This window comes from Methanobrevibacter cuticularis (assembly GCF_001639285.1).
Classification (GTDB): domain Archaea; phylum Methanobacteriota; class Methanobacteria; order Methanobacteriales; family Methanobacteriaceae; genus Methanobaculum; species Methanobaculum cuticulare.
Map to the genome: position 1 here is coordinate 1 of NZ_LWMW01000022.1, position 57,671 is coordinate 57,671.

48 protein-coding genes and 1 pseudogene (1 of these 49 running past the window's edge) are annotated in these 57,671 nt (G+C 26.6%); 26 read left to right on the forward strand and 23 right to left on the reverse strand.

All coding sequences use genetic code 11. The annotated features are described in order from the left end of the window. The first annotated feature begins 206 nt into the window (after window positions 1-206). On the forward strand, window positions 207-3,797 hold the full coding sequence (locus MBCUT_RS00565) for a beta strand repeat-containing protein (protein WP_157082411.1): 3,591 nt from the start codon (window positions 207-209) through the stop codon (window positions 3,795-3,797). Window positions 3,798-4,181: 384 nt separating this feature from the next. On the opposite strand, the gene cas4 is transcribed toward MBCUT_RS00565, so the two are convergent. Continuing rightward, window positions 4,182-5,183: a CRISPR-associated protein Cas4 gene (cas4, locus tag MBCUT_RS00570; RefSeq protein ID WP_157082412.1), complete on the reverse strand. Its 1,002-nt coding sequence runs from the start codon at window positions 5,181-5,183 to the stop codon at window positions 4,182-4,184. Between the two features lie 809 nt (window positions 5,184-5,992). Between cas4 and MBCUT_RS00575 the strand changes: the two genes are divergently transcribed. The 9 genes from MBCUT_RS00575 (at window position 5,993) to coaBC (ending at window position 14,468) form a co-directional block, all read left to right on the forward strand. Beyond that, the gene (locus tag MBCUT_RS00575) at window positions 5,993-6,598 is read left to right on the forward strand and encodes a DUF366 family protein (protein ID WP_067257408.1); all 606 of its coding nucleotides are present in this window, start codon (window positions 5,993-5,995) and stop codon (window positions 6,596-6,598) included. Between the two features lie 270 nt (window positions 6,599-6,868). Next, on the forward strand, window positions 6,869-7,387 hold the full coding sequence (locus MBCUT_RS00580) for a 6-carboxytetrahydropterin synthase (protein ID WP_067257411.1): 519 nt from the start codon (window positions 6,869-6,871) through the stop codon (window positions 7,385-7,387). A 120-nt stretch (window positions 7,388-7,507) separates the two neighbouring features. Then, window positions 7,508-8,206, forward strand: coding sequence for a 7-carboxy-7-deazaguanine synthase QueE (locus MBCUT_RS00585; RefSeq protein WP_067257414.1), 699 nt, complete (start codon window positions 7,508-7,510; stop codon window positions 8,204-8,206). Window positions 8,207-8,659: 453 nt separating this feature from the next. Continuing rightward, window positions 8,660-9,601 (forward strand): CBS domain-containing protein, encoded by a 942-nt coding sequence (locus MBCUT_RS00590; RefSeq protein ID WP_067257417.1) that lies wholly within the window; start codon window positions 8,660-8,662, stop codon window positions 9,599-9,601. Window positions 9,602-9,623: 22 nt separating this feature from the next. Next, window positions 9,624-10,448, forward strand: a complete 825-nt coding sequence (locus tag MBCUT_RS00595; RefSeq protein ID WP_067257420.1) for a CBS domain-containing protein — start codon at window positions 9,624-9,626, stop codon at window positions 10,446-10,448. Between the two features lie 284 nt (window positions 10,449-10,732). Beyond that, window positions 10,733-11,545 carry a prephenate dehydratase gene (pheA, locus tag MBCUT_RS00600; protein ID WP_067257424.1) on the forward strand — a complete coding sequence of 271 codons (813 nt, stop codon included), beginning with the start codon at window positions 10,733-10,735 and terminating at the stop codon, window positions 11,543-11,545. Between the two features lie 320 nt (window positions 11,546-11,865). Beyond that, the gene (locus tag MBCUT_RS00605) at window positions 11,866-12,456 is read left to right on the forward strand and encodes a hypothetical protein (protein ID WP_157082413.1); all 591 of its coding nucleotides are present in this window, start codon (window positions 11,866-11,868) and stop codon (window positions 12,454-12,456) included. A gap of 15 nt (window positions 12,457-12,471) precedes the next feature. Continuing rightward, complete coding sequence (locus tag MBCUT_RS00610; RefSeq protein WP_067257430.1) at window positions 12,472-13,002, forward strand: PsbP-related protein; 531 nt, start codon at window positions 12,472-12,474, stop codon at window positions 13,000-13,002. Between the two features lie 284 nt (window positions 13,003-13,286). Further along, window positions 13,287-14,468 carry a bifunctional phosphopantothenoylcysteine decarboxylase/phosphopantothenate--cysteine ligase CoaBC gene (gene coaBC, locus MBCUT_RS00615; RefSeq protein WP_067257433.1) on the forward strand — a complete coding sequence of 394 codons (1,182 nt, stop codon included), beginning with the start codon at window positions 13,287-13,289 and terminating at the stop codon, window positions 14,466-14,468. A 789-nt stretch (window positions 14,469-15,257) separates the two neighbouring features. Here the strand turns inward: coaBC and MBCUT_RS00620 are convergent. The 7 genes from MBCUT_RS00620 to MBCUT_RS00650 all read right to left on the reverse strand — a co-directional run bounded on the left by MBCUT_RS00620 (window position 15,258) and on the right by MBCUT_RS00650 (window position 19,661). Next, window positions 15,258-15,932 (reverse strand): fibrillarin-like rRNA/tRNA 2'-O-methyltransferase, encoded by a 675-nt coding sequence (locus tag MBCUT_RS00620; RefSeq protein ID WP_067257437.1) that lies wholly within the window; start codon window positions 15,930-15,932, stop codon window positions 15,258-15,260. 235 nt (window positions 15,933-16,167) lie between these two features. Continuing rightward, window positions 16,168-17,430, reverse strand: coding sequence for an NOP5/NOP56 family protein (locus tag MBCUT_RS00625; RefSeq protein ID WP_067257441.1), 1,263 nt, complete (start codon window positions 17,428-17,430; stop codon window positions 16,168-16,170). A 397-nt stretch (window positions 17,431-17,827) separates the two neighbouring features. Next, window positions 17,828-18,049 carry a PRC-barrel domain-containing protein gene (locus MBCUT_RS00630; RefSeq protein ID WP_067257443.1) on the reverse strand — a complete coding sequence of 74 codons (222 nt, stop codon included), beginning with the start codon at window positions 18,047-18,049 and terminating at the stop codon, window positions 17,828-17,830. A gap of 61 nt (window positions 18,050-18,110) precedes the next feature. Continuing rightward, complete coding sequence (locus MBCUT_RS00635; RefSeq protein ID WP_067257447.1) at window positions 18,111-18,332, reverse strand: PRC-barrel domain-containing protein; 222 nt, start codon at window positions 18,330-18,332, stop codon at window positions 18,111-18,113. A gap of 282 nt (window positions 18,333-18,614) precedes the next feature. Beyond that, window positions 18,615-18,839, reverse strand: coding sequence for a PRC-barrel domain-containing protein (locus MBCUT_RS00640; protein WP_067257450.1), 225 nt, complete (start codon window positions 18,837-18,839; stop codon window positions 18,615-18,617). 306 nt (window positions 18,840-19,145) lie between these two features. After that, entirely contained in the window at window positions 19,146-19,370 is a 225-nt protein-coding gene (locus tag MBCUT_RS00645; protein ID WP_067257453.1) for a PRC-barrel domain-containing protein, read from the reverse strand. A gap of 51 nt (window positions 19,371-19,421) precedes the next feature. Next, window positions 19,422-19,661 carry a PRC-barrel domain-containing protein gene (locus MBCUT_RS00650; RefSeq protein WP_067257456.1) on the reverse strand — a complete coding sequence of 80 codons (240 nt, stop codon included), beginning with the start codon at window positions 19,659-19,661 and terminating at the stop codon, window positions 19,422-19,424. 744 nt (window positions 19,662-20,405) lie between these two features. Between MBCUT_RS00650 and MBCUT_RS00655 the strand changes: the two genes are divergently transcribed. The 13 genes from MBCUT_RS00655 (at window position 20,406) to MBCUT_RS00705 (ending at window position 36,344) form a co-directional block, all read left to right on the forward strand. After that, window positions 20,406-20,771, forward strand: a complete 366-nt coding sequence (locus MBCUT_RS00655) for a hypothetical protein (protein ID WP_067257460.1) — start codon at window positions 20,406-20,408, stop codon at window positions 20,769-20,771. Between the two features lie 591 nt (window positions 20,772-21,362). Then, window positions 21,363-21,542: a hypothetical protein gene (locus tag MBCUT_RS10670; protein WP_157082414.1), complete on the forward strand. Its 180-nt coding sequence runs from the start codon at window positions 21,363-21,365 to the stop codon at window positions 21,540-21,542. Between the two features lie 205 nt (window positions 21,543-21,747). After that, window positions 21,748-24,354, forward strand: a complete 2,607-nt coding sequence (locus MBCUT_RS00660) for a beta strand repeat-containing protein (RefSeq protein ID WP_067257463.1) — start codon at window positions 21,748-21,750, stop codon at window positions 24,352-24,354. A 780-nt stretch (window positions 24,355-25,134) separates the two neighbouring features. Further along, a complete protein-coding gene (locus tag MBCUT_RS00665; protein ID WP_067257467.1) occupies window positions 25,135-26,115 on the forward strand; it encodes a dihydroorotate dehydrogenase in 981 nt (326 codons plus the stop codon). Window positions 26,116-26,351: 236 nt separating this feature from the next. After that, window positions 26,352-27,164: a dihydroorotate dehydrogenase electron transfer subunit gene (locus tag MBCUT_RS00670; RefSeq protein WP_067257559.1), complete on the forward strand. Its 813-nt coding sequence runs from the start codon at window positions 26,352-26,354 to the stop codon at window positions 27,162-27,164. A gap of 400 nt (window positions 27,165-27,564) precedes the next feature. After that, complete coding sequence (locus MBCUT_RS00675; RefSeq protein ID WP_067257469.1) at window positions 27,565-28,599, forward strand: AI-2E family transporter; 1,035 nt, start codon at window positions 27,565-27,567, stop codon at window positions 28,597-28,599. A gap of 221 nt (window positions 28,600-28,820) precedes the next feature. Beyond that, window positions 28,821-30,890, forward strand: coding sequence for a DNA-directed DNA polymerase (locus MBCUT_RS00680; RefSeq protein WP_084270658.1), 2,070 nt, complete (start codon window positions 28,821-28,823; stop codon window positions 30,888-30,890). A gap of 575 nt (window positions 30,891-31,465) precedes the next feature. Further along, on the forward strand, window positions 31,466-31,654 hold the full coding sequence (locus tag MBCUT_RS10675; protein WP_157082415.1) for a hypothetical protein: 189 nt from the start codon (window positions 31,466-31,468) through the stop codon (window positions 31,652-31,654). A 20-nt stretch (window positions 31,655-31,674) separates the two neighbouring features. Next, window positions 31,675-31,896, forward strand: coding sequence for a hypothetical protein (locus MBCUT_RS00685; RefSeq protein WP_067257472.1), 222 nt, complete (start codon window positions 31,675-31,677; stop codon window positions 31,894-31,896). A gap of 414 nt (window positions 31,897-32,310) precedes the next feature. Beyond that, the gene (locus tag MBCUT_RS11440; RefSeq protein ID WP_067257476.1) at window positions 32,311-33,624 is read left to right on the forward strand and encodes a DUF6398 domain-containing protein; all 1,314 of its coding nucleotides are present in this window, start codon (window positions 32,311-32,313) and stop codon (window positions 33,622-33,624) included. A gap of 798 nt (window positions 33,625-34,422) precedes the next feature. Beyond that, window positions 34,423-34,878 carry a MarR family winged helix-turn-helix transcriptional regulator gene (locus MBCUT_RS00695; protein WP_067257480.1) on the forward strand — a complete coding sequence of 152 codons (456 nt, stop codon included), beginning with the start codon at window positions 34,423-34,425 and terminating at the stop codon, window positions 34,876-34,878. A 9-nt stretch (window positions 34,879-34,887) separates the two neighbouring features. Continuing rightward, complete coding sequence (locus tag MBCUT_RS00700) at window positions 34,888-35,772, forward strand: DUF2156 domain-containing protein (protein ID WP_067257483.1); 885 nt, start codon at window positions 34,888-34,890, stop codon at window positions 35,770-35,772. Window positions 35,773-35,774: 2 nt separating this feature from the next. Continuing rightward, window positions 35,775-36,344 carry a GNAT family N-acetyltransferase gene (locus MBCUT_RS00705; RefSeq protein ID WP_067257486.1) on the forward strand — a complete coding sequence of 190 codons (570 nt, stop codon included), beginning with the start codon at window positions 35,775-35,777 and terminating at the stop codon, window positions 36,342-36,344. A 326-nt stretch (window positions 36,345-36,670) separates the two neighbouring features. On the opposite strand, the gene MBCUT_RS00710 is transcribed toward MBCUT_RS00705, so the two are convergent. Both MBCUT_RS00710 and MBCUT_RS00715 read right to left on the reverse strand, forming a co-directional pair. After that, window positions 36,671-37,120, reverse strand: coding sequence for a MarR family winged helix-turn-helix transcriptional regulator (locus MBCUT_RS00710; protein ID WP_084270659.1), 450 nt, complete (start codon window positions 37,118-37,120; stop codon window positions 36,671-36,673). After that, window positions 37,107-38,531, reverse strand: coding sequence for an MATE family efflux transporter (locus MBCUT_RS00715; RefSeq protein ID WP_067257489.1), 1,425 nt, complete (start codon window positions 38,529-38,531; stop codon window positions 37,107-37,109). Before MBCUT_RS00715 ends, MBCUT_RS00710 begins: the two co-directional genes overlap by 14 nt. A gap of 228 nt (window positions 38,532-38,759) precedes the next feature. Between MBCUT_RS00715 and MBCUT_RS00720 the strand changes: the two are divergent. Then, a pseudogene (locus MBCUT_RS00720) lies at window positions 38,760-38,936 on the forward strand (nicotianamine synthase family protein); the annotation flags it as partial. Window positions 38,937-39,035: 99 nt separating this feature from the next. Here MBCUT_RS00720 and MBCUT_RS00725 read toward each other — a convergent pair. The 7 genes from MBCUT_RS00725 to psmB form a co-directional block, all read right to left on the reverse strand. Further along, window positions 39,036-39,650, reverse strand: coding sequence for a TMEM175 family protein (locus tag MBCUT_RS00725; RefSeq protein WP_067257495.1), 615 nt, complete (start codon window positions 39,648-39,650; stop codon window positions 39,036-39,038). 130 nt (window positions 39,651-39,780) lie between these two features. Next, on the reverse strand, window positions 39,781-40,323 hold the full coding sequence (gene comE / locus MBCUT_RS00730; protein WP_067257497.1) for a sulfopyruvate decarboxylase subunit beta: 543 nt from the start codon (window positions 40,321-40,323) through the stop codon (window positions 39,781-39,783). Window positions 40,324-40,694: 371 nt separating this feature from the next. Beyond that, the gene (gene comD, locus MBCUT_RS00740; protein ID WP_245634919.1) at window positions 40,695-41,192 is read right to left on the reverse strand and encodes a sulfopyruvate decarboxylase subunit alpha; all 498 of its coding nucleotides are present in this window, start codon (window positions 41,190-41,192) and stop codon (window positions 40,695-40,697) included. Window positions 41,193-41,271: 79 nt separating this feature from the next. Further along, window positions 41,272-42,303: an L-sulfolactate dehydrogenase gene (gene comC / locus MBCUT_RS00745; RefSeq protein WP_067257506.1), complete on the reverse strand. Its 1,032-nt coding sequence runs from the start codon at window positions 42,301-42,303 to the stop codon at window positions 41,272-41,274. A 373-nt stretch (window positions 42,304-42,676) separates the two neighbouring features. Further along, window positions 42,677-43,699, reverse strand: coding sequence for a phosphoribosylformylglycinamidine cyclo-ligase (gene purM / locus MBCUT_RS00750; protein WP_067257508.1), 1,023 nt, complete (start codon window positions 43,697-43,699; stop codon window positions 42,677-42,679). 335 nt (window positions 43,700-44,034) lie between these two features. Continuing rightward, window positions 44,035-45,939, reverse strand: a complete 1,905-nt coding sequence (locus MBCUT_RS00755) for a beta-CASP ribonuclease aCPSF1 (protein WP_067257511.1) — start codon at window positions 45,937-45,939, stop codon at window positions 44,035-44,037. Between the two features lie 466 nt (window positions 45,940-46,405). Next, window positions 46,406-47,029, reverse strand: coding sequence for an archaeal proteasome endopeptidase complex subunit beta (psmB, locus tag MBCUT_RS00760; protein WP_067257513.1), 624 nt, complete (start codon window positions 47,027-47,029; stop codon window positions 46,406-46,408). A gap of 874 nt (window positions 47,030-47,903) precedes the next feature. On the opposite strand from psmB, the gene MBCUT_RS00765 reads away from it, so the two are divergent. Together MBCUT_RS00765 and MBCUT_RS00770 are read left to right on the forward strand one after the other, a co-directional pair. Next, entirely contained in the window at window positions 47,904-48,674 is a 771-nt protein-coding gene (locus MBCUT_RS00765; protein ID WP_067257515.1) for a class I SAM-dependent methyltransferase, read from the forward strand. A gap of 650 nt (window positions 48,675-49,324) precedes the next feature. Further along, window positions 49,325-52,270 carry a beta strand repeat-containing protein gene (locus MBCUT_RS00770; protein ID WP_169805336.1) on the forward strand — a complete coding sequence of 982 codons (2,946 nt, stop codon included), beginning with the start codon at window positions 49,325-49,327 and terminating at the stop codon, window positions 52,268-52,270. A gap of 377 nt (window positions 52,271-52,647) precedes the next feature. Here MBCUT_RS00770 and MBCUT_RS00775 read toward each other — a convergent pair whose 3' ends face one another. The 6 genes from MBCUT_RS00775 to MBCUT_RS00800 all read right to left on the reverse strand — a co-directional run. Beyond that, a complete protein-coding gene (locus tag MBCUT_RS00775) occupies window positions 52,648-52,905 on the reverse strand; it encodes a hypothetical protein (RefSeq protein ID WP_067257520.1) in 258 nt (85 codons plus the stop codon). A 73-nt stretch (window positions 52,906-52,978) separates the two neighbouring features. Continuing rightward, window positions 52,979-54,109: a 7,8-didemethyl-8-hydroxy-5-deazariboflavin synthase subunit CofG gene (gene cofG, locus MBCUT_RS00780; protein WP_067257525.1), complete on the reverse strand. Its 1,131-nt coding sequence runs from the start codon at window positions 54,107-54,109 to the stop codon at window positions 52,979-52,981. Window positions 54,110-54,251: 142 nt separating this feature from the next. Beyond that, window positions 54,252-54,695, reverse strand: a complete 444-nt coding sequence (locus MBCUT_RS00785; RefSeq protein ID WP_067257529.1) for a DUF2120 family protein — start codon at window positions 54,693-54,695, stop codon at window positions 54,252-54,254. A gap of 188 nt (window positions 54,696-54,883) precedes the next feature. Continuing rightward, window positions 54,884-55,825 (reverse strand): GTP cyclohydrolase MptA, encoded by a 942-nt coding sequence (gene mptA / locus MBCUT_RS00790; RefSeq protein WP_067257531.1) that lies wholly within the window; start codon window positions 55,823-55,825, stop codon window positions 54,884-54,886. Window positions 55,826-56,685: 860 nt separating this feature from the next. After that, window positions 56,686-57,165, reverse strand: coding sequence for an Lrp/AsnC family transcriptional regulator (locus MBCUT_RS00795; protein ID WP_067257534.1), 480 nt, complete (start codon window positions 57,163-57,165; stop codon window positions 56,686-56,688). 333 nt (window positions 57,166-57,498) lie between these two features. Next, window positions 57,499-57,671 carry the 3' portion of a methanogenesis marker 7 protein gene (locus tag MBCUT_RS00800; RefSeq protein WP_067257537.1) on the reverse strand. It continues 739 nt past the right edge of the window, so the window shows 173 of its 912 coding nt (coding positions 740-912); its start codon lies beyond the right edge, outside the window — the gene reads right to left on this strand; the stop codon is at window positions 57,499-57,501.

Here is a 57,671-nt window from a genome sequence, read left to right on the forward strand (position 1 = left end):
TTTTGGATTTTTTTCAGGTTTTACTAATTTTAAGTTCTTTTTATTGTTTTTTATTTATTTGTTTATGATATATATATATATATATATATATATTATTTTTCAATAAAGTTTATATATGGCATAGAATATAATTATTATCGGTTAATAGGTAGTGATTATTCTCTATTTATTTAACTGATTTTTATCAATAATTGAATGAAATGGAGGTGAAAAAAATAAAAAACTATAAAAAAACAATACTGAAAACGAGTATACTAATAGCTACTATTTTATTATTAGCTATCAGCTTAAACTCCAGTTTTGCAGCTACTGTACCTATTAATAATACAACACCTGGTGGTATAAATGGAACAATAACATCAGGAACTACTAATCCTGGAGATACTATTTTGCTTGCTCCAGGAAACTACACAGGAACTACCAATACAGGAATAACTATCAACAAAAATGTGACAATACAAGGAAACGGACCTGCTGCTAATGTAATAATTGACGCACAAGGATCAAGACGAATATTCACTATAGGCAATAACTTGAATGTGACTTTTATAAACATAACATTCACCAATGGAAGATCTAGTACTACTTATACAGTTCTTGGTGGAGCAATATATAATCAATACACTACAACAACGATGACTTTCATCAACTGTACATTCACTAGCAACACTGCAACTACTAATTATGGTGGTGGTGCTATCACCAATTTTGGTGTTATGAGCGTTAGTGGTTCTACTTTCACCAATAACTATGCAAGTTTTGGTGGTGGTGCTATCTCCAATATTGGTGTTATGAGTGTTAATGATTCTACTTTCATTAGCAACAGTGCAGGTAACATGGGTGGTGCTGTTATTTATAATCATGGTGTTAATTCGAAAATTAGTAGTTCTACTTTCATTAACAACACTGCAACTTCCAATGGTGGTGGTGTTATCTACAATCATGCTGATGGTGCTAATTTCAGTATTAGTGATTCTACTTTCATTAACAACACTGCAATTGGTGTTGGTGGTGTTATTTGCAATTCTGGTGGTGTTAATTTTAGTGTTAGTGGTTCTACTTTCATTAATAACACTGCTGGTGGTGGTGTTGGTAGTGGTGGTGCTATCTATAATAATGATAATGGTGTTAATTTTAGTGTTAGTGGTTCTACTTTCATTAATAGCTCTGGAACTACTGGTGGTGCTATCTACAGTTCTGGTGCTAATGGGAGTTTTAGTGGTTCTAGTTTCATTAATAATTCTGTAACTGGTAATGGTGGTGCTATTTTTAATAGTGGTGCTAATGGACGTGTTGATGATTCTAATTTCACTAACAACACTGCAAATAGTATTGGTGGTGGTGCTATCTACAATAATGTTAATGGTGTTAATTTAAGTGTTAGTGGTTCTATTTTTACTAATAACTCTGCAGCTGCAACTGCTGGTAGTGGTGGTGCTATATTCAATAATGCTAATAATTTAGGAGTTAATGGTTCTAATTTCATTAACAATACTGCTGGTAGTGTTGGTGGTGGTGCTATCGCCAATAATGGTAATAATTCAATTGTTAATTATAATCGTATATTTAATAATACTGATACCAATGGTTTTGATATGGTAAACACTGGAAATAATGTTAATGCGAACCTTAATTGGTGGGGAATTAACAATATAACTGATAAAATTATGGGTATTAATACCAGTAACCATTATATTTTGAATATTACTAACTCTAGTAGTTTGGATAATCTTAATATTGGTGACAAAGTTAATTTTTCTCTGTTAGTATTGAATACTACTTTGACTAATGATGGTGTTGGAAATTTGCCTGATTTTGTTATTAATGGTACTTTTGATGGTGTAGCTTATAATTCTAGTCGTGCTGATAATTTTACTTATATCTTCCCTATTTCATCTGGAGGAAATCAGACTGTACATGCTTCTTTAGACGATCAATATGTGAATAGAACTTTTACTGTAATTGCTGCAATAAAAAATTCTACGAATTCAACTATTGTTGTTAATCCTAATCCTGCTCAAATTGGCGAAAATATCACTGTTAGTGGTCAGTTAGCTAATTATACAGGTATTGGTTTTGTTAATGTTACTGTTGATGGTAAACTCTTTACTAATGTAACTGTTGATGTTTCTGGTTATTGGGAGTTAAATTATACTACTAATCGTACTGGTACTTTCGATATTGATGTTAGTTTTGCTGGTGATGGTAATTATGATGCTTTTAGTAATTCTACTACTTTCACAGTAAATAAGAATAGTACTAATTCAACTATCATTGTTAATCCTAATCCTGCTCAAATTGGTGAAAATATCACTGTCAGTGGTCAGTTAGCTAATTTTACAGGTATTGGGTTTGTTAATGTTACTGTTGATGGTAATCTCTTTACTAATGTAACTGTTGATGTTTCTGGTTATTGGGAGTTAAATTATACTACTAATCGTACTGGAATTTTCGATATTGATGTTAGTTTTGCTGGTGATAGTAATTACGATGCTTTTAGTAATTCTACTACTTTCACAGTAAATAAGAATAGTACTAATTCAACTATTGTTGTTAGTCCTAATCCTTCTCAAATTGGTGAGAATGTTACTGTTAGTGGTCAGTTAGCTAATTTTACAGGTATTGGGTTTGTTAATGTTACTGTTGATGGTAATCTCTTTACTGATGTAATTGTTGATGTTTATGGTTATTGGGAGTTAAATTATACTGCTAATCGTACTGGAACTGATTTAGAGATTGTTGTTAGTTTTGCTGGTGATAGTAATTACGATGCTTTTAGTAATTCTACTACTTTCACAGTAGCTAAGAATAGTACTAATTCTACTATTGTTGTTAGTCCTAATCCTGCTCAAATTGGTGAGAATGTTACTGTTAGTGGTCAGTTAGCTAATTTTACAGGTATTGGTTTTGTTAATGTTACTGTTGATGGTAATCTCTTTACTGATGTAATTGTTGATGTTTCTGGTTATTGGGAGTTAAATTACACTAGTAATCGTACTGGAACTGATTTAGAGATTGTTGTCAGCTTTGCTGGTAACGAAAATTACACAAGCTTTACTAATACTACTAGCTTTAATGTTACTAAATTAGCTGTTAATTCAACTATAAATATTCCAAAGGATGTTAAGGTTGGTAAAATCATAACAATTGATGGTGTGCTTGTTGATGAGAATGGTAATCCATTAGCTAATGCTCCAATTGCTGTTACTGTTGGTGGTAAGGTTTATTCTTTGATTACTGATTCTAATGGTCGATGGAGTCTTACTTATAAACCAACACACACAGGAAACGTTAATGTTGTAGTGGATTATACAGGAAACGATGAATACTTTAGCTATACCAATACTACAACTTTTAATGTTGTAAAAGGTCAAGTTATTGTTGATATTGATGTAGTTAAAAATTCTGATGGATCTGTTGATGTAATTGTCACAGTGTCTGATGAATACGGTGATCCAATACCAGACTACAAAGTTAATATTGGTTTGGATGGTAAAAACATTGGAAATATCGTTACTAATGTTCTTGGTATTGGAAGAATCCATATACCAACTAATAAACTTAGTGTCGGTCATCATGTGATTACAGCTACATCTGATAATGCAAACTACTATATTAATCCAGTTTCAGCTGAATTTGAAATACAAAACAACAAAAATGATACTAATAATACTAATAAAACAAGTGATAATCCAGTAGCTATAGCTACTATGAAAAATACAGGAATACCGATAATAGCTATCATATTAGTATTGATAAGTGTGTTTGGAATAAGTATTAGAAGAAAACAAAATTAAACATTTTTTAGGAGGACTTATTTATTTTCTCCTATATTTATTTATTTTTTTTTTTTTTATTCATATTTGTAATTTATTAACTAATTGAAGTTTTTTTCATTGTTTATCGATTAATTAAAGTTTTTTTTATTGTTCATCGATTAATTAAAGTTTTTTTTATTGCTTATCGATTAATTATAATATTATAATAATTATGAGAGTGTCTCATAATTACTTTTTCACTAAACAAATCTACAAGATTTGAATAAATTATTCAGATAAATTAAACAAAACAAAGAAAATCTCGGTGATTTTTACAAATTTGTTCATACAAAACTTAATTATGAGACACTCCATATTGTAATTATTTGAACTCAATATTCATAATGCTGTAATTAATATTGCTTAATTTAAATCGTCATCTTGGTGGCAGATTTCGTTATATTCACAATTAAGACATTTTTGTTTATTAATAATAATATCTGGAACTATTTCTTCATTTATAATATCCTTTATTTCATTAATAGTTTTAAACAGTCCTTTTCTTAAATTTGAATCCATGACAACCGGTCGTCTTTCTCCAATTTTTAAATAATCTATAAATCCTACAAATACTTCAGTATTAAATTCTTCTTCTATCAAAAGAGCACTAGCTACTAATTCAATGGAATCTCCATCCCAAACTCCTCTCATTGGAGGATTTGATGGCCTTATATTTATTGGGTAATATTTTCCATCTATTATCTCAATTTTATCGCAGCTTCCCATAATCTCTAATTGAGGGTCTCTCATTAAATAGCTATACATTGATGTTGGGAAAAATAGCTCGGCTATTTGAGTTCCATCCTTATCATTTGCTATCATAGCTTTTTGAGCTTTTAAAGCTAATATTTTCATGTTGAAGTAAATTTCATCTTGTATCTCATTTTTCAATTTTTCTACTTCATCTACAACTTCTATTTCATTTAACTTTTCTACTTCATCTACAACTTCTATTTCATTTAAATTTTCTACTTCATCTACAACTTCTATTTCACTTAACTTTTCTGTTTTATTTAATTCTATTACTTTTTCAAACTTTTTTTCATATTTAATATCATTATTTGAAATACTATTTGATTTTGAAATATTTTTTTCATAAATAAAATCGCTATTTTCTAAAACAGCTATTGAATTTTCTATATACTCTTCTATGTTCTTGTTTAAGTTCGCTTCTATTTCGGTCAATGTCATGTCCTTTCTTAGTCTTCTTAAGTTTCGCTGGGATAAATCTTGTAGGTCTATTCTCAATTCTTTCATTGTTTTATATAAAAGAATATCTTTTTTTATTTCATTATTTAAGCTATTTTCAAGATATAATTTTAGAGGGCAAAACATATAAGTTCTTATTGTTGCAATACTAATCATTTAAATTCCTCTTAGTGTTTTTAATATAAAGAAAATCACAGGTTTTCTAACTTGAAAAATCAATTTTTTCAAATAAAGAAAAATCTTCATTTTTAAAAAGAAAATCTTCATTTTTAATTTTAAAAATATAAATTTTTTTTATATTGTTTATTACTAATAGTTATTATTTTATTACTATTAAATAAATACTTAATGGTTTATTTTAAATAATTATTATTATTTTATATTAAAAGAACATATGAACATTAATTTTTCATTAAAGATAGAAATAATTATATTTTATTAAATTAATGATAAAATAAAACAAAATTAATGGATATTCAAAATTTTAATTTAATGAAAAACATATTCATTGAATGTAACTTTTCCTTTTAATTGCTAAATTGATGAAACTTAAAAATTTTTAACTGTCTTTTTTATAGTATTTGATTGTCATCCTAGATTTCATTATAATTAATTAGATTATTATCAGTTTTTAGATAATATAGAAATTTTAAACCATATTCTTAAATACTATTTTTCCAAAATATTATAATAATATTATAATAAGATTTAAAAATATTAAGGAATTTTTATTTGCAGTAATAAAATTAATAAACTTAATAGACTAATAAATTTAATAAAATTACTAGTAATTTTCACTATATTTAATATTCTAGTGAAGAAAAAAGAAGGAATTTTAACTGATTTATTTCAACAAGGTCTTTGCATTGATTTTATATTTTATAACTTACTAATATAATTCTATGTGATAGTTTATATTATTATATTCAATAAAATCTTATTTCAAATTCATCTGGGAATCTACTATGTTAATCACTCATAAACACTTATCAAAAAATTTTGAATATGATGGAAGTCAAATTGAAGCTTCATGGGCTTTTAAATCATTTAAAATAAAAGGATCAGCTATTATAACATGGATAGGATCTATGAATATTAAGCCTGATAATTTAAAAGACTTTGAGGATATTGGATTGGAAATAAAATCAGATAACATGGTCCATTTCATGCTAGAACATTTTGATGAGCAACCTGCTAATTTAAGAATAGGTTATCTTCGTCAAAGGTTGTTGGTAATGATTCTAAAGGAAGAATTAGCTAACAAAGGCATATTTTCTTCTAGAGAAGGGGACGACATTTATATAGATTCAAAGAAATTAACAGTTTCAATAGCTACTGTTTCATCTAGTTCTATGAAAATTCATTTAGGAATTAATATTACAAGTGATGGAACTCCAGATGATGTGGATACAATTGGTTTATTTGAATTAAATAACAAAATTGCTAATAGTAATAGTAAAGAATACTTTAATTATAGTAATTTGTTGATTTTTATCAATGATATCGTTAATAACTATATAAATGAATTAAATTCTATTGAATTAGATATAAGTAAAACTAATCTTTTATAGCTATTATTTCACAAACATAATTTTTTAATGAATCTAATTTTTAATAATTAAATAGCTAAAAATAACCTAATACTATAATTAGTAAAAATTTATTAAAAATTTATTAGTAAAAATTTATTAAAAATTTAAATATAATAATTAAAAATTTATTAAAAATTTAAATATAATAATTAAAAATTTATTAAAAATTTAATTTTCATGAAGATAACAAGTATAACAGTTTTAATAAATAGAACCACTAATTAATATAATGATTAAGGAGTAAAAACAATGAAAATAATGATTAATGGAATTAATGCTAATTTAAGGTTTTCATCTGCTCATATAATACCTGCTCATGATTCTTGTGGATTTATTCATGGACATTCATATTTTGTTGATGTAGAAATTGAGGGAAATCGTTCAGGGGACTATGATTTTGTGGTTGACTTTAAAGATGTTAAAAAATCGGTTAGAACTATTTGTAAACAATTAGATCATAGGGTTTTAATACCTATTAATAATAACAATATGAATTTTAAAGATCTAGGAGATAGTAATAACTTAAAAACACTTGATTTTGAAAATAGGAAGTATGTTGAGTTTAATATTGAAAATAAATATTATAAATTTCCCATGGAGGATTGTGTCTTACTTCCACTAAAACATAGTTCAGCTGAAGATTTATCTCAATATTTCGCATATAAAGTCTTTGAAGATCTAATTAAAAAAAGTTATGAGATAGATTCTGTTTCAGTATGTGTTAATGAAGGTATTGGTCAAGGAGCCTTTTTTAAAAAGACTAAGTAATGATTTTTATTAAATTATACTTAATTATTAATACCATAATCATTATTTAAAATGTAATTAATTATTATTTTCTTATTTAAATTATATCTGACTATTTAATATAGATATGGGGGATTTTTCATGAACGCACCAATTATTGAAATTTTTTCAAGTTTTCAGGGTGAAGGTATCTTAATAGGGAGAAGACAAATATTTATTAGGTTCGCTGGATGTAATTTAAGTTGTAAGTATTGTGACACTATAGAAAGCCAATCTGTGACTTCAGGAACTGAATTATCTGTTGAAGAAACTATAAAAAAAGTTAAAGCATTAGAAACTTCTGATTTACATTCTATCTCTTTCACTGGTGGTGAACCGCTATTGTATGTAGATTTTATAAATGAATTTATGGATAAAACTGACTATAACTTTTTACTAGAGACTAATGGAACTCTGCCTGATTTTTTATCAAAAATAAATCAAATCGACTATGTTTCTTTGGATATTAAACTGCCGGAGCATTTTGACAATGAAATGGAATATGAGATTTTTGAAGATGAGATAAAATCACTAAAATTATTAATAGAACATAATATAAACATATATTGTAAAGTAGTAGTGTTACCTTCAACTGAGTCAAAAACTATAAAAATGATACTTGAAAGATTAAAAGATGAAATTCCCAAAAACTCAAACATTCCAATTGTTATTCAACCATCAAGTCCAATAAATAAATGGAAAATCCATACAAAGAAACTATTCGAATTTTCTGAGATTATCGGTGATTATTTGGATGTATTAATGATTCCTCAAGTTCATAAAATTTTAGATATAGAATAATTGTAGAATAATATCTTAAATTTTAGGTATATGGTAATTATAGAATAATATCTTAAATTTTAGGTATATGGTAATTGTAGAATAATTATAGAATAATATCTTAAATTTTAGGTATATGGTAATTGTAGAATAATTATAGAATAATATCTTAAATTTTAGGTATATTGATAATTATAGAATAATATCTTAAATGATATTTATAATTAAAATAGTTTGTATTTAATGATTTAAAATTATAGTGTTAAGACAATTTAATTTTTTCTATAATTTTATTAATATAGATTTTATAGAGTAAGATTAAATAAAAGGTTTAAGATTGAATTAAGAAGATAAAATACTTTTTAATAATTTTGTTGAGAAATATAAATAAATTAATATTTAAATTGTCATGATAATAGGTCATAATAGATTATAAAAATATATTAATAAATAGCTATTACACAAGGTGTATAAATGAAAGATAAAAGTGCTATAAACTTAAGAAAATCTATGGGTCGTGGATCTGTAGAACATGAAACCAATGTTTTTGAACATGAGGGAGATATAATGACACTAGCTAAGAAAAAAGTGATATCTATCCCACCAAGTACTAGTATCATAGAAGCTGCTGAAACAATGGTTAAACATAAATTCAGGAGACTTCCTATCACTGATCCGGGGTCTGAAAAACTTTTAGGAATAGTAACAGCTATGGATATATTGAACTTCTTGGGTGGTGGAGACAAATTTAATATCATGGAAGAAAAATACCATGATAATTTTTTAGCAGCTATTAATGAACATGTAAAAGAGATAATGACTAGAGATATTAGATTCATGAGAAATAAAGACTCAATCAATGATTGCATCGAAGTAATGCTAGCTCATGATGTTGGAGCTCTTCCTGTTGTAAATGATAATAATAAAGTAGTGGGAATTGTAACTGAAAGAGATTTTGCATTAACTATGGCGGGTATTTTAACTGATGAGCTAGTTGAAGATTTCATGACTAAAAATGTTATTACAACCACTCCAGGAACACCTATTGAAAGTTCATCAAAAATAATGGTTAGAAATAAATTACGAAGAATTCCAATTTTGGGCAAAGAATTAGAATCAAGTAATCCTGAAGAAGAAAAACTAGTTGGAATTGTCACATCTAATGATGTTTTAAAATTTTTGGGGGATAGTGAATTATTTAGCAAAATGAGATCTGGTAGTGGTTTAGAAATCTTGAACACTAAATCCTCTGAAATAATGGAAAGGAATGTTTGTACTGTTGGACCATTAACACGAGTTGGGGACTTATGTGAATTATTAAATAAAAAAGATATTGGTGGAGTTCCAGTTATTAAAGATGGCAAATTATTGGGAATTATAACTGAAAGTGATGTTTTAAAAGCTATACATAAATAAAAAACTAATTTTGGTGGGGTAAATGCAAATAAAAAATTTGATGTCTGATACTTTAATAACCATAGACAAAGATCAAAATGTTTGTGATGGTTTAAGATTAATGGAAAAAAATAGAATATCACGACTTCCTGTTGTTAATACTAATGAGAACAATGAAAAAGAATTAGTAGGAATAATTGCCGAAAAGGACATAGCTACAAAATTAGGTTCATCTAAATATGGAAATTTGGCACCTTCTCATTTTCATATTTCTACAGTGATGGTAAAAGAAATTATCACTGCTGATGAGGCTATGGGTGTCCCTGAAGCTGCTAAATTGATGCTTGAAAAGAATATTGGTGCTTTACCAGTTGTTTCTAATGGAGAACTTATAGGGATTATCACAAAGTCTGATTTCATAGATATGTGCAAAGGCAAAGCTTATGAAAAAATACTCCTTGAAGAGATAATGAGTAGTGAATTGATATCTGTTTCAAGTGAGGATAGATTAATTCATGCAAGAAGAGTTATACTTGATTCAAATATTGGAAGGCTCCTGATTGATGAAAATAATGAGCTCGCTGGTATCTTAACATCTAAAGACATTGCTAGAGCATTAATTTCATTTAGAAAACATGTTCCAGATAATCATAAACAAGCACAGATAAAAAATATATTAGTTGAAGAAGTAATGTCTAGAAATGTTAAAACTCTATCTACTAACTCATCTGTTGCTGATGTTGCAAAGGCTATGTTAGGAACTGGGTATAATGGATATCCTGTAGTAACTGAAGATGATGAGGTTGTCGGGATTGTAACTCAGTCTGATTTGCTTGGTTTGATTGTAGAATTAGAGATGAATGATTAGCATTAATTATGAATGGTAATTATGTGGATTGAAAGTATATAATTAATTATAAAAATAACATAAATTAGCTATATAAATAAATATATTAAATTAGTTATAGTTGTAACTGATAATTAGTTCTATTTTTCAATTTTTATTTTTATCATTTTATTTAGTCTAAATATCTAATCTAATTATTTAGTCTAGTTATTTAGTTTAACTATTTAACTAGTTATTTAGTCTCATTAGCTACTTTAAATATCTAATCTAATTATTTAATGAATAAATATTAAAGGAGGTTTTCTATAAACTCTAAAATCGCATTTTTAGGTCCAAATGGTACATTTACTCATGAAGCAGCATCTATCTTAGATGGAGAATTATTATCAGTTTGCTCTATTCCTTCAGTAATAAATTCTGTTGAAAAGGGCATATGTTCTAAGGGTATAGTTCCTATTGAAAATTCTATTGAAGGTCCAGTTGGATTAACATTAGATTTATTAGTGCATACTGACCTTAAAATAGAAGAAGAAATAGTACTTACAGTTAATCATAATCTTTTATCTACTGAAGATAGTGATATTGATGATATCACTGATGTCTATTCTCATTCACAGGCTTTAGCTCAATGTCAAAATTATTTAGAAAAACATAACATGAAAACTCATTTTACTCTAAGCACAGCAGCAGCAGCAAAATCTATCAATTCAAATAATTCTTATGCAGCTATTGGAACACTAAAAGCTGCAGAAATTTATGGTTTAAAAGTTATAGATAGAAATATTCAGGATATATCTAATAATAAAACAAGATTCATAGTTCTTTCTAAATATGAACATCCTTTAACAGGGCATGACAAAACATCTATTATATTTTCTTTACTTGATGATAATCCTGGAGGATTGTATGATATTTTAGGTGTTTTTGCATACAATAATGTTAATCTATCAAAAATAGAGTCTAGGCCATCTAAAGAAGGTTTAGGTAAGTATATATTCTTTGTTGATTTTGAAGGTCATAAGGATAATGAAATAATTAAGAATATTTTAAATATTATCAAAACCAAAACATCATTTATAAAAATATTAGGTTCATATCCATTTGTAGATATTTCTTGATATTGAATAATTTCATAAAGTACTTGATATTGAATAATTTTCATAAAGATTGAATAATTTCATATAGTACTTGATATTGAATAATTTTCATATAGTACTTGATATTGAATAATTTCATATAGTACTTGATATTGAATAATTTCATATAGTACTTGATATTGAATAATTTTCATAAAGAGAATTTTATAAAGTTATTATAGGGTTGATAATCAATCAATCTTTTATAAGAAAATTTTTATAAATAGCTAATATATGGTTTAATCAAATAATTTGCTAATAAATAGGAGACAGATAATATTAGTCAAGATAAACAAAAGCTTTTGAGAATAATGCAGGAGCTTGAAAATGACTACAATGCAGGAAATATTTCTGAAGAAAAATATAATTATTTATCTAAGGAATATACTGATAGATTAGCTAATATCAATGCTGCTAGTAGAGTTAGAAATATGCAAGGTCGTAGGGATACAGAAAGCTCACAGATTAGATCTTCTAAAAGAAGTATGGCTGAAGCAAGTAGACAAGATGATAGGAATCTTGTAGATAAATATGTAGTAAAGTCATCAAAAGATAAAAAACAGACTACTAAATCCTCAAATAAAGGAAAATATGCTATAATAGCCGTTATTTTCTTGATTATTGCATTTGTAGCAGGCATAAGCTTTGGATTGTTCAATGACTTCCAACCATCATCTCCAACTAATGCAGCAGTCACAATCGATGATACTGCTTTTCCAGAAGTAATTTCAAATGTTACAAATAATGATACCACCACAAATGTTGTTGATAACAGTACAACTATTACTGAGCCTACACCAAATGTAGAGCCTACACCAACCAATAATACGGGCCAGGATACTCCTAGCCCAGATGAAAATGAACCAGAAACTTCTGGAAATGGTTCTATCTGATTACAGGAGGATATAATGAAGAAATATATATTAGGAATAATAGTGATAATTGCGGTTATTTTTGTATCAGGATGTATTTCTAATTCTGATGATGTAAATAATCCTCAGACATTATCTAAAAATGGAATAATTATTAAGTATCCTGGATCATGGGTAGTTGCAAATTCTCAATCTAATGATTCAATAGCTTCTGTAGCAGATCCTAGTTCTACTAATGGAAGTTCTGATTTAGCTCAAATTAATGTAAATATTGAAAGAAGAGAAATAACTTCATCCTTAGATTCGTTTCACAATCAAACATATACTCAATTATTCTCTAATTCTGATTATCAATTAATAGCCCAAGGAAATCTAACTGTTGGAGATTCTAATGCTTTAGAGACTATTTACACTGTAAATAAGAATGGTACTATATCACAACATAGGGCTGTTTGGATACAAAAAGATAATTCTGTATATGTTATTTTATTCACAGCTCCTCAATCTAAATTTGAATCTCAAAACAAAAACTTTGAATTCATTCTGGGTAGCTTTAAGATAACATAATTCAATATTTTTGTCTTTAAAAATTGGAATAATAATGTAAGAATAAAGTAAGAATAAAGTAAGAATATAGTAATAATATAGTAATAATATGGTTATTATAATGTTATAATTTATTTATAATCTTATAATTCTTTTTAATAGTATTAGAGTAAAAATGTTTTCTATAGGATATGATATAACTTTTATAATTTACCAATCAAATAATGGTTCTTTATAATTTTTACAATTTTTTTTATTTAATTTTTAATATTCACATTTTTTTTAAGTTTTGTGTGGGGTTTAATATGGATATTATATTATGTGTAACAGGAAGTATTGCAGCTACTGAATCAATCAAATTAGCTAGAGAATTTAGAAGAGAGGGTTTTAATGTTAAATGTTTCATTAGTGAAGATGGATGTAAAATAATCCATCCAAATTCAATGGAATTTGCAACAGGTCAAAAGGTTGTTCAAGAGCTTACAGGTGAAATTGAACATGTTAAATATGCAAATTCTGATTTAATTCTAGTTGCCCCAGCAACAGCTAATATTATTAGTAAATTTTCTTATAAAATAGCTGATAATCCAATCAACTCTCTTTTAATTACTGCTGACGGGCATGACACTCCAATATTATTTGTACCCTCTATGCATGACTCTATGTATAATTCTATCAATGAAAATATTGAAAAGCTTAAATCAGAAGGATTTAATTTTGTTGAACCTCGCATGGAAGAAGGTAAAGCTAAATTTCCGAGTAATGATGATATATTATTGGAAGCCAAAAGAGCTATCACACTCAACATGCTTAAAAAAAATGAAAACTTGAAAATAAATAATTTAGCCGGTAAAAAAATTTTAATAACCTTAGGCGGGACTTATGAAGCTATTGATCCCGTTAGAGGAATATCTAATAAATCTTCTGGAAAAATGGGTTTAGAATTAGCTAAAGAAGCTTATATCCAAGGAATGGAAGTAAAACTTATTGTTGGAAAAGTTGATGTGGAAATACCTAAGTCTTTTGATAGCATTTTTGTGGAATCCAGTGATGTGATGAATCAAAAAACAAAAGAATTAATTTCTGATTATGATATTTTCATAGCAACTGCAGCTGTTTCTGATTTTGCCCCAATTGATAAAGTAGAATCTAAACTTTCTTCTTCTTTAAATCTGTCTTTAGAATTTAAGCCAACTGAGAAAATAATTAAACAAATAAAGGAAATTAATCCAGATATATTTTTGGTAGGATTTAAAGCAGAATATAATATCGCGGATGATAAAATGATAAAATTGGCCGAAAAACAAATTAAAGAAGCAGGTACAGATTTAGTTGTAGCAAATGATGTGAATATCAAAGAATGTGGATTTGGATCTGATAATAATCAAGTTATATTAGTTGATAATGATAATGTTAATAAGATAGATATTTGTTCTAAAAAAGAAATTTCTAAAATAGTTCTTGATAAAATAAACACTAGATTATAATTAGTAATTATCTTACTTATATTCATTAATCTAGTTCTTATTTTTAAACTAAAAAAAGAGTATTATGATTAAAAAAAGTATTACTTTTCACCGATTTTTTAAAATAATAAATTTTTAATGATTTAACATGAATATATCGATATCTTAGATATATTTTTAGAATTTTATTATAAAAATTGAACAAAAAAAGTTATTTTCAAAGAATAAGTTCAATCCTCTAGACTTTTACCAATGTGGAGTGTATATGAGTGTGAAATTGTCCAGAGGATATAATTAGAACTATTTCTTATATTGCATTAGCAAATGTATATATGGTTTTCATAGTATAAAAACTTTTCTTTAGTAATACTTTTCAACATTTTTACCTTGATCACTGTTTTGTTCTTATGAACTTGAATAACTTAATAACTATTAATTTTGTCTAAAAAATTTAATATAGATTTTATTATTTATGGTTTAATCATTATAATTTGTAAGATATTCACATTCAATAATAATCTTAAAATTAAATCTTAGAAATAATAATTATATGCTTCTTGCATTCTTTTAGGAATTCATATCAAATTTTTAATCTAATCTTTTAATAGAAAAGTTTTTTTATTAACTTTTAATAATACTTTTAAAAAATAAGATCAATTAAATTTTAATAGACATATATTTTAATGAAATTAATTGATTTCACATTAGTTAATTTAATTTTTAAAAAGAAATTATGACTTGTTAAAATAGATAAATTTTAAAAATTAGCACTAATGGATATTATTGATAATAATTCGAGTGTAAGAGCTATTAAAAGCTCTTTTCAACTAAAAAACAGATATGATCTTTTTCATATGGTTCAAGTTTGACTTTTTCAATTATTTTAAAACCATTAGCTATTAATTTCTTTTCTTCTTGTTTGAATATTTTTTGAGGTTTGCCTCTAACATCAATACTTCTAGATTTAATCATTAGAATCCCTAAACCATCTTCTTTTAAAAATAAGTTGATGTTATCCATAAATAGCTCTGTTTGATTAGGTTGAGCCACATCGCAGTATAGTAAATCTACTTTTTCAAGTAAATTAATATATTTCTTTGGTTTAGTAGCATCTCCTAATATAGGGGCAATATTTGGCCTATTCTCACTCAACCTAACCAATTTTCGCATGGTTACAGTGGAAAACTCAATAGCATAAATTAATCCTTCTCTAGACAAATCTGAAATATGTGAAACAGTGGTTCCAGTGGATGCTCCAAGATAAAGAATTTTTGAATTTTCACCTATTGTTAATTTTTTAAGCCCATTTAAATAAGCAGCAGCTAATTTCGACCTTCGAGGATTCCAATTTCTGTATTCTATTCCCTCACTCTCTACTTCATTATTACTAGTAGTTTTTTCACTAAATAACTGCTCTCCATAGACTTTTTTCCCTGGTCTGATGTTTCTAGTAGCTATTTTGTCTTCTTTCAGATAAATATTCATAATAATCAGTGTTTTTATCATTGAATGGAAATATTTTTAGTATCAAATATATTCTTTTTCTTTCATTTATCTTATTTTATCTTAGTTCCTTTTATTTATTTTATTATTTTATTTCCTCTTGTTTATTTTATTATCTTATTTTATTCTATTTATTTTATTATTTTATTTCCTCTTGTTTATTTTATTATTTTATTTTATTCTATTTATTTTATTATTTTATTTCCTCTTGTTTATTTTATTTCCTTTTATTTCCCTTTTTCCTTTTTTTAGCCTTTTTATGCTTTTTTTCATACTTCTTTGATTTGTTAGAATAACCTGTTTCTTGATTTCTTTCTTCTTCTCTTCTTTTTCTTGTTTTTTTGGGAAAAGGATTGTCTTTTTTTATTTTTTCTACTTTTTCCAAAAAGGACTCTTCTATTATAGGATCAAATTTGCCTGAAAAGACATCTTTTCTAACTGACAATGATATCTTCAAAGCTAAAGTTCTTGCAATTTTTCCTCTAATCCACCATGGTGATGTTCTAACTTCAGGATGTTGAAAAATAAGTCCATGTTTTGGGGGGCGTTTTCCAGTTTTTAAATGTCTAAATAAAGCCTTTTCAGCACCCATTATTTGGATAGTTCCAGAGGGATAAGTAGCTATTCTTTTTAATCCTCCTCCATGAGCAATCAATTTGGCTCCAAGTGATGAACCAACTAAATTCCTTAAATTTGGAGCAAGTTTTTTCATTTTTGTATCAATATACTCTTCGATTTTTTTCCTAGATTTCTGAAGAGATTGAATAGATTTAGCAAAATCATTTATAATTGATATATCTTCATCTTCAATATCAGCACCATTAGTTCCATTATCAAAATCAATCTTTAATGATTCAGGAGGATTTTTCATCACGTCTTCCCGATTTTCGTTTTCAGCTATTAGTTTTATATAATTTTCATTATTTTGAATAATATCTATTTCAGGGAAATAGATATTATTCCATTCTCTGATTCTTTCAACTAGTTTACTAATTGATTCATCAATTTCATCTATCGAAGCAATAGACTGTATAATTAGTTTATCTTCTTCTTCTGAAGACTCTTTCATCTCTAAAATAGCTATTTTTTCATATATTGATGTAAACTTGTCATTAAATTCTTCAGGAGAAGAAAATCCTAAATCAATCATTTTTTCTTTAAAATTTGATCTAAGATGTTCTCCTCCTTTATTGGGAACTTCCACTTCTATTTTCTGCCCAATTTCAGTAATTTCATTTTTTTCATCTGTAAAAAGAGATGTATAGCTTGAAAGTCTATTATTAGATTCAATGACAATTTTATCATAATCATCTGTGATGTTTTTTATCAATTCTATCTCTTCTGGAAGAATCTCATTGTTTCTTATTTTGACCATTTTTGAGGGAATATCTGTTTCATTAAAAAGTTTATAATCCACAATAGCTAATTTTTCATTAAAAGCTATAAATCCTACAATACAATTTACAATATAAGCTTCCATACCATTAACTTTATTTTACATAAATATAAATTTTGTTTTTTCACATTTTTTTATTGAGTGTTTTGAAAATGGATAATGTTCTTTTATTGAGTGTTTTGAAAATGGATAATGTTGTTTTTATTGTATGTTTTGAAAATGGATAATGTTGTTTTTATTGTATGTTTTGAAAATGGATAATGTTGTTTTGTTGTATGTTTTGAAAATGGATAATGTTGTTTTTTTTGTATGTTTTGAAAATGGATAATGTTGTTTTTTTGTATGTTTTGAAAATGGATAATGAATTTGAAAATAGTTCTTAACTAAGAATATAAAAAATGAATTGTTTATAATGTAGACATAATAATAATTTCCACAATAAATCCAATACAAAAAAGAAAAAAAGTTTATTTTGCCATGATTAAATATAAATCATGGTGTTTATAAATATGTCATCTGATATTTTTTCTATTTGGTTGAAAGTAATTATTTGCGGGTCATAGTAAAGTACGCCTTGTCTTTCTTTTACATCAATTCCCTTTATATAACCGTTTTGTTCATCAATATCAATATTTCCTACTTTACCAACGAAATTACCTTCTTCATCGATAACATTTTTACCAATTATTTTGTTTACTTTCATTAATTTCACCTCCATTCTTAATTTAAATTCATAAAATTCACTTTAGGTTTATTTTATAAATTTAATAAATATCAATGATACTGAATATCGTCATATCATCTGATATTTCATTTACTTGATCAAAACTGATTGTTTTTTTATTAGAAAATAATCCTTGATCTAATATTATATTAACCTTCTCAATAGAACCGTTATTTTTATCAATGGACATATCTTCAACAGTACCTATATAATTATCTTCTTCATCAATAACATTCATTCCTATTATATCATTAGCTTTCATTTAATACACCTCCAAGATATGAAATCAAAGGTTTTTTTGATCACTATAATGAGATTCTAATATTCAACCATATACTATTATTTAGCTCAAGATTATATAGTATTAGAACTAAGTACCTAATTTAATCATTTTTAGTAGTTCTATGTATTTTAATTAGTTTTTGCAATTATTCGCCCATTTTTAGCTTTTTGTGATTATTATTATATTTACCATGATACATTTATATTATAGTCCCTAATACAATCTAATTTTCGTGTTTAATAACATTATAATTATTTTTGTTTATTCTAAATCGAGTATGGCATTTAATAATACTGCATATGATATGTCTTCTATTTGATCAAATTCAATGACTCCTCTTTCATCAGAAAAAATTTTTTGATTTAAATTTAAATCAACTTCTTTAATGGAACCGCTATTTTCATCAATATCAACATCATTCACGGTACCTACACTTTCACCATTTTTATCTACAACAACCATACCGATTAAATCAGTCACTTTCATTTTAATCACTTTGTTTTAAATTTTTAGATTCATGAAATTGAAATTTTTAATTTAAAGATTTTCGCGAAATATTTGTTGAAACGTAACTATTACATTACTATTTTCAGATATATAAATTTTCTCCAAGGCTGATGACTTTTCCAGTTTTAAGGCTAAATTTCATAAATGCTATTTAATTTTTTAATAATGTATTTAGAAGTTTTATTGATTGCTTAATCTTTAAAATGAAATTCTATGATGACTTAATTATTCCGTATTCAATAAACAGAAAATAAAATAAAAAGAACAATTAATTTTGTTGATAATTCAATCATTCTCCATAGAATTCTTTAATAGTATGTTGTTTGATATTATGTTTACTTGATCAAAATCGACTGCATCTTTTCCATGATGAAGTTTGGATGTATGAGGATTTATACCAAAACTATTAATAGACCCATCATCTTCGTCTATATCGATACTTTGAACTTTACCTACAGATTTTCCATCTTTATCAACGATTTCCATATCAAATAGCTTATTAATATCCATTTAATTCACCTCCTTTTCATTAAAATTGTTTAATTAAATCTATTAATTGAATTAGGGTTCTCCACAATTATCATTACATAAAATATTATCCAATAAAATTTTATCTGATATTTGATTTATCTGATTGAAAGTAATCAATTTTTCATTATGAGAAAGTATTCCTTTTCTTTTTCCCACATCAATCCCTTTAATTGAGCCAGTATTCTCATTAATATCAATATTACTTACATTACCCACAGTATTACCAGCTTCATCTATAATATCCATACCAATTAAATCCTTCAATTTCATTTTACTTACCCCCTAATTTAGAAGTTATGAATTAAAAATTTCAATTTAATCATATTTTTTTTGTAAAAAATTTTATTGAAATGTAACCATTACATTACTATTTTAAACTATATAAATTTTCTCCAAACTTGAAAACTATTATTTAAACCTTAAAAAAGGTAAATCATAAAAATAAACAATAAATTAGTCTGTTATTAGTAATGGAGTTTTAGATTCAACATATTCATATTAATAAATGGTATCATCCTTTTGAATAAATAAATTTATTAGATAACAATAACAATCTAGTATTAATAATAATTCTTATTAGAGTATATTTAACGAATAATAATGCAACACAATAACAAAATACTAGTATTTAAAAATATATACATAAAAAGAAGGCAAGGAAAAAAGTATTCTACACCAATATGTAAAAATTACACCAACCCAAAAAATACTCACCATTATTTAACTACAGAATAATAAGCCACTACTCCACAAAACATCAACACAGAATAGCTCAAAAAAATAGACAAAAAACAAATAAAAAAAAAGATAATGAGCTGTCAAGAATTGGGGGTTTGATGAGCAAAAATCAGAGATAATTATTTCTCAGCCAATACAATAAATTTTAAAATAATAAATAAATTCTATAATTATTTTTAATATTATTTTTAATTAAAAATACCATTATTAAAAATTCTTAATCTTAAGTAAATATTTAACCTATCTTTTACAAATAATATAATTAGATGAATAAAAATGTTAAAAAATAAAGAAAATATACAAACAATATATGCCGAAACGGTTGAAACATTGGATAAAATACAAAAAAATTACTCAACTAATTCTAATAAGGATGAAATTTATGAATTTATAAATAAAATTGAAAAAAACAAGCAATATTTAGGATTAGAAGAATTAAATTTGTATATAATGTTAGAAGCGCCAATACTAAAAAATAAACCCAAAGAAATAATAAAAGACAATGTTAAAATTATAAAAAACAGTATAAACACTAATTTAAACTTAGTAAACATGTATAATGAAAATTTAACATCAACATTACCATCACATTTAATAAAATTATATGAACTTCTTGAAGAAGATCCAAAATTTATAAAATAAACATGAAATCATTCAATCTTTTTAGTGGAGAATTGGATATTCATCTTTAATATCAATCTTTTTTTACCTATAGTTTCATCAGTTGGAGAGTAATCTCTTCATAATCTTTAATTACTATTTCTTTTAATTCAATCCTCCTCTTTCTTTTCTATCTATAATCATATATTATTATTATCCGATTTTTGTTTTCTCATGCATGCAAATTTTTACATATATCATTTGTTTTAGCCACATAACTGTGTTTATGGGCATTTTTCATCAACCAGTAAAATAAGTGATATTCGATTTTTTAACATTCTTATGAATCATGTATAGATTATGTTTATCATAATATCTAAATTTTTTGATGAAAAATAAGAAACGAAAATTGAAAATACGAAATTTTATAATAAAACAATGAAAACTAAAAATAATTAGAAGTTAATGATAAATAAAAATGAAATCTAGCTATTTTTACGATAATATAATCTATTTCTACAACATTAAACTAAATTTTATTCATATTAGCTATTTTATTCTTTAAATAAAAGAATGGATAGAAAATCCGATGAGGGATTAAATAACTTGTTTTTGTGAAAAATATGATTTTTCGTGTTTAATTTTTGTGTGGATGGTTTTAAGTTCTTTATATGTTTAGGGGGGGGGGGGGTAGTCTATGGAATTAGTTCTGGGTTGTGGTTTCTTCTTGTTTTGGCATTGGAGTGTGTAGAAGTGATATCTTTATATATGGGTAATTACTATAAGTATGTTTGTCCAGTAATTAAAAGTTAATAGTTTAATAGGATACTAACTGTTCTTCCAATAACTAACAAATTTTTTCCATTTATTATTGATAAGATATTAGTTAGTAAGTGATGATTGTTAAACGTTTTTTAGTTTTTTAACTAATGGCTGGCGTTATATTGAATATTAGATATTTAAGTAAAAACACGGTTCGTATATATTAATTAAAAAAATATTGAGGTGAATTTATACTATGTATAAAAATGAATTTAAGAAATTGTCGATTTTTTTGATAATTTTTGCAATAATAGCTATTGGGGCTTTTTCTTTAATCGGCACAACAAACGCAGTAGATGTTACTATTGATAACACTACTACTATACAAGCTGCATCAATCGGCAACACTAGCTTTACAAATGGAAGTACGCTGTACTTAAGTGATGGTGTATATTCAGGAACAGGTAATAATAATCTCACAGTCAGCAAAAATATGACAATAGCTGCCGTGAACAAAGGTGGAGCAATAATCGACATGGAAAACAGTGGACGAGCATTCACAATAAATGCAGGAATAAACCTAACACTGATAAACATAACCTTCATCAACGGAAACACCACATCTAACGGTGGGGTAATCACATCAACTCAAGCTAACATCACATTAACCATAACCGACTGCACATTCGAAAACAACACAGGAAATGGTGGTGGAGTTGTTGCTATAACTGGAGTTGGTTCCAATAATACTATCAAAAATTCAATATTCAAAAACAACACAGCAGTAACTAGTGGTGCTATATATATAAATGGAGTTGGTAGTGTTAATTTGGTTGATAATTGTACTTTTGAAAACAACAAAGCAACTAATGATCATGGTGCTTTACGTATGACTGGAGAGGGTTCTAATAATACTATCAAAAATTCAATATTCAAAAACAACACAGCAACAAGTACGGATATTGGTGCTTTAGATTTTTCTGGAATTAATAGTACTAATTTGGTTGATAATTGTACTTTTGAAAACAACAAAGCACATGTTAATCAGGGTGCTATATATATGGGTGGAACTGGTTCTAATAATACTTTAAAAAATTCAGTATTCAAAAACAATACTGCAGGTACTAATTATGGTGCAACAAATATAGGTGGAGATAATAGTACTAATTTGGTTGATAATTGTACTTTTGAAAACAATGCTGCAGGTAATAATTATGGTGCTTTACGTATGACTGGAGTTGGTAGTGTTAATTTGGTTGATAATTGTACTTTTGAAAATAACAATGCAGGTACTAATTATGGTGCTTTAAGTATTAGTGGTATTGATAGTAATAATACTGTTAAGAATTCTGTGTTTGAGAATAATACTGCGTCTGATAATTATGGTGCTATTTATATTGTTGGTGATGGTAGTAATTCTATTTTGGATAATGTTAATGTAGTTAATAATTCTGCTGGTATTAATGGTGGTGGAATAGGGTTCAGTGGTGATAATAATGTTCTCACTATTAAGGATAGTATTATAAGTGATAATAGTGCTGTTAAAGAAGGTGGAGCATTATTTGCTAGTGGTGAAAATCAGACTATTAATATTGAAGGTAGTGCTTTGGTGAATAATGGTGCTAAGATTGGTGGAGCATTAGATATTAATGGTGAAGATAGTGAAGTTAATATAGATAATTCATTGTTTGAAAATAACTCTGCTACTTCTAGTGGTGGAGCAATAGATATCAATGGAGAATCTCATGAGACTAATATTAACGATTCTACATTCAATAATAACTCTGCTAAAAATGGTGGAGCAATCAACAGCAACGGTGCAAATAATATTATAATAGCTAATAATACTGGTTTCAACAATAACAATGCCTCAAGTAAAGGTGGAGTAATCAACAGTAATGGTGATAGTAATGTTATTGTTTTGGATAATTCAACAGCAACTAACAACTCTGCACGAGAAGGTGGAGCAATCAGTAGTACTGGTGATGAAAACGAAATAGCAATAGGTAACAGTGAATTATCAGGCAATAATGACGGAATATTAAAAAGTGAAGGTGATGGTAACAAAGTCACAGTCGATAACTCTACTATGACTAACAATACAGCAAAAGACGGACTAATCACCAACAATGGAGACAACAACAATGTAACTATCGACAATACTAACTCAACTAATAATACTGGTGATATCGTATCCAATACTGGTGATAATAACACTGAATCAGAGAATAACAGTACTATAATCGTTGATGTAACTTATGAAACTAACACTGATTTAGCTGTTGTTTCAGGTAATGGACAAATCACAATAATAGCAATACTAACAAATAAACATACTGGAGAAAAATTAGCAGGTGAAAAGGTTTATTTCTATGTTAATGGTAAGCAAATAGGTTCAGCAAACACCAATAAATACGGCGAAGCAAGATTCATTTACAACGTACCAAAAACAGCTAACTACACTATCTATGCAAAATCCCAACAAACAACAATAACCAATTCAACTGGAAACTACACATTCAAAGAATCAACAAGTATAACACAATCTTTAAATGTCAACAAACCACTAACACCAGCAAAAATAAAAGTTTACAGTAAAAAAACTACTTCAAAAAAGACTAAAAAATACAAAATCTACTACATAACATACTCAATCAAAAACTACGGAGAAAAAACAGGCTCAAAGACATTCACAAAATCACTCAAAAACATACTCAAAAAACACAAACTCTACAAAATACAAACAACAAAAAACACCAAATACAACTACAACAAAGCATCCAAAATACTAAAAACAATAGTCAAAAACCTAGCACACAACAAAATAGCTAAACTCAAAATAACAGTATACAGAAAAGCTTAACAAAGATAAATTGTTTTTGCATTATATTTTTTTGGAAAGAAGTTAATTAATATAATATTCTTTCCAAACATTCTTTTTTTTCTTTATTTCATAATTTAATTAATATTTATTCATATTTTTTCTGATTAAAACATTAATAAATTTTATTATACAAGAACTAACCCAAATGCACTGATTATATAAAAATTTATAATATTATATAAGAATGATTTTTATTAGAATTTTGAAAGTGCTAAAAAAATCAGGTGGTTTTGAAACAAAAAAATATGGTTTGTGAAAAAACAAGAATACCAATTATAGCTACGATATTAATTACTGATAAATATATTTCGTGTGTTGTTGCTATTAAATTGATTTCGTTTTGAACAACAAATCAGTAGGAATTAAAAAAAGTTTGACCAATTTATCATTATGTAAAACCACTAAAACACCACAAAAAAATTCAATTAATTCATATAACTAATATATAAGAATTTATATACAAAACTAATGATTTTAACAAAGAAAAATACAAAAAATCAGAAATAATTATTTCCCAGCCAATGCATAATTAAAAAATTTAGAATATTTTTAACATAAACATTTTTTAACTTGAATTAATAATATATTTATCATCATAATCATATTAAGTTTCAAGAGAAAATAAATATTTTTATTATTTCCTTGGTAATATATTATAATAATTATTGAATTAAATCATAAGTTTTGTAATAATTATAGTAATCATAACTTATAAGATAATCTAATGAGTATAAAAATAATCTAATTATTGGAGTTAATATGCTTAAAACGCGAATTTCAGGTATTGAATTTGAAAATCCTCTCATATTAGCAGCAGGAATCATGGGAAGTACAGCCGCCTCTATGAATTGGATTTTAGATTCAGGAGCTAGTGGAGTAGTCACAAAATCATTTTCAAAAGAACCTAACAAAGGATATAAAAATCCTACGACTGTTGAAGTTGAAGGAGGAATTATCAATGCTATTGGTCTTTCAAATCCTGGTGTTTCTAATTTTAAAAATGAGTTAAAACTCATAAAAAGAAATAGAAAAGGAACTACTCAAGAAAATGGTGATAAAGGTATCGATAGTAAAATAGCTATTGGTAAAGAAATTAGTGATAAAATAGCTATTGCTTCTGTTTATGGTTCAACTCCAGAAGAATTTGCAGATGTTGTATTGGAAGTCCATGATTTAGTTGATATGATAGAATTAAATATTTCTTGTCCTCATGCTATGGGAGGATGTGGAGCAGCTATTGGTCAAGACCCAAATTTAACTTATGAAGTTGTAAAAGCAGCTAAAAAATTAAGCCATGTTCCTATAATAGCTAAATTAACTCCAAATGTAACAGATATTGTTGAAATAGCTAATTCTGCAAAGAATGCAGGTGCTGATGCACTCACATTGATTAATTCATTAGGCCCTGGAATGAAAATAGAGATTAATACAGGAATTCCAATCCTTTCTAACAAATTTGGTGGAATGTCTGGTCCAGCTATTAAGCCAATAGCAGTAAAATGTGTTTTTGATGTTTATGAATCATGTGACATCCCTATAATTGGGGTGGGAGGAATAAGAGATTATAAAGATGTTGTAGAATTTTTATATGCAGGCTCAAGTGCTGTAGAGATTGGAACTTCGATCATGTATGAAGGTCCAAAAATATTTTCAAACATAAATAATGAATTAAAGAATTTTATGGTTGAGAATAACTTCAATTCCATTGATGAGATAATTGGATTTGCTCATAAAGATTAAATCCATTGATCAAAAGAGTTGGATTTCAAGGATATTAATAATTTAAAATTGTTAGAAATTATTAGAAACACTTTAAATTGTTAGAAATTATTAGAAATTATTAGGAATAGTTTAAAATTATTAGAAATATTTTAAATTATTAGAAATATTTTAAGTTATTAGAAATTGTTAGAAACTATTTTTGAATAAATAGTGATTACTTGGCATTTTAAGAAGTTGGTCAAATGAATAAAATAATTAATGATTATAGAATTTTAGAAATTAAAGAAATAATTTCTGAAACTGATACAATTAAAACATTTATTTTTGATTGGGAGATGGAGGGCAATAGAATTCCAAAACCTGGTCAATTTGTAATGGTCTGGAGTTTTTTGAGAAAAAAAGACGAAAAACCAATGTCGATCTCTAAAATAGATGAGAATAATAATCAAATAGCTATCACACTAAAAAATGTGGGAGAATTTACAAATGATTTGCATAATCTTACTGTGGGGGATAAGCTAGGTATTAGGGGACCTTATGGCAATGGATTTGAAATGGAAGGAGATAATATCTTAGCTATTGGTGGAGGAGTAGGTATGGCCCCAATATCTTGTTTTGTAGACCAAGCAACTGATAATGGAAGTAATGTTGATATTGTTTCAGCTTCTGTAACTAAAAATGAGCTATTATTTTTAGATAGGATGAAAAATTCAGGTGCAAATATTTTCACATGTACCGATGATGGAACCTGTGGATTTGAAGGTTTTGCTACTCATCGAACTATTGATTTACTTGAAAGTAGGTCCTATGATATGGCAGTTGTTTGTGGTCCTGAAATAATGATGAAAGAAATTTTTAATATACTCGAAGCTAAGCAGATACCTGCACAATATTCCATGGAGAGGTATATGAAATGTGCCATGGGAGTATGTGGACAGTGTTGTGTAGATAATACTGGTTGGAGAATCTGTGTAGAAGGGCCAATTTTCTCAACAGAAGATTTAAAAAAGATAACTGAATTTGGAAAGTATCATAGAGATGCTTCTGGAATTAAAGAAACATTTTGATTATTTTAATTAATTATTTAATAAGAAAAATTTATTTTGGAACTATTAATTTGTATTGTTTATAGAATTTAATATATTTATCATTATTATTAATAATAAGATACTGTCATGATTTTAATAAAAATTATTTTAACCATTGATTACTAATAATTATTATTAAAGCTATTAATAAAAATTATTTTAACCATTGATTACCAACAATTATTATTAAAGCTATTAATAAAAATAATAAATCTATTAATAACTGTTCAATTATAAAATTTATCAATGATTCTAAACAAATCTTCTTATTAATAATTAATAATAAAAAAATTTATTTTTTAATAAAATTAATTTATATAAAAGAATAGTAACTCATTTGCTCAAATAATATTCTATTTTATTCATAACAGGTACTAAAATGAAAAACACTATTAAAGAATCTCTTGGATCATCCTTATTCATAATTGCAGTTCTATTGGCCATTTCTTTAATTACATTGATGCCGATTTTAAATGTATTACTACTAGGGGCAATTATTGCTTATGGAATTAGACCACTATCTAGAAAATTACAAAAAAAGCTTAAATTTTCATCAGTTTCCATTATACTTTCAATAATATTGGTTGTTATCCCATTAATACTTGTATTGGCTTATACAATCTCAGTTATTATGGATTTATCTTCTTTTATATCTAGCAATGACTTATTTAATTCTATAAGTTTGACTCAAAATATAGACTCAATCAACACATATCTCCCAACTGAAATGAAATCTTCTACAGCGACTATTACAACAACTATTAATGAATCCATCACCGATATATTAAAAACAGTGCTTGAATACTTCATAGAGTTTATAAAATCTTTACCATTTGTAGCCCTTCAATTGTTTGTCTTACTATTTTCCACATTCTATTTTGCAAGAGATGGTCATAAAATCAAACCATATGTCACTTCATTCATCCCTGAAAATAGACATAGATTTTTTAAACATATGCTTAATGAAATCAAACTGGTTTTAAAAAGCATATTTTATGGACACTTTTTAACAGCAGTTATAATTGGAACAATTGCAGCTATTGGATTTTCTATTTTAGGATATCCTTATGGAATATTTTTGGGGATTTTAACTGGAATTTTCCAATTAATCCCTGTTTTAGGACCATGGCCTATTTATTTAATTCTTTTCATATGGGACATAATTTCTGGAAATTATATTAGGGGAGTCATTGTCTTACTTTTTGGATTTGGACTTAGTTTAAGTGATATGTATATTAGGCCAGCTATTTCAGTCCAATATATTGATATTCATCCTTTAATCTTTTTACTAGGATTCATGGCAGGACCAATTGTCTTTGGAGTAGTTGGATTTATAATAGGACCGTTAATCTTAGGAATCACCTATGCAGTTATCAAAACTTATAAAGATGAAAAAGAAAAGTTATTAAAATAAATACTCGTAAATAATAATGGTAATAAATCCAATAATGGTAATAATTCAAATAATGGTAGATAATAATGGTGCCATAACAAAAGGAATATTAACTATTAAGAATAAAATATTATTAATATTATTAGTAATAATCTAGTTGTTGATATAAATTATTATAAGCTTATTATAAGTTATTATAAATTCTCATTCATTGAAGATAATAAAAATCAAAGGATAAAAACATGGAAACAAGAAATATTATACTCTTAGATATTGACTATGTAACTCAAGAGAATAAAGCAGTTATTCGTCTTTTTGGAAAAGAAAAAGAGGAAAAAGAAGAAAAATCGGAAGAAGAAAAAGAAGAGGAATTGGGAGAAAAAGAAGAGAAATCGGAAGAAGAAAAAGAAGAGGAATTGGGGAAAAAAGAAAAAAACCAAGAGGAATTGGGAAAAAAAGAAGAAAAAGAGGGGGAATTGGGAGAAAAACAAAATAGGGTAGCCACAAAAGAAAACTTTAGCGGTAAAGAAATTATAGCTTTAGATGACTCTTTTGAACCATATATTTATGCTGTCCCTAATGACATTGAAATAGCCCAGAAAGAGATTAGAGAATTAGGACTTGAAAATATTGAAGTTGTAAGAAAAAAGAAATTTCAAGTAGAGTCTGAATTCTTAAAAATAACTTTTAGTCATCCACAAGAAGTTCCAAAATTAAGAGAAGAAATAAAACACCTTGATTCTGTTGATGATATTCATGAACATGATATTCCATTTTACAGGAGATATTTAATCGATAACAATATTTTTCCAATGTCAGAAATAGAAATTTCTGGTGAAATTATTGATTCATATCCAACCATCAAGCCTAAGAGTGAATCAACTGAAATAATGAAGCTAGCCAATCCTCCAAAAACATTGGATAATAGACTTTCAAAATCTCCTGAAGTAAATATATTAAGCTTTGATTTGGAAGTTAGAAATCCTAAAGGAATGCCAAATGCCAAAAGAGATGAAATTATCATGATTGGTGTTTCAAGTAATTTTGGTCTTAATAAAGTCATTTCTACCAAAGGTAAATCTTCTATCGATTTGGATGATTCAGAAATTAAACTAGCTTTATCTAACTCTGATGGTTTAGATTTTGTTGAAACAGTTGAATCTGAGAAAGAAATGATCAAAACTTTTGTCAAAACTGTAAAAAACCACAATATTGATATAATTGTGGGATATAATTCAGATAACTTTGATTTTCCATATTTAAAGGATAGGGCTAAATTATTGAATGTTGATTTAGATTTAGGAATGGATGGATCTGGTTTAAAATTTTTAAAAAGAGGATATTCAAGTGCTGCATCGTTTAAAGGACTTATTCATGTTGATCTTTATTTAGTCATGAGAAGATACTTGTCTTTAGATAGATATACTTTGGAAAGGGTTTATTTAGAACTATTTGGTGAAGAAAAAATAGATGTTCCAGGTGATAGAATATGGGAATTCTGGGATAGTAATGGAAGAGATCTAGTGAAATTGTTTAATTATTCTCTCGATGATGTTATATCCACATTGAAGATAGCTGAAAAGATATTGCCTCTTAATTTAGAACTTACTCGAATTGTTGGTCAACCATTTTTCGATTTAACCCGTATGGCTACAGGACAACAAGCAGAATGGTTTTTAGTTCGTAAAGCTTTTGAATACGATGAATTAGTCCCAAACAAACCACTTGGAGTTCAAAAATCATCAAAAAAAGTAGATATAACTGGAGGTTATGTTAAAGAGCCAGAAACAGGATTACATGAAAACTTAGTTCAATTTGATTTTAGAAGCTTGTATCCTAGTATCATTATTTCTAAAAATATTTCTCCAGATGTATTATTAAGAAAATCTTTTGATGTGGATCACAATATTGCCAACTATAATAATGCAAACAAGGAATTAAATGATGATGATTATTTTATATCTCCAGAATATAGTGATAAGTTCGCAAAGAGTCCTCAAGGATTTATTCCATCTGTTATTGGTGAAGTTCTTAATGAAAGATTTAGAATAAAGAAGGAAATGAAAGATGCTAAAAATAAAGATGAAATGAAGATTTTAGATGTCCAACAATCAGCTTTAAAACGTCTTGCTAACACGATGTATGGAATATATGGATTTTCAAGATTCAGATGGTATTCTATTGAATGTGCAGAATCTATAACTGCCTGGGGAAGAGAATACATAAAAGATACTATAAAGAAAGCAGAAAAACATGGATTTTATGCAATATATGCCGATACTGATGGATTTTATGCTAAATTCTTAAAATAGCTTTTTTTAATCTAAAAAAAGAATATTTTACACTTTAATGGAGAAATAAAGTAAAAAGTTCACATAATCCAAATAATGAAGTAGCATATACTATGATAAGCTTAATAATTAAAGATGTAGAGAAAATATTAGAATTAATTAAATAAATTATATATTATTATGTGTAATAATGAAAAAATTAAGAAAAATGTTGAAATCTAACATTTTTTAAATTTCAAAAATTTTGCATCAAACCAACTATACCATACTTAATAACAGAAAAATTTCAATGTCTTATTTTATAATAAAACTTTTTTAGTGGTATACTACTAATTTTTATAATTTTAGTAGTTTACTACTAATCTTTAAATAGTATAAAAATACAAATTGCATGTTTTGGAATGCACTCCCTGTTTTTGATTTTTTACAATTTAGTATTTTCGTTCTTATCATTATAATTTCTCATTTTATCATTAATAGTGCCAAAAATCAAAATCAAATTAAAGCAATAGTTTTGAAAGCATGGATTCTAATTTCTTCGATATTTTTATTTGAATAAAAAGTATCAGAAAAATGGACATATATTATGGGATCAATTGTTATACATTGATATTCTTTTTATATTTTCATTTTGGCTATCCATTAATTCAAATTTCTCTGTTAGTCTTGTAACAGACATGTTTTTCGGATTAAAAGTTGTTTTGTTCATTGTCATTGTTCATCAACTAGTAAATGTCACATTCAAAAAACTTTTTTCAAGATATGCACCAAAAGAAAAAGATTAGGGGATGGAAAAGAACCAATTTTGGGAGCTAGTAGTACTATCAGAACTTTTGAATGTTTATCAATGGCGATTTTTGTTAGTATTAATCAATTTTCTACTATTGGTTTAATAATTGCTGTAAAATCAATTGCAAGATATGATAAAATTTCAGAAGATTCTCAATTTGCAGAATATTATCTCATTGGAACACTTTTCAGTGTGCTTATGACCATCATAATTTATATTATTCTCTTTAAGTTATGAAGAGATTCTTTTTAAGTTATGAAGAGCTAATATTTTTTAACATAATAGATCTTTCAATAAAAAAGTGCATTACAATATAAATATTATTTAATAAAAAAGTATGTCAAAATCAGCTATAAAGTCTACATAAACAGTAAGATCATGTAAAATATCTGAAATAATTAATTATGAGTTTGTTTTTAAACTTATTTTCCTTTTATTCTTTTTTCACGTATTTGTTAGTTTTCATATCATTAAACTATTTATAAAAAATTATATTAATAAGTTGAATGAAATCTGTATTAAAGAGAAATGGTTTTAATTCATTTTAAAATAATACTAATCAATAAGTTTATTAAATTATTTGGAAGATAAAATGTCAAAAAAAGAAATTAAAGCTAATCAATAAGTTTATTAAATTATTTGGAAGATAAAATGTCAAAAAAAGAAATTAAAGATAAAGAAAAGCAGTTATTGCATATGGTAGAATCTTTTTCTGAAGAACATATCAATAAGGAATATGCAGAGATTTGTAGTGATTTAGTGAAAAAAATGGGAAGAAAGCATGAAGTTCCTTTTAAAAGAGGCAAAATTGAAATTTGGGCTAGTGCTGTAGTATATGCAATTGGTCAAATAAATTTTCTCTTTGACAAATCATTTGAACCATACATGACTCCGGATGAAATATGTGACTATTTTGACACTAAGAAATCAACAGTTTCAAGCAAAGCTAAGACAATCAGAGACATGTTTAAAATTGAATATTATGATGAGGAATTTTCCACTAAACACATGGAGGAAAATAACCCTATGAAAAACATGGTGTTTACTGATAGTGGATTTATTGTGCCGAAATCTATATTCAATGATGGCGAGCCAGTCACAAGTTTATTAGAAATACTTGCTGAAAGATCAGGTCAGGATGTAGAAGAGATAGAAGAATTAATAACAGGCGACTTTATAGAAGAACGGGGTGAAAATTTTGAAGATAGTGAATTACAACAGGTCATGGATTTGATTACAGCACCTATTCCTAAAGATATGGAAGATGAATTTATGGCAATGCTTCTAGATGGAACTGATATTTCAAATACTGAAAGTTCTTCTATATTTGATAATCATGATGATGTTGAATTATTTGATGACTATGTAATTGATGAGACTAATCCATTAGAAACAATTGAGGACTATCAAAGAGCCATTGATTTGTTCCGTACAACTAAAGGGGAAGAGTATTTTGAAGAACACAAAGGTTATTTTTGGGGATTAGTTGAAACTCGACCTTTCATGATGCATTTATTAGAACAAGCTATATTATTGTGGGATGATGATCAGAAAGAACAGGCAGTTAAACAATTAAAATATATCTTAAAATTAAATCCAGGAGATAATCAAGGAATAAGATATATTTTAATCAATTATTTATTTGAATTAGACAGATTAAAAGAAGTTGAAGATTTATTGAACTTTTTTGATGAAGAATATAGTGCTAATTGGGCATTTTCAGAATTATTACTTTCTATAAAAAATAAAAAAGAGAAAAAATCCATAGAACAATTATATAAAGAAGCTATTGAATTAAATAAATATGTCATTCCTTTCTTAACTGGTAAAAAGAAAATTCCTAATTATCTTCCAGAATTTTATAGTTTTGGTGATGAGAGTGAAGCTATTATGTATGTTGATCTAGCTTTCAAAGCATGGAATAATGATGAAGTAGCTATGAACATTTTAAAAGAATTATCCTAATAATTTTTATTCTTAGCTTCTTTCTCCAATTTTTATATTTTTATAATCTATAGATTCAAATTTAATAAGAAATAATCCAAAACTAATTTCAAAACCAAAAATTAAATTTGACTATAAAACAATTTAATAAATTATATTAAAAGTATGGCAAAATCATTTCTAATCAAAATCATTTCTAATACTACCTAAATAGTAGGATTATACTAAATATAATATGGTCATGAAGAAAATAGTTCTTAAATTTTGAAAGTTTAGTTACTTAGCTAATTCTTTCATTTCTATTATTTATTATTTCAATTTCTTTTTGTTGATATCTCTTATAATTTTTTCTCAATTTCTGTTTATATTAAATAATGTTATCAATGATAATTATTGTCAATGACAACAGTTATATATTATGAAAATTATATATTATTTTTCGCTTTGTTTTATAGTACAAAACTGATTTTTTGACAAAAATTCAATTTTTTAAATTTTGATTAAAATGAATATTTTTTAAAATAAAAAAAATCAGAGATTTTTTAACTTTATAAAAATAAAATATTTTTTAAAATAAAAAAAATCAGAGATTTTTTAACTTTATAAAAATAAAATATTTTTTAAAATAAGAAGTTAAAATTTATTAAATATTATAATATTCTATAAATATATAATTATATTGATAAATAATTATAATATATAATTTAAAAGATAAATAAAAAGAATATTGTATCTAAAAAATTATGATAAATTTTTCCAAAAATTTGGTACTCTAATATATTATGAAAATAAAGCAAATACAAATTTCAGAGTTTTAAAATGCAAAAAATTAAAGATATGAATAATATGAGTTATTATTTAAATTGCTATATTTTAATTCTTAATAAAGCTCATCAAACATTTATAAATCCTTATTTAAAAGAAAAGAATGTTAGTTACAATCAATATGAATTGATTTTACACATTTATCATGATGAAGGTTCTATTCAAGGAAATATAGCTTCAGCTTGTGGAACTGATAAATGTGGGGCATCTAGATCCCTTAGAATATTAGAAGATAAAAAATTAATCACTAAAAAGATTGATGAAAATAATAGACGTTCTTACAAGCTATTTTTAACAGAGAAAGGTAGAAAAATAGTTGAAGATATAATTGAAAAGGAAATCCAATGGGAAAATTATATTTGTGAAAAGATGAACATTGAAAAAGAAAAACTTTTTAAAATATTAAATAAAGCTTGTATTAGTTCTTTAGAATTGATAAAAAAGGATTGATATGATAAAATGAAAGACATAGAATTCAAACCAATATCTTTATCAGATAAACCTATATTTGATGATTATTTTAATAAAACTGATTTCAATAACGCTGAAAAGAATTTTTCTAATCTTTTCATGTGGAGAAAGACTTATGAATATGAATATGCGATAATTAATGATTGTTTATGTATAAAAGGTAAATTAAGAGATAGTAAAAAACCATTTTGTCATTTTCCATACGGTGGGTGTGATATTAAAGATTCTTTATATTTAATAAAAGAGATTTTTAAAAAAGAGGGGAATCCCTTAATCATTAAACCGTTACTCCCTGAAATGAAAAAATGTTTAGAAAAAACCTTAGAAGATTTTACATTAATAGAAGATAGAGATTCATTCGATTATATTTATACTTCTAATAAATTAATTACATTATCTGGTTCTAAATTACGTAATAAACGTAGATGGCTTAAAAAATTTAGGGAAAATTATGATTATACTTATGAAGAGATTAATTCAAATAATTTAGTTGAAGCAAAAGAATTTACTATAAATATTATTAAAAATTCTAAAGATGGTTCAGATGAGATTATAGCTATGGAAGAAATGTTTGATAATCTATTTGAGTTAGGTATTAAAGGATGTATCATTAGAATTGATGGTAAAATTGTTGGAGTATCTACTGGAGAAGAATTAACTAAAAATACTGTTGTTATTCATTGTGAAAGAGCTGATACTAACTTTGAAGGAATTTATAACTGCATTAATCAAGAATTCTGCGAAAAACAATGGTCAAATTATAAATTTATTAATCGAGAAGAAGATCTTGGAATTGAAGGTTTAAGACAAGCAAAATTAACCTATCGTCCTGATTTATTATTATCTAAATATATTGCTAGAATAGAGGTTTAGTTATGACTTATGTTAATAAATTAGATGGAGATAGAATATTTTTAAGTTTAACTCAAAAAGAAGATTTTTATTTATATAATGAGTGGTTAAATGATTCTGAGATTAATTTAACATTTGGTAGAAGTCATATTGTTTTTAATGAGGAAAAACAAGCTAAATATATTGAAGATTACAACAATAGTGATGATAAATTTTTTTTTATTATAGTAAAAAAAGGAAATGATTCTGAAAATGATCAAGCTATTGGAATTGGATTATTATATGATTTAGATTTCGTTCATGGAAAATCTACTCTAGGTCTTTTGTTAGATAAATCTTTCCAATCAAAAGGCTATGGTAAAGAATCTACTAACTTACTTCTTGAGTTTGCTTTCAATATTTTAAATTTAAACAATGTCATGCTATATGCTATTGATTTTAATGAGAAAGCTATAGCTATGTACGAAAGTTTTGGATTTAAAACAATTGGCCGTCGAAGAGAAGCTTATCCTATAAATAATAAAGTTTATGACGAAATTTATATGGATATATTAAAAAAAGAATTCAATGAAAGAAACAATTCATTAATATGATTTTTTTTATTTTAAATAATATGTAAATAGTTATTATTATTATTAAAAATAGACTATTTAAATATATCAACAATCTTAATAAACCGATTATTATTATTATTATTAAAAATCATGATTTTTAGTTGTAAGTTCTTCAAAAAATTCTTTAAAATCTAGAAACTAAATTTGATCATGGATTATATCTTGATAAAAATTGAAAAATCAGTTTAAATAAAAAACAGGAAAATAAAAGAAAGAAATATCTTCTTGAAAGAATTATCTTCTTGAAAGAAGTATCTTCCTAAATAGAAATATAATCTAAGTTTTTTGTAATAGTTTTAAAAATCTTAATTTATTGCTTCTACTACCTTTTTCAGCCTTCGTTTTAATTTTTCTTTGTCTTTTTGAGATAATAATGTAGTAGCACTTTTTTCCCATTCCATATCTATTTTTTTCACTTTTTTCATGAATTTTCTTCCTTTTTCTGTAAATGTTACTATATTTTTTCTTCGGTTGTTCTCATCAGGAGTTCTTTGTATTAATTCTTGGTCTTCTAATTTTTTAAGAGCTCTTGTTATTGAGCTTTCATTCATTTTCTTCCTTTTAGCTATTTCTTCTTGAATTATATTATCTTCATATGATAAATCAACTAAAAAATAGTATTGACTCACACTAATTCCATATTTCTTCATTTCATGATAAATATAGAGTGAGTGAGATCTATTTATGATATTTATTAAATCCTTTAAAAATATACTTGAGGAATCTTTTTTTAGTAAATAATCAATTTCCTTCATTTATTTCCTCTCCAATAGCTAATGTGGTATCTATTTCAATTTCCCATTCTTTTTTTATTTTTCCTAAAAACAATTTTAGATATAGATAATTAATGATTGATCCTAGCACAATACCGAAGATTAATCCCCAGTATACACCAATTTGTCCAAAGTTACAGAGGACTCCTAATAAGTATGCAAAGAATAATGATAATATTATATCTCTTGTAACAGTTAAAATTAATGATGTCACTCCTTTTCCTGCAGCTTGGAAAGTGGCCGTTGATATGAAACCTAAGGGAATAGTTATGAAAAATACAGATAACATTCTAATGAACTCTGCAATACTTGAAGTTAAGGCCGTATTATTGGTTGTGAATGTAAATAATGTGGCTAGTTGTGGAGCAATCAAGCTGATAATAATAGCTAAAATTAGTCCTATAACTATTCCTAATTTTATGGAATAATTAATTGTAATTTTTAAATTTTTTAAGTTTTTTGCACCGTATGCAACCCCTGCAATAGTTAAACTAGCCATTTCTAAACCTGAAGCAGGTATAATACCTAACATAGCTATTCTCCACCCTGCGGTATATATTGCCACTGCTATTGGTCCAGACACAATGATTAATAGGGCATTTATTCCTATAGTTGAAAAAGACAGCATAAATTCTTCTAAACTACCAGGTAATGCTACATTTAAAATATCTTTGAGAATATTCAGATCAAATTTAAATTTTTCCCATGTTAATTTTATGTAAGTTTCACGTTTTACTAAAATCCAATAAAATATCACAATTGATGCCATTAAAGAAGATATGACAGTAGCTATTGCTGCACCAGTTATTCCCATATTTAAACTATATATGAACAATGGATCTAGAGCTATATTCAATAGACTTGTTATAGCTATTGCATAAGTAGCTCTTTTGACATCACCTTCAGCTCTTAGTATGCTTGATCCTAATAAGTTTAATAATATTGGAAAAGAACCTATAAATACTATTATTCCATAATTCATTGCAAGATCTAAAACAGAACTAGCTCCAATTAATATTAATATTTCCTTCAAAAATAAGAATGTAATTATTGAAAGAATAATTGATGTAACTATAGTTATTAGTATTGAATGTATTCCTGCATTACTAGCTCTATTTTTGTCTTCTGCTCCAATACAACGAGCTAGTATTGAGGTAGTTCCAGCCCCTATTCCTTGACCTAATCCAATTATTATCATATATAATGGTGTTATGAATCCTAAAGCAGCTAATGCTTCAAAACCTAGTCCTGCAACCCATATGCTATCTACTATATTATATCCTACTATAAGTAGCATAATAATTACCATAGGCCCTGTTAAATGTCGTATAGCTTTTTTTGGATCTCCTGTAATCAATTCAATGTTACTGTTTTTATTCTCATTGTTTGTCATTGATTTTCTCCATTTTTTATTTTGTATAAACTCTTGCTTTGTGCAAGAATATATTATTTTTTATTTTGTATAAACTCTTGCTTTGTGCAAGAATATATTATTTTTTATTTTATATAAACTCTTGCTCTGTGCAAGAATATATTTATTTTAAAAAATTACTAAAATTAAGAAATATTCTTCTAAGCTCTCAGGAAAATGAAAAATAAAGTTTATTATATTATATTCATTATATGGGATTTTATAGATGAAAAAACCCCAGTTATTTATAGAACTTACACTGGTATGAGAGCTATTCTCTATTTCCCTGTAACTGATAAAGATACAAGAGGGTTCCACAAAGAAGTAATGATACTACCAACAGGAAACATTAACAATACTTCGGTATTAATCCGTAAGATAATTTAATCGTAATCGTATTATTACTTTTTATTACTTATCATGACTTTTAATTATTAATTTTTCATTTATATTATTTATTCTAGCTTTAAAAATGTTATTCATATTTTATTCATTATTTGGAAGAATTTTTTCAAAAGGATCATTTTTATCTAAAAATATGTTCATTAAGGAAAATATAATAGGAAATCCAATAAACAAAATGATTGTAATTTGAGGGAATAAAATAGCTAATATGATAATTAGAATTAGTGTGATAATTATACTAAAAATATGTATTGATGGATGTTCCCTATTATCGCGATCTATTTCATTTCTTTTTAGCATTTTTTCTCTATAAATTTCTTTAACAATTAAAAAGAAGCTTATATTAGCTAGTATAAATAATATATCGTAACTAAGTACAGGTATTAAATTATCAGGATTTTCTAACACCCATTTCGTGAAAATAGGTAATAATGCAAGGAAAAAAAGGAAAATCATATTTTTCCATATAATTTTATTAGTAATTTTCTTAGCATGATCGATTAATCCATGATGCTTGTTCCAAAAAGACCCTACAATAAAAAAACTAACAAAGAATATGAAAATAGAGTATAAAAAGCTAGTAATTCCTTCAAAACTAAAATTATTTGTTAGAGGAATTTCTAATACAATAATGGTTATTATTATAGCCATCACTCCATCACTAAAGAATTCGAATCGGTGTTTTGAATATTCCATTAATGATTACTCCTCTATTTCTCCTTTTAATCGTTAATTTTTTTTAATTATTAGAATATGTTACTGAATCCTTTGATTTAATTTTTTATTAAAAAATTTAGAGAGTTGAATAATTTAAAAATCAATCTGATTATTTTATTGCATTCATAAATCTGTTTTTTATTTGTTCAGGAGTTAAATCTATGATTGGGGAATCTGCATTTCCTGGAAGGATTTTATAATGAATAAAAACTGAATCTTCTTGTTTTGTACTTAGAATGTCTTTAAAATTGATATTATCATAGTTATAGCTATTTTTAAATCCAATACTTTTAGCTATTTCTAGAAGATCCACATTTTGAGTGTATGTACATTGATTTCCTGTTGATCCATAACAACAATTATCAAAAACAATTAAAATTAGGTTTTTAGGATTTTGACTGAATATAGTAACAAGAGAACCTAAATTCATAAGAATAGATCCATCTCCATCAAAAACTATGACTTTTTTATTTTGGGACATAGCTAATCCTAAACCAATGGATGAAGCTAAACCCATTGAACCTAGCATATAGAAGTTACTATCTCTATCTTTGATTTGATATAGCTCTCGTGATGGAAATCCAATATTGCAGATCACTATTTCATCTTCAATGTGCATCATCACATTTTTTATTCCATCAAATCGTTTCATGTTTTCCAAATCCTCAGATAGTAGAGTTAATGTTATCGATATGTGATGATATGATAATTATCCTATTTATATTTTAATGGTGTTTGATAATTTTGATTTTTATATTTTAATGGTGTTTGATAATTTTGATTTTTATATTTTAATGGTGTTTGATAATTTTGATTTTTATATTTTAATGGTGTTTGATAATTTTGATTTTTATATTTTAATGGTGATTTTTTTTATAAATGTATTAACAATATTCAAATTTAAAATGATGAAAAATAGTATATAATTGAATTTAAATAATTATTTTGATTTATAGATAAATCTAGCTAGATAAATTGATTAATACTTAAAATTAAATTGAAAAAATTGATTTTTTAAATTATTCAATGTTGCCAGTAATTAATATCCAGTAAAATAGACACAGGCAATTTTTCTTTTTCTGAAAGTTTCCAAGAATTAGAAACTATTTTTTCTCCTTCTTCAGGATTTTTTGGTTTAAAATATTTTAAACCCATAGATTCTAATATTCCTGAGGTATTTTTCCCCATAGGGACTTGTCCAATAATAGGTTCTCCTGAAGTACCTCTGTGACTCATTATCATAACTAATGGTAGTGAATAAAGTTCATATAACGAAGCCAAAGCATTGATACAATTTCCAAGACCTGAATTTTGCATCAAAATAGCTGTTTTTTTACCTCCAAGGTAAGCACCGGCACATATCCCTATTCCTTCTTCTTCTCTTGTAACTGGGACGTGGATTATATCATTATCTTCGTCAATTAATTCAAGGAGTTTTCCTAGATTAATGCAGGGAACACTAACTATGAAGTTTATCCCTGTTTTTTTTAATCCTTCATAAATAGCTTCACTACTTTTCAATTTAAATCTCCTCAACGATATTGAAATGTATTGATATATAAATAGATTGTTTAGAATATCTAATAGAATCCATCATCGATTACATATTCAAATAATCATCTAGTTCTATATCTAAGTTATCGCATATTGTTTTTAGGTTTTGATATAATTTTTTATCAATAGGAATTCCATTTTCTTTATTAGAACTTATTTTTTTTACTTCTAAATCTCCAGGAACAATGGTATTTGGAGCACTTAGTCTAACATCATCTAGAAATTCTTCAGTTTCTTTTTTGAATTTCTCTGTTCCCACGAATTTAGCAGGGTCTATAGCTATAAAAAGGTCTCCTTTAGTACATTTTTTGGAATGATCTGCTGTTCCAGTAACTTTTTTACCAAAAGCTGCATTAACCAAGGGGCCTGTAAGTATTTCAATCATAAAGGCTAATCCATACCCTTTATGTGATCCAAAAGGTAATATTGAACCTTTTAATGCTTCACTAGGATCTGTAGTGGGGTTACCATCTTTATCTAGTGCAGTATTTTCTGGAATTTGCTCTCCTTTTCTCTGTGCTTCTAATAGCTTTCCTCTGGCTGATGCAGAAGTTGCCATATCTAAACCTACATAAGACTTTTCTGAGGGTATACTTATGGCTATAGGGTTTGTTCCGATAAGTGCTTCTCTTCCTCCAAGTGGAGCAATTGCAGGTTCAGTATTTGCTGTTACTATTCCCACAATATCTTCTTTCATTGCTAAATCAGAGTAATAGCCAGTTACTCCGAAATGATTTGAGTTATGGGTTCCAACTGCAGCAATTCCAAGTCTTTTAGCTTTTTTAATAGCTAATTGCATAGCTTTATAGGCTACTACTTGTCCAAATGCACTATTTCCATTGATTAAAGCGATTGCTTCAGTTTCTTTTTCTATTGTTATGTCTCCTTGGAGATTAATATTACCATTTTCAATACCTTTGATGTATTGGGAGAATCTACCAATTCCATGAGAAGTAAATCCTTTTAAATCGGCATCCACTGTTGCTTCAGCCACAATTTCAGAATTTTCTTCATTTAACCCTATTTTTGTCAATATGGTTATAATGAGCTTTTTTTCATTATTTTCTGTTATTTTCATTAAGCACACCTTTTAAAAATCAATTTAATGAAATATTTGTAATTATTCTAGTATTTTTATTCAATATATCTTTTATATACTACTCTATTATTATTTAAGATATTTTAGAGCTTTTCAATTTTTTCTAGATTTATATTAAGTTTTCATGATTAATCTTAAGATAATATAGGTGGTATAAGTAAAGAATTTTATATTTATATTATTTAAGATAATATAGGTGGTATAAGTAAAGAATTTTATATTTATATTATTTAAGATAATATAGGTGGTATAAGTAAAGAATTTTATATTTATATTATTTAAGATAATATGGGTGGTATAAGTAAAGAATTTTATAATTGATATATTATAGATAGATATTATAAATAAATCGTTAACATTCAATATAAGTTCCTTTAAATGTTTTAATTTTAATTTTACCTTCTTTTGAATTTACTTTACCAATTTTATGAGAATTACAATAAGTATTTAGAAATTTAATCATAGTATCTGCTTCTTCTTCTTTTGCTATGATTACAAAACCAATACCCATGTTGAAAACAGTGTACATTTCTTCTAAGGTAACATTCTCTTCATGAATCAATTTGAATATTTGTTGAGGTTCAGGAAGATTATTGATTTCAAAACCAACATTCTTATTTAATCTCTTGAGGTTACTAAAACCTCCTCCTGTAATGTGGGCTAAACCTTTGATAATAAATTCTTGTTTTAATAAGTTGACAATGGGATTTACATAAATTTCAGTTGGTTTTAATAGCTCTGCTCCAATTGTGTTCCCGCTTCCTGGAATGGGATCTTCTATTGAAAATTTTCCATTATCTAATAATGCTTTTCTAGCCAAACTTAAACCATTACTGTGAATTCCATTACTTTCAATTCCTATTAGAACATCATTTTCACTTATATTTTCACCAGTGATTATTTTATCAATGTCAACAAATCCAATTCCAGTTCCAGCTAAATCAAAATCATTCACTACTTCTGGGAGGGAAGCAGTTTCTCCACCAATAATAGCTATCTTTGATAATTCTGCTCCTTTTGCAAGTCCTTCAGCTATTTGGGAAGCTATTTCAGGGTCTGGCTTTTCAACAGCTAAATAGTCAACTAAAGCTATTGGTTCAGCTCCAACACAAAGAATATCATTTACAACCATAGCTATACAATCTATTCCAATGGTATCATATTTTTCCATCATTTTAGCTATTAGAATTTTACTACCAACACCATCTGTACCCATTGCAATAGCTTTATTTCCTAATTTCACTAAAGCTGCGAAATGTCCACTTTCAGTTAGTATATCTCGATATTTCAATGTTGGCTTTAGTTTTGATGCTATTTTAGCAACAGTGAGTTCTTCAAGATCTATGTCCACACCAGATTCTGAATATGTAACCATTTATTCACCCTTTTTTAATAGTATTTCTTATCTAAATAGTATTGTTATCTATTTTTTACTATCTATTTATGATATTTTAAATATTTATATTTTTCATGCTTTAGTTTAATCATACTACTCTTTATCTTCTTTAGATTATTTTATTTGGTTGATTAATTATTAGATTAATTTTTATTTGGTTGATTAATTATTAGATTAGTTTTTATTTGGTTGATTAATTATTAGATTAGTTTTTATTTGGTTGATTAATTATTAGATTAGTTTTTATTTGGTTGATTAATTATTAGATAAATTACTAGATATAATTAATATTTAGATTTAATATATACTTTAATTTATTGGATTCTAGTAGATTCTAAATTAAGAGGAGTTTTAGTTTCAATTTTATAACTTCTATGAACACTTGAAGCTAAATCTGTAGTTTTATATGGATCACCATGACACATAATGGCTTTTTCAGGTCTAGGAGATAATCTTTTAACATATTCCATGAGTTGACGTCTATTAGAGTGTCCACTGAACCCTTCTATAGTTTTAATTTCCATTTTAACATTATAAACTTTAGTTTTTCCTTCTTCTTTAAGTGGGATTTCTTTCCACCCTTTTTGGATTCTTCTACCTAGTGAACCTTCAGACTGGTATCCTACAAATATAAGTGTACTTTTTTCATCTTCACTTAACCATTTGAAGTATTCAACTGAGTTTCCACCAGTCAACATACCAGATGTTGAGAGAATTATACATGGTTCTCCTTCGACTATGTCTTTTCTTTCATTAACATTTTGAACTTTGTTGAAAGCATCTGAAATAAATGGATTTCTTCCCATGTGGAATATCTGATCTCTTAAATCTTTACTCAAATATTCTGGTCTAGCAGTGTGAATAGCTGTAGCTTCCCAAATCATCCCATCTATATATATAGGGACTTCCTCTATCATCCCATGGCGCATATATTCTTCTAACACAATCATTAGCTCTTGTGCCCGCCCTACTGCAAAAACAGGAAGCAGTACTTTACCTCCTCTTTTTAGAGTTCTATATATAGTTTTCATCATCTGTTTTTCAGCATTGTTCCGTGATGGTTGGACATCTTCAGATCCACCATAGGTACTTTCCATAACTAAAGTTTCTATTCTTGGAAATCTTGCAGTAGCAGGTTCTAAAAGTCTACTTCTTTCATATTTAAAATCGCCGGTGTAAACCATATTATGCTGTCCATCTCCAATGTGCATGTGGGACATAGCTGAACCAAGTATATGTCCTGCATTGTGCAGTGTTAATCTTATATCTGGGGATATATCAGTAACCTCTCCATAATCGAGAGTTATAGTATGTTTTATACTTTTGTGAACATGTTTAATATTAAATGGAAGTGGATCATCTTCTCTATGAGCAATATCAATATGATCCAATTGGAGAAGAGTCATTAAATCTCTGGTAGGAGTAGTACAATAGATTGGACCTTCATAACCATAATGATATAGATAAGGTAAGAATCCAGTATGATCCAAATGAGCATGGGATACGACGACAGCATCTAATTCACTTAATGAGAATTCAGGAACATTTAAATAAGGATATGCATTTTTTTCATCTCCCGCTACATTAACTCCACAATCAAGCATAACTCGACTATTTGGTGTTTGAAGTAACATACAAGACCTTCCGACTTCTTTAAATCCTCCCATAGAGGTTAATCGCGCCCATTCATTTTCATATTTAACTCCTTGATGAATTCGTGTACCTAAATCTTGCAATATCTTTTTTCTTTCTTTACTATTGTGTTTTAGTGTGTTCCTAACTCTTTCAATTATTTCAGAAGATATAGGGGGAGTTCTTAATATTTTTGGAGCCCATCCAGTATTTTTAACTATTTTCCGTGAAGTTGTTCCATATTTACCAATAACAAGCCCTGGTTTTTTAGCTTCAACGATAACTTCACATGTCACTTCATCAAAAGAAATATTTGTGATTTTTGCTTCTTCTGGGACAATTTCATTTATTTTGTCAATTGTTTTTTCAGGATCTAATAATACAGTTTTATCAGATCTTATAATTATTCGTTTTCTCAAATCTTTAGCTAAGTTTCTTATTAAGTCACCGCTTTCAGTTATTATCTCTGGATTTTTGGTATAGATAACAACTTCAGGTCCCTCAAATTCGACTTTAGCTACTTGTACTTGTTCTGGTAACCTATTTACAATTGTTTTTTTGATATCTTCTAGAATCTCTGAAGCCATATAATCACTTCGAAAAATAAGATGTGTAAAAAGATTGATATTAAATAACTATTTTGATTTATGTTAAAACAGTACTTAACTGATAATAGTTCATCTGCACAATTCTTTTGATATACACATATTTAAATAAAATAAGTTTTTTAGTAATTTAATAATAAATTTAATCAGGCATATAATTAGCTTTATATTTAATTAGCCATTTAATTAGCTCTATATTTAATTAAACATATAATTAGTTTTATATTTAATTAAACATATAATTAGTTTATTTAATTAGCCATTTAATTAGTTTTATATTTAATTACTAAACTATTATAATTATTAAGTATTTTAATTATTAAATATTTTTAATTAATAAGTAATAGAAATAAGAAAAATAAAAAATAAAACTATTTAGTAAAACCAAATATTTATTAATACTTTAAAAATTTCTTAGTTATATATTAATTCAAGAATAATAATTGTTTTAGCTAATTTCTTTTAATTTAGCCTCTATTTCATCTTTTGGGAGCATTTCAAACCCTTTCTCTTCAGTAACAGTAGCTACTAAAATTCCATTTCCAGAGTAAGTATCACGTTCCATAGCCGCTTTAATAGCTCTTATAGCTATTTCAATACCTTCTTCAACATTTATATCTTCTTTCACACGGTCTTCAAGAACACCATAGGAAAATGTAGAACCTGAACCTGTGGATATAAATGAATCTTTAATCATACCTCCAGCAGGATCTAAAGAATAAATTGAAGCTCCATTTTCATCCACTCCTCCAAGTAATGTTTGTACATATAATGGGGAAGAATGTAAAATATTCGCTGCTAATGCTGAAGCAGATTCAATACTTATGTTTTCAGTATTTCTCATTTTATACAATGCAACTTCAGCACTTATAACCTTCATTAAGCTTTGTGCATCTGCCACAGATCCAGCTATCGTAGCTGCTATGTGGTCATCTATTTTAAAAATTTTTTCTGCAACTTTGTGAGCTACTAAATTTCCCATACTAGCTCTTCTTTCACTAGCAAATACAACCCCGTCCTTACATGTAATACCAACAGTTGTAGTGCCTTCTAATGTGTTTTTATCATTCATATAACAACACCTCGGTAATAAGTATAAAAATTAATAATATAAAAATTAGTAATATTAGAACGATATTAATTATCAAATCTAACCATTGTTATATATATTTTTAAACTATATAATATTTTCCATGTTAATTAATAATTTTAAAAATACTCTAGTTATATATTTAATATTTTCACTAAATTAGATATTTATAATTATTTAACAGTAATATTTTTTAATTATTCCATATTTCTAAAAACTAGTTGTTTCTAATCTTTAATGAATCTAAATCTCTAAATAAAATGTAATCATATTGATATTAATTAATAATAAGATATAATTAACTATTAATTGTAATTAGAATTATTACTTGTAATAATTGTAATTAGCAATATTGTGAATTAGTCATATATTTAATATATGAATTACTTATATATTTAATAGTATGATTAAAGAATAACATGATTTATAAAAATAATAATTTAAAAGAAAACATAATAAATTTCTATATTACATTTATATATTATCATCATAGCCTTATAAACTTTACTATTAAAAACATATTTCGTTAAGTATAAAATTATATTAGAAATTTAGTGTTTATCTCTATTATTTTTGTTATCATAATATAAGCTATATTATCTAATATCATATTGTCTAATATTCTAATGTTATGTTATAAGCTATATTATCTAATATTATAATTTATCTAATGTTATGTTATAAGCTATATTATCTAATATTATAATTTATCTAATGTTATGTTATAAGCTATATTAATCTAATGTTATAATTTATCTAATGTTATGTTATAAGCTATATTATCTAATATTATATTATTTTACTATTCTATTATTTATTATTTAATTGATTATAGATTATTCATAGTTATGATAAAATGAAATGGAAAAAAATAGGCAAAATTCTCATAATTGATGATAAAGTTAGAGATTTATCTTCAAAAGATTTGAATCAGCTATTAATTAAACATGATGTTTATACTATAGCTAAAGTTAAAAATATCTCAGGAAAAATGAGACAACCTGAAATTGAAATTTTAGCAGGTAATAGAACTGAAACCATTCATAAAGAAAATGGATGTTTTTTTAAGTTGGATATATCTAAAGTGATGTGGTCAAAAGGTAACACAACAGAGAGAATGAGAATAGCTAATCTTGTTGGAGATGGAGAAACTATTGTAGACATGTTTGCAGGAATAGGATACTTTTCAATTCCAATAGCTATTCACGCTAATCCTAAGAAGATTTTTTCAATAGAGTTAAATCCTGATTCTTATTATTATCTAAAGGAAAACATAATTCTAAATAAAATTAATAATAAATTGAAGAATAAAAACAATGATTCTAATATAATTGAGCCTATTTTAGGAGATTCTAACAAAGTAGCTCCTAAATTATCTGCAGATAGAATTTTAATGGGTTATGTAAAAACTACTCATAATTTTCTTGATTCAGCTATTGAATGTATAAATAAAGGAGGAATCATTCATTATCATGAAACTGTCCCAGAAAAACTGATGAATGACAGACCTATAGCTAGAATCAAAAATGCCGCATGTGGAAGAGATATTGAAATATTAAACAATAAAATCATAAAAAAATATTCTCCTGGTGTTGTTCATATAGTGGTAGATGCTAAAATTTACTAGGTTTAGACTTTCATTAGGAAAATTCCTTTGAAACTATTCACCTTTGGATGTTTTCGTAGACGTAGTCTATGAAAACAAGGTTCCATGGGGTGTAGAAAAACCACTGCTATAAATGTGATGGAAACTCTCTCCTTCACGATGCATTGAGATTAAAAGGAATTGAATAGCTAACTAATTTTCATCATATCAATTAATCTATCTATCATTTGCATTTTTAAGAATCTCGTATAATTAAAAATACAATTTTTTATCTTTAAAAATCTTTTTATTTTTTTACTGTTTATTAATTTTTATATAGCTTTATCACTTATAAAACTTTATATGATTATGTATTTTTAGTTATAGTGTATTATTAAAAGTTTTTAGCGATTTATTTGTATTTTAAAAAGATTTTTAAATGTGATTTTATATTTTTGCAATTACTTCAAAAATTTATTATTTTTATTTTGGATTTTTTTCAGGTTTTACTAATTTTAAGTTCTTTTTATTGTTTTTTATTTATTTGTTTATGATATATATATATATATATATATATATTATTTTTCAATAAAGTTTATATATGGCATAGAATATAATTATTATCGGTTAATAGGTAGTGATTATTCTCTATTTATTTAACTGATTTTTATCAATAATTGAATGAAATGGAGGTGAAAAAAATAAAAAACTATAAAAAAGCAATACTGAAAACGAGTATACTAATAGCTACTATTTTATTATTAGCTATCAGCTTAAACTCCAGTTTTGCAGCTATTGTGAATGTTGACAATTCAACAGCTGGTGGAGGAATCCAACAAGGACTAATCAATGCAACAGATAATCAAAATACCATAAACTTAGCTACTGGAACCTACACAGGAACTAACAATACAGGAATAACTATCAACAAAAATGTAACAATACAAGGAAACGGACCTACTACCAATGTAATAATTAACGCACAAGGACAAAGACGAATATTCAACATGAGTGATAACTTGAATGTGACTTTCATAAACATAACATTCACCAATGGAAGAAGCACAGTTTATGTTGGAACAGTAAATACTTATGGTGGAGCAATATATAATACTTACAATACAACAACGATGACTTTCATCAATTGCACATTCACAAACAACAATGGAAATATTGGTGGTGCTATCTACAATTTGGGTCATAATATGAGTGTTAGTGGTTCTACCTTCATTAACAGCACTGGAAATATGCATGGTGGTGCTATCTACAATTTTGGTATTAATTTGAATGTTAGTGGTTCTACTTTCACTAACAACAAAGGAACTGTTGGTGGTGCTATCTACAATGATAATGCTAATATGAGTGTTAGTGATTCTACTTTCACTAACAACACTGCAACAACAACTACTGGTGGTGCTATTTCTAGTGATAAAGTTAATATGAGTGTTAGTGGTTCTACTTTCATTAATAACTCTGCAACTACTGATGGTGGTGCTATCCGTGGTGTTGGTGCTAATCTCAGTGTTAATGGTTCTACTTTCATTAATAACTCTGCAACTACTGGTGGTGCTATCCGTGGTGGTGCTAATTTCAGTGTTAATGGTTCTACTTTCATTAATAACTCTGCAACTACTAATGGTGGTTCTATCTATAATAGTGCTGATAATATACTTGTTAATTACAACCGTTTTCTTAATAATGCTGATAGTAATGGTTTTGATATGGTAACCACTAGAAGTAATACTAATGCTGATTTTAATTGGTGGGGTAAAAACAATATAAGTGGTAAAATTTCTGGTATTAACACCAATAATCATTATATTCTGAATATTACTAACTCTAGTAGTTTGGATAATCTTAATATTGGTGATAATGTTAGTTTTTCTCTGTTAGTATTGAATGATACTTTGACTAATGATGGTGTTGAAAATTTGCCTGATTTTGTTATTAATGGTACTTTTAATAGTGTAGCTTATAATTCTAGTCGTGCTGATAATTTTACTTATATCTTCACTATTTTATCTGTAGGAAATCAGACTGTACATGCTTATTTAGACGATCAATATGTGAATAGAACTTTTTACGCGATAAAGGGTTCTACTAATTCAACTATTGTTGTTAATCCTAATCCTGCCCAAATTGGTGAAAATATCACTGTTAGTGGTCAATTAGCTAATCATACAGGTATTGGTTTTGTTAATGTTACCGTTGATGGTAAACTCTTTACTAATGTAACTGTTGATGGTTCTGGTTATTGGGAGCTAAATTATACTGCTAATCGTACTGGAACTGATTTAGAGATTGTTGTTAGTTTTGCTGGTGATGGTAATTATGATGCTTTTAGTAATTCTACTACTTTCACAGTAGCTAAGAATAGTACTAATTCGACCATTGTTGTTAGTCCTAATCCTGCCCAGATTGGCGAAAATATCACTGTTAGTGGTCAGTTAGCTAATTATACAGGTATTGGTTTTGTTAATGTTACTGTTGATGGTAATCTCTTTGCTGATGTAATTGTTGATGGTTCTGGTTATTGGGAGTTAAATTACACTACTAATCGTACTGGTACTTTCGATATTGATGTTAGTTTTGCTGGTGATGGTAATTATGATGCTTTTAGTAATTCTACTACTTTCACAGTAGCTAAGAATAGTACTAATTCGACCATTGTTGTTAGTCCTAATCCTGCCCAAATTGGCGAAAATATCACTGTTAGTGGTCAGTTAGCTAATTATACAGGTATTGGTTTTGTTAATGTTACTGTTGATGGTAATCTCTTTACTGATGTAATTGTTGATGGTTCTGGTTATTGGGAGTTAGATTATACTACTAATTGTACTGGAACTGATTTAGAGATTGTTGTCAGCTTTGCTGGTAACGAAAATTACACAAGCTTTACTAATACTACTAGCTTTAATGTTACTAAATTAGCTGTTAATTCAACTATAAATATTCCAAAGGATGTTAAGGTTGGTAAAACCATAACAATTGATGGTGTGCTTGTTGATGAAAATAGAAATCCATTAGCTAATGCTCCAATTAATGTTACTGTTGGTGGTAAGGTTTATTCTTTGATTACTGATTCTAATGGTCGATGGAGTCTTACCTATAAACCAACTCATACTGGAATTATTAATACTGTGGTAAATTATGCTGGAAACGATAAATACTTTAGCTATACCAATACTACAACTTTTAATGTGGTAAAAGGTGAAGCTATTGTTGATATTGATGTGGTTAAAAATTCTGATGGATCTGTAGATGTAATTGTCACAGTAACAGACGAATACGGCGATCCAATACATGACTATAAAGTTAGTGTTGAATTGGATGGTAAAAACATTGGAAATATCGTCACTGATGTTCTTGGTATTGGAAGAATCCATATACCAAACAGTAAACTCAGTGAGGGTAAACATGTGATTACAGCTACATCTGATAATGCAAACTACAATCTTAGTCCAATTTCAGTTGAATTTGAAACCCAAAACAACAAAAATGATACTAATAATACTAATAAAACAAGTGATAATCCAGTAGCTATAGCTACTATGAAAAATACAGGAATACTGATAATAGCTATCATATTAGTATTGATAACCATATTTGGAATAAGTATTAGAAGAAAACAAAATTAAACATTTTTTAGGAGGATTTATTTATTTTCTCCTCTATTTATTTATTTTTTTTATTCATATCTGTAATTTGTTAACTAATTAAAGTTTTTTATTGTTTATCGATTAATTTTATAATATTATGAGAGTGTCTCATAATTACTTTTTAACTAAACAAATCTACAAGATTTGAATAAATTATTCAGATAAATTAAGAGGGTCGGCCAAAATTCCATATTATCTTGTCAAAATCTTAAGAAAATCCTTTGTTTAGCAAAAGAAGAAACTTTTTTTGAAAAAAGCTATTTTTGGCCGACCCTCATTAAACAAAAAAAAGAAAATCTCGATGATTTTTACAAATTTGTTCATACAAAACTTAATTATGAGACACTTCCTTTAGTTTATTTTTTTCTATTATATGTTGTTAAACCCATTATGGATAATAGTACCATTATTATTACTACTATTGGCACTCCTGTTGGTTTCATACTACCTTGAACTGTTGGATTGTTATTATGTTCCATTACTACTTGATTTTGAGTTGGTGTAGGTTCTGGTGGGGTTGGTGGAATTGGTGGTGGTAAAATTGTAGCTTCTTCAAGATTTTGCACTTCATTGTTAGTTACAAAGGTGTATAAAACATCTCCACTAGTATTCAAAGTAATACTGAAAGTATTATAAGTCTAAAATAAGCAAGAGTATTAATCCTTATATCATTATTGTTTGATATTTCTATAGGCTATGACTTAAATGTAATGTTTTGTTTAAGAGTTCATTATTTAAATAATTCTTGTTCATATATTTTGGATAAATAGCCAATCTTTCTTCTAATTTTAAACCTCCATCTGAGGTTAATTCTTTTAAATGCTTAATTTTTGGCCATTTTGATTCAGGATTCACATAGTCCGTACTGACTGGTGAAACTCCTCCCCAATCATCTGCCCCACAAAGTAAAAAAGTTTGACATGTGTCATAATTTAAATTTGGAGGGACTTGAATAGATACTTCATCAAACAATATTTTAGCTACAGAAACGGTTCTAATCATATCTAAAAGTGAAGGCTCTTTAACTTTTTCCATAGGGATCCCTGGCTTAGGTCTGAAATTTTGAATTATTATCTCTTGAATATGCCCATATTTATCATTTAGTTTTTTTATTTCTAGAAGAGATTCAGCTATTTCCTCTTTTGTTTCACCAATTCCTATGAGAATTCCTGTTGTATATGGAATTTTTAATTTCCCTGCATTAGATATCGTTTTAATTCTAAGAGACGGTTTTTTACCAGGACTATTTTTATGAGCTATAGTATCCATTAAACGCTCAGAAGAACTTTCTAACATTAGTCCCATAGAAACATTAACTTCTTTTAAGGCTTTCATTTCTCCATAACTCAGAATTCCTGCATTTGTATGTGGAAGTAGATTAGTTTCATTCAATGTAGCTTCACAAATATCATAAAGATATTCAAGCATACTTCCAAAGCCTTTTTTAGCAAGTGAAGATTTAACTATTGTTTCATGGTCAGCTTGCTCCCCAAGAGCAAACAATGCCTCTTTACAACCATATTTTTCTCCAAACTTTAGTTCTTCAATTGTTTCTTTTTTAGATTTCAAAATAACTGCTTTAGGCTCAGAAGGATCTTTTCTAAATGTACAGTAACCACAATAATTCCTACAAATCTCAGTTAGAGGAATAAAAATATTTTTAGAATAAGTTATAATATCATTTTTTCGTTTAGAATTAGCTATTCTCATAAGTGTATTAATATCATTTTGTTTTGTATTTAGTAAAGTTATAATTTCTTCTTTTTTTAGATTTCCTTTATTTAAATTAAAATTAGATATATTGGAAATTGAATTCATAGAAATCCCTAATTTTTCATGCAAATATGATTAAAAATAGCTATTATTATTCTCATTAATATAAATTCATCCTTATCTTGTTATTCTTTAGTAATTGTTCATGTTAATAATTTTCTAAAGATTATTAAAGATAATCATATGATTATTCTTTTTCATCATCAGAAACTACAACTTCAACAAAAATAGGACCAACATCAGCTTTGTCTTTCCAAATAACAACAAATACTCCTGCATGAGCTAAATTCATAAGTTTGAATTCAACGGCTAAATTCAGCTCTTCTAATGATTTTTTCATCCTCATGATTCCATTAGAATCAGTGTCTCCATTAATTGTAATGTTAGAACGTATTTGCTCATCCATTCTGTTTATAAGTTTTGAAGCTTCTTCAGAAACAGAATCAACTTCAGTTCCTTCAAGAATTTCTAGGATTTCTTCTAATTTTTTCCCCATTTCAGAAATAGCTATTTTTTGCGACGATGTTCCTCTAACAATAAGGATCATTTCACTATCCATAGCTGCTCTTGATCCTTTGAAAGCTTCTAAATGTTCAATTACTTTTCCTGCAATTTTATGCAATTTAACCATAAGATCCCTATTTTTAAATTTGATTAGTTAATTAATAATTATGGATTCTGTCTATTTCACGGAATTGTTTTATTTAATTCTTTTATTTAGTTAAGTATTGTTGTGGCTAGTTTATTTAGTTAAGTATTATTTGGTCACGGTTTTGTTTTTTATTTAATTCATTTTTTTCTTTTTCTTGGCTAGTATTTTTAGATCATATCATGGATTTCTTCTTTTAATTCACCCATTGTTGATATTTTCTCAGCAAATGCGTTGTGTCTGTGGATACTCTCTTCATTAACTTGACGAACTGTAACTAAGGTATCATTAGGGAGATGAGAGTAATTTTTAATTATTTTTTCAATCATATTTCTAACACAATCTTCTACAAAAGCTGGTTTTTGATGAGCATTAATAACAACTGCATTTTCATCAGGTCGTTTTAATAATTCACAAACTGGAGAACTCATGGATTCCTCAATGATTTGTATTATATCTTCACCACGGACTGTTTGATTTTCAGGAACTTCAATCATCACAGTACCAATTCCACGTTGATTATGGGAAGCAAAAGTGACAGTGTCTAATACTTTTTGAGTAGTTTCTTCATCTAAAAACTCTAATAGCTTTGTTTTATCTGATTCCATAACAGATTCTTGAGCACAAGGACAAACAGTCATTCCTATTACTTCTGCTCCAATACTCTTTCGAATTTTTATTTTTTCATCTTCTCTATAACCAATAGCTTTAGCCACAAGCTTAGTTATTTCTTGAGTTTTATTTTTGGTGACTGGTGATTTTTTTATAAACATGTAATCACTGGTCATTCTAACTTCAGCCATTTTCGCATATTTGTGTTTTTCCATCATTGTATGAACGATTTTTGCACATAATGACTCCACTTCTACAAAACTGCTATTTACAACTTCTTCTACCACTTCACTAATAGCTTCTGGGCTTCGAGACATATGAATGCCTCTTTGGTTATTAGGAAGATCTACAAAAGCATCAAATGTAGGAAGTAATACTATAGGTCTTTTATCACTTCTTTCAATTTTTAAAAGCTTTTTTACACCAGTAACTCCCACTCGAGTTAAGTGAACAGGAATTCTAGGTATATTATCTTGAGTATCAGGGAAACAAACTACCAAATTTACACCACATAGTGTTCATTTTTTTTAAATAATGAATTAAAGCTATTGATTAATATAATAAGATATATTCAATCAATATAATTGTTATATTTCTAGATATAACTTTTAAATTCATAATCTTACATAAACATAATTTTAATTAAGAATAATCTCTTAGAAATTATTTAATTTTAGAAGTATAATTAATTATTAATATATAGATAACTCTTTCACTGATATATCATTTAAAATTATCTAAAACTTTTCTTAAAATTTTTCAGTAAAATCCTATAAATAATTTATATTCTATATTATATAAAAATTATAATCATATTCATGATTATTATCTTATATTATCTCATTTTGTATTATCGCATATGATTTCATCTTGTATTATCTTATATTATCTTATTTTGTATTATCGCATATGATTTCATCTTGTATTATCTTATATTATCTTATTTTGTATTATCGCATATGATTTCATCTTGTATTATCGCATATGATTTCATCTTGTATTATCTTATATTATCTTATTTTATATTATCTTTGATATTTTTTCATCTTTTTGTAATATAAATGAATATTCTATTGAAATTATCATAATGATGTAAATAATAACTCTACTATCATATTTGCCTTCCAATTTTTAAAAGTTTAATTGAACTAGCTGTTTTTAAGTAATTTCTGCCACTAATCACTATCAATAAAAAATGAAATAAAATATAATAACGTAATGATATATGAATGTGATTGATAATATTATCAATAAGATATAATCTAGGAGAATTATTATTATAAATGGATAATAAAAGAGTATAAATAGTAAAAAACAATAAAAGAGTAATAATAACGAACGAATCAATTATATCCTTTATTTAAAAACTATGGGATAACCCAATTTCCTCTTTTACTATATTTAAAACTGTTTGCGTGTAAGTTCTTTCAATATGTGGTTCTTTTAGTAATTCTTTTATGAAATGGTCTAATTCATCAGTGTCTCTAAATTTAGCTACTAAAAATGCATCATATTCTCCAGTAACATCATAGATACTTAATACATTCTTACTAAAAGAGGTTTTATTTTCCCAATTTTTTAGCTTCCCTCCTTTAATTCTAACTCCTATAATAGTTGTAAGACCATATCCTAACTTTCTATGATCCATAATAGGGGCAAATTTTTTAATAACTCCAGTTTTTATCATTTTGTCAACTCGATTATGCACCGTTCCTACAGAAATGTCTAAATCTCTTGAAATTTGCCTATAAGGTATCCTAGCATCTTCATTGATTATTTTAAGTATCTTCCGATCGTTTTCATCGAGCATTACATATTCTTCTTTTTGGTTTTCACTCATTTTAACATCTCTATATAATTATAGGAAATTTATAGATTACCCTTCTTAAAAAACAAAATATCTAAATATGATATTCTAATTTTCTCCTGAATTAATTATATTTATAAGATTATCTTAATTATTATTAATTATTTACATCAATATTATAAAAATTATTTGAAATTGATTAATTAATATAAAGAATTCGCAGGACTAAATGAAATTTTATATAAATAAGATAAATCCAACTAGCATATAAGTAAGATAAATTCAACTATCATATAAATAAGATAAATCCAACTAGCATTTGAAATAGTTTTTTCATCTGAGTAAATCAGATTCTATTTTATTAAATTAGATAATAGAAGTTTCACTTAATAGCTTAACTAAAATATAATCATACATATAAGATTTTTTAATTTCTGCTATCTTTTTCAAAGGATTACCATTTATTGTAACATTAGCTATTTCTTCATGGTATTTATCATAGTCTAATTTTATTCTAACACCATCTAGCTGACTTGTAA

Coding starts and splice junctions, on each gene's coding strand:
- MBCUT_RS00680 (WP_084270658.1), top strand. CDS start 28,821: ATGGAAACAAGAAATATTATACTCTTAGATATTGACTATGTAACTCAA.
- MBCUT_RS00595 (WP_067257420.1), top strand. CDS start 9,624: ATGCAAATAAAAAATTTGATGTCTGATACTTTAATAACCATAGACAAA.
- MBCUT_RS00590 (WP_067257417.1), top strand. CDS start 8,660: ATGAAAGATAAAAGTGCTATAAACTTAAGAAAATCTATGGGTCGTGGA.
- MBCUT_RS00585 (WP_067257414.1), top strand. CDS start 7,508: ATGAACGCACCAATTATTGAAATTTTTTCAAGTTTTCAGGGTGAAGGT.
- MBCUT_RS00645 (WP_067257453.1), bottom strand. CDS start 19,370: ATGGATATTAATAAGCTATTTGATATGGAAATCGTTGATAAAGATGGA.
- MBCUT_RS11440 (WP_067257476.1), top strand. CDS start 32,311: ATGTCAAAAAAAGAAATTAAAGATAAAGAAAAGCAGTTATTGCATATG.
- MBCUT_RS00710 (WP_084270659.1), bottom strand. CDS start 37,120: ATGAAGGAAATTGATTATTTACTAAAAAAAGATTCCTCAAGTATATTT.
- MBCUT_RS00705 (WP_067257486.1), top strand. CDS start 35,775: ATGACTTATGTTAATAAATTAGATGGAGATAGAATATTTTTAAGTTTA.
- MBCUT_RS00625 (WP_067257441.1), bottom strand. CDS start 17,430: ATGGAAGCTTATATTGTAAATTGTATTGTAGGATTTATAGCTTTTAAT.
- MBCUT_RS00640 (WP_067257450.1), bottom strand. CDS start 18,839: ATGAAAGTGACTGATTTAATCGGTATGGTTGTTGTAGATAAAAATGGT.
- MBCUT_RS00795 (WP_067257534.1), bottom strand. CDS start 57,165: ATGAGTGAAAACCAAAAAGAAGAATATGTAATGCTCGATGAAAACGAT.
- MBCUT_RS00655 (WP_067257460.1), top strand. CDS start 20,406: ATGTTAAAAAATAAAGAAAATATACAAACAATATATGCCGAAACGGTT.
- comE (WP_067257497.1), bottom strand. CDS start 40,323: ATGAAACGATTTGATGGAATAAAAAATGTGATGATGCACATTGAAGAT.
- MBCUT_RS00755 (WP_067257511.1), bottom strand. CDS start 45,939: ATGGCTTCAGAGATTCTAGAAGATATCAAAAAAACAATTGTAAATAGG.
- psmB (WP_067257513.1), bottom strand. CDS start 47,029: ATGAATGATAAAAACACATTAGAAGGCACTACAACTGTTGGTATTACA.
- MBCUT_RS00700 (WP_067257483.1), top strand. CDS start 34,888: ATGAAAGACATAGAATTCAAACCAATATCTTTATCAGATAAACCTATA.
- MBCUT_RS00675 (WP_067257469.1), top strand. CDS start 27,565: ATGAAAAACACTATTAAAGAATCTCTTGGATCATCCTTATTCATAATT.
- cofG (WP_067257525.1), bottom strand. CDS start 54,109: ATGAATTCAATTTCCAATATATCTAATTTTAATTTAAATAAAGGAAAT.
- coaBC (WP_067257433.1), top strand. CDS start 13,287: ATGGATATTATATTATGTGTAACAGGAAGTATTGCAGCTACTGAATCA.
- MBCUT_RS00715 (WP_067257489.1), bottom strand. CDS start 38,531: ATGACAAACAATGAGAATAAAAACAGTAACATTGAATTGATTACAGGA.
- MBCUT_RS00575 (WP_067257408.1), top strand. CDS start 5,993: ATGTTAATCACTCATAAACACTTATCAAAAAATTTTGAATATGATGGA.
- MBCUT_RS00660 (WP_067257463.1), top strand. CDS start 21,748: ATGTATAAAAATGAATTTAAGAAATTGTCGATTTTTTTGATAATTTTT.
- MBCUT_RS00630 (WP_067257443.1), bottom strand. CDS start 18,049: ATGAAAGTAAACAAAATAATTGGTAAAAATGTTATCGATGAAGAAGGT.
- MBCUT_RS00665 (WP_067257467.1), top strand. CDS start 25,135: ATGCTTAAAACGCGAATTTCAGGTATTGAATTTGAAAATCCTCTCATA.
- MBCUT_RS00635 (WP_067257447.1), bottom strand. CDS start 18,332: ATGAAAGCTAATGATATAATAGGAATGAATGTTATTGATGAAGAAGAT.
- MBCUT_RS00725 (WP_067257495.1), bottom strand. CDS start 39,650: ATGGAATATTCAAAACACCGATTCGAATTCTTTAGTGATGGAGTGATG.
- MBCUT_RS00650 (WP_067257456.1), bottom strand. CDS start 19,661: ATGAAATTGAAGGATTTAATTGGTATGGATATTATAGATGAAGCTGGT.
- MBCUT_RS00765 (WP_067257515.1), top strand. CDS start 47,904: ATGAAATGGAAAAAAATAGGCAAAATTCTCATAATTGATGATAAAGTT.
- MBCUT_RS00695 (WP_067257480.1), top strand. CDS start 34,423: ATGCAAAAAATTAAAGATATGAATAATATGAGTTATTATTTAAATTGC.
- comC (WP_067257506.1), bottom strand. CDS start 42,303: ATGAAAATAACAGAAAATAATGAAAAAAAGCTCATTATAACCATATTG.
- MBCUT_RS00620 (WP_067257437.1), bottom strand. CDS start 15,932: ATGAATATTTATCTGAAAGAAGACAAAATAGCTACTAGAAACATCAGA.
- cas4 (WP_157082412.1), bottom strand. CDS start 5,183: ATGATTAGTATTGCAACAATAAGAACTTATATGTTTTGCCCTCTAAAA.
- MBCUT_RS00580 (WP_067257411.1), top strand. CDS start 6,869: ATGAAAATAATGATTAATGGAATTAATGCTAATTTAAGGTTTTCATCT.
- purM (WP_067257508.1), bottom strand. CDS start 43,699: ATGGTTACATATTCAGAATCTGGTGTGGACATAGATCTTGAAGAACTC.
- MBCUT_RS00610 (WP_067257430.1), top strand. CDS start 12,472: ATGAAGAAATATATATTAGGAATAATAGTGATAATTGCGGTTATTTTT.
- MBCUT_RS00785 (WP_067257529.1), bottom strand. CDS start 54,695: ATGGTTAAATTGCATAAAATTGCAGGAAAAGTAATTGAACATTTAGAA.